The following is a 56,930-nucleotide window of genomic DNA, read 5'->3' as shown; positions in this document are numbered from 1 at the left end:
GCCGGGGGGACAAGCGGGCCCTGCTGGAGACGGTGGCGCGCAATGCCCAGCAGACGCTGGCCCTGCACAAGACCCGCCGGGCCGGGGACCTGACGACGCGCAGCCGCGCACTGCAGGAGGTGCAGGAGGCGCTGGACCTGCGCGAGGCGCCGCTGCGGATCGAGTGCATCGATGTGTCCAACCTGCAGGGCACGGACGTCGTGGCCTCCCTGGTGGTGTTCGAGGACGGCCTGCCGCGCAAGAGCGACTACCGCCGGTTCACCATCGCGGGGGTCGAGGGGCAGGACGACGTCCGCAGCATCGAGGAGGTCGTGACCCGGCGGTTCCGGCGCTACCTGGAGGAGCGCGGCGAGGCCGGGGACGTCGAGCTGTCCGGGGACGTCGAGCCGTCGCGGGAGAGCTCGACCGGACACGCCACCGAGGACGCCGGTGCCCCTCCCGCGGCCGCGTACGGCATCGACCCGACGACCGGCCGCCCGCGGCGGTTCGCATACCCACCGCAGCTCCTGGTCGTCGACGGCGGGCCGCCCCAGGTGGCCGCTGCCGTGCGCGCACTGGACGGGCTCGGGATCGACGACGTCGCGGTCTGCGGCCTGGCGAAGCGGCTGGAGGAGGTCTGGCTGCCGGGCGACCCGGACCCGGTGGTCCTCCCGCGCACGTCCGAGGGCCTGTACCTGCTGCAGCGGGTCCGCGACGAGGCGCACCGGTTCGCCCTGGCGCACCACCGGCAGCGGCGCTCCGCCCGGCTGACCCGCAGCGTCCTCGACGACGTCCCCGGCCTCGGGGAGACCCGGCGCAAGGCGCTGCTGCGCCACTTCGGCTCGCTGAAGCGGCTGCGCGCCGCGGACGCCGAGCAGATCGCCGAGGTCCCGGGGATCGGCCCGGCGACGGCCGCCGCGGTGGTCGCCGCGCTGGCGGCCGACCGGCCCGCCCCGTCGGTCAACATGGCCACCGGCGAGATCCTCGACCCGGACCAGCCGGCGAACGAGGATGATGGCGGCGAGGGTCGCCGCATCAGCGGCGACGGCGGCAGCGACGACGACCAGAACCACGACCACACGCACGACGACGTGGACGCACCGGCCCCGGGGGAGGCGGCGTCCGTCCCGGGAGGCCCCCCGTGAGCGACAGTCCCGCAGCCGAGTCCCCCCGCGAGACCGGGGCCCCGATCGAGCTCGCGCTCGTCACCGGGATGTCCGGCGCGGGGCGCTCCACCGCTGCCCGCGCGCTGGAGGACCAGGGCTGGTTCGTCGTCGACAACCTGCCGCCCGCGTTGCTGCCGCGGGTGGTGGAGCTGGTGACCGCGGACCCCGAGATCCACCGGCTGGCCGTGGTCGTGGACGTTCGCGGGGGCTCCTTCTTCGACGACTGCCAGCGGGCCCTGTCGGACCTCCGGGCGCGCGGCATGGACGTCCGGGTGCTGTTCCTGGAGGCGTCCGACGAGGCGCTGGTGCGCCGGTTCGAGTCCAGCCGACGGCCGCACCCGCTGCAGGGCGGGGGGCGGATCCTCGACGGCCTGCGCAACGAGCGGGAGGTGCTGGCCGACCTGCGCGGCCAGGCCGACCTGGTCATCGACACGACGTCACTCAACGTCCACGACCTACGGCGCAAGATCGAGGCCGCGTTCCGCGACGAGGACCGGGTCCGGCTGCGTGCGACGGTGATGTCGTTCGGGTTCAAGTACGGGCTCCCGGTGGACGCCGACATCGTCGCGGACGTGCGGTTCCTGCCCAACCCGCACTGGGAGCCGGAGCTGCGCCCGCTGACCGGCCGGGATGCCCCTGTCAACGACTTCGTCGTGGCGCTGCCCGAGGCCCGCGAGTTCCTCGACCGCTACGCCGCGCTGCTGGACCTGGTATCCGACGGCTACCTGCGCGAGGGCAAGCGCTACGTCACCGTCGCCATCGGCTGCACGGGCGGGAAGCACCGCAGCGTGGCCATGGCGGAGAACCTGGCGGCCCGGCTGGTGAAGTCCGGGGTGGAGACGCTGGTGGTCCACCGGGACCTGGGGCGCGAATGAGCCTGCGCCGGGAGACCGCCGCCCAGGGGTCCGGGCCGCGGGTGGTGGCCCTCGGCGGCGGACACGGCCTGGCGGCGACGCTGCGCGCGCTGCGCCGCGTCACCGACCGGCTCACCGCCGTCGTCGGCGTCGCCGACGACGGCGGGTCCAGCGGGCGGCTCCGTCGCGAGCTCGGGGTCCTCCCGCCCGGCGACCTGCGGATGGCGCTGGCCGCGCTCTGCGGGGACGACGCGTGGGGGCGTACCTGGAGCCAGGTCGTGCAGCACCGCTTCACCGGGGACGGGGAGCTGCACGGCCACGCGCTGGGCAACCTGCTCATCGCCGCGTTGTGGCAGGAGACCGGCGACGAGGTGAAGGGCCTGGACTGGGTCGCCGCCCTGCTCGGGGCGCACGGTCGGGTGCTGCCGCTGTCCCGGGTGCCGCTGGAGATCGTCGCCGACGTCCTCGGACACGACCAGGCCCGCCCGACGGAGGTGACCGAGGTGCGCGGCCAGGTGGAGGTGGCCACGACCCCGGGCGACGTGCTCGCGCTGCGGATCGAGCCGGCGGCGCCCCCGGGGTGCGAGGAGGCCGTCGCGGCCGTGCGGGAGGCAGACGCGGTCGTGCTCGGTCCGGGGTCGTGGTTCACCAGCGTGCTGCCCCACCTGCTCGTGCCGGACGTGGCCGAGGCGATCCGGGCGACGGGCGGGCGCCGGGTCCTGGTGCTGAACCTCGGCGCCCAGCCGGGGGAGACCGACGGCTACGAGCCGGAGACCCACCTGGAGGTCTGGCAGGAGCACTTCGGGGACATCCCGCTGGACCTGGTCCTGGCGGACGAGCGGCACGTCGCGGACCCGGCCGGACTGGAAGCCGCCTGTGCCCCGCTGGGGGCCAGCCTGGTCCTGGACCGGGTGGCCGCGATGCCCGAGCCGGGTGAGGTCGTCACGACCCGGCACGATCCGGACCTGCTCGCGGCCGCGTTCGGTGCCCTGCTCGGACGTGGCAGGATCGCGCCATGGCGATGACGGCGGCGGTCAAGGACGAGCTCAGCCACCTCGACGTCACCAAGCCCTGCTGCCGCAAGGCCGAGGTGTCCGCCATGCTCCGGTTCGCCGGCGGCCTGCACATCGTGGCCGGCAAGATCGTCATCGAGGCCGAGCTGGACACCGGCGCGGCCGCCCGGCGGCTGCGCAAGGACATCGCCGACGTGTTCGCCCGCTCCAGCGACCTGGCCGTCATCCACCCCAGCGGGCTGCGCAAGGGCAACCGCTACGTGGTCCGCGTGGTCGAGGGCGGCGAGCAGCTGGCCCGACAGACCGGACTCGTCGACGGCAGCGGCCGGCCGGTCCGCGGCCTGCCCCCGTCCGTGGTCAACGGCGCGCTGTGCGACGCCGAGGCCGCCTGGCGGGGGGCGTTCCTCGCGCACGGGTCCCTCACCGAGCCGGGTCGGTCGTCCTCGCTGGAGGTGACCTGCCCGGGTCCGGAGGCGGCGCTGGCGCTGGTGGGCGCGGCCCGGCGACTCGGCATCCCCGCCAAGGCGCGCGAGGTCCGCGGCGTCGACCGGGTCGTGGTCCGCGACGGCGACGCCATCGGGGCCCTGCTCACCCGTATCGGGGCGCACGACTCGGTGCTGGCGTGGGAGGAGCGCCGGATGCGCCGGGAGGTGCGGGCGACGGCCAACCGGCTGGCCAACTTCGACGACGCCAACCTGCGCCGCTCCGCCCGCGCGGCCGTCGCCGCCGGTGCCCGGGTCCAGCGGGCGCTGGAGATCCTCGGCGACGACGTGCCGGACCACCTGGCCGAGGCCGGGCGACTGCGGGTGGAGCACAAGCAGGCCAGCCTCGAGGAGCTCGGGGCCCTGGCCGACCCGCCGATGACCAAGGACGCGATCGCCGGCCGGATCCGCCGGCTGCTGGCGCTGGCGGACCGGCGCGCCGGGGAGCTCGGCATTCCCAGCACCGAGTCCGTGCTCGGCCCGGACCTGCTGCTGCCCTGACCGGGGCCTCGCCCCTTACCCGCCGTCGGCCCCCCGCACACCGGACCGAGGTCACCTCATCACGGGGCTTCCGCGGTGGGTGCCCCGCGACGGGGTCCGATAGGGTCGTGCACGACCTCACGCCGGCCTGACCGGCCGGCCGGACACGACCGCCGGCGACCCGTCGGCACCCCGAGGAGACCCCGTGACCATCCGGGTTGGCATCAACGGATTCGGCCGCATCGGCCGCAACTACTACCGCGTCATCCACGGCCAGCAGGTCGGCGGCGTCGTCGGCACCGCGATCCGCGCCGTCGTCGGCATGGAGGATGTCGAGATCGTCGGCATCAACGACCTCACCGACAAGAAGACCCTCGCCCACCTGTTGAAGTACGACAGCGTCCTCGGCCGCCTCGGGGTCGACGTGACCGCGACCGACGACTCCATCGTGGTGGGCGGCAAGTCCATCCCGGCGTTCAGCGAGCGCGACCCCGCCCAGCTGCCCTGGCGCGATCTCAAGGCCGACATCGTGATCGAGTCCACCGGGCACTTCACCGACGCCACCAAGGCGAGGGCGCACCTCGAGGCCGGCGCGAAGAAGGTCCTGATCTCCGCCCCGGCGAAGAACGAGGACGTCACCGTCGTCATGGGCGTCAACGAGGGCGACTACAACCCGGCGACGGACAACGTCATCTCCAACGCGTCCTGCACCACGAACTGCCTCGCCCCGATGGCCAAGGTCCTCCACGACAACTTCGGCATCGAGCACGGCATGATGACGACGATCCACGCCTACACCAACGACCAGGTCATCCTCGACTTCCCGCACAAGGACCTGCGTCGCGCCCGTGCCGGTGCCATCAACATGATCCCCACCACGACCGGTGCCGCGAAGGCGATCGGCCTGGTGCTGCCCGAGCTCAAGGGCAAGCTGGACGGCTACGCCATGCGGGTGCCGGTGCCGACCGGCTCGGCCACCGACCTCACCCTCAAGCTGGGCAAGGCCGCCACCAAGGAGGAGATCAACGCGGCGATGAAGGCCGCGGCCGAGGACGGCCTGCTGGGCATCCTCAGCTACACCGAGGACCAGATCGTGTCGACCGACATCATCACCGACCCGCACTCGTGCATCTTCGACGCCAACCTCACCAACACCATGGGCGAGACGGCGAAGGTGCTCGGCTGGTACGACAACGAGTGGGGCTACTCCAACCGGCTGCTCGACCTCACGCGCTACGTCGGCGCCTCCCTGTAGGGCCGGCGCGTGCTGACGCTCGACGACCTCGACGTCGCCGGGAAGCGGGTGCTCGTCCGGGCGGACCTCAACGTCCCGCTCGAGACCGCCGAGGACGGCACCCGGCGCATCACCGACGACGGTCGCATCCGCGCCAGCCTGCCGACGATCCGCGCGCTCTCCGAGCGAGGCGCGCGGGTCGTCGTGGTGGCGCACCTGGGCCGACCCAAGGGCGAGGCCAAGCCCGAGCTGTCCCTCGCGCCGGTCGGGGCGCGGCTGGCCGAGCTCCTCGGCCGGCCGGTCACGGTCGCCGGCGACGTCTCGGGCGAGTCGGCCCGCGCGGTCGTGGCCGGGCTGGCCGACGGCGACGTGGCTCTGCTGGAGAACGTCCGCTACGACGGGCGCGAGACCAGCAAGGACCCGGCGCAGCGGCAGGAGCTCGCCCGCGAGCTGGCCGACCTCGCCGACCTGTACGTCAGCGACGGATTCGGCGTCGTGCACCGCGAGCAGGCGTCGGTCACCGACGTGGCCCGGCTGCTCCCGCACGCCGCCGGCGGGCTGGTGCTGAAGGAGGCCCAGGTCTTCTCCAAGGTCCTCAGCGACCCCGACCGGCCCTACGTCGTCGTGCTCGGCGGCTCGAAGGTGTCCGACAAGCTCGGGGTGATCGAGAACCTGATGGACTCGGTCGACCGCCTGCTCATCGGCGGCGGGATGTGCTTCACCTTCCTCAAGGCCCAGGGCCACGAGGTGGGCACGTCGCTGCTGGAGGAGGACCAGGTCGCCACCGTGCGCGGGTTCCTCGACGACGCCGCACTGCGCGGGGTCGACCTGGTGCTGCCCGTCGACGTCGTCGTCGCCCGGGAGTTCTCCGCCGAGGCGGAGTTCAAGGTCGTCCCCGTCGACGAGATCGAGCCCGGCTGGATGGGCCTGGACATCGGCCCCGCCACCATCGAGCTGTTCCGCTCCAAGCTGTCCGACGCCCGCACCGTGGTCTGGAACGGGCCGATGGGCGTGTTCGAGATGGCCCCGTTCTCCGAGGGCACCCGCGCGGTCGCCCAGGCGATCATCGACGCCGACGGCACCACCGTCGTCGGCGGCGGCGACTCCGCGGCGGCCGTCCGGCTGCTCGGCCTGCCGGAGGACGGCTTCACCCACATCAGCACCGGCGGGGGAGCGTCCCTGGAGTTCCTCGAGGGCAAGACGCTGCCCGGCCTCGCCGTACTCGAGGAGGCCTGACGAGATGTCCGGTGCCGACCGCCTGCCGCTGATGGCGGGCAACTGGAAGATGAACCTCAACCACCTCGAGGCCATCGCGCTGGTGCAGAAGCTCGCCTTCGCACTGAACGAGGACGACCTCAAGGCCTGTGAGGTCGCGGTGCTGCCGCCCTTCACCGACCTGCGGTCCGTGCAGACCCTGGTCGAGGGCGACCGCTACGACATCCGCTACGGCGGCCAGGACCTGTCCCGCTTCGACTCCGGTGCCTACACCGGCGAGGTGTCCGGCGGGATGCTGGCCAAGCTGGGCTGCACCTACGTCGTGGTCGGGCACAGCGAGCGGCGCGAGTACCACGGCGAGGACGACGCCGTCGTCAATGCCAAGGTCAAGGCCGCCTACCGCAACGGCCTGACCCCGATCGTGTGCATGGGCGAGGGTCTCGACGTGCGCAAGGCCGGCGAGCAGGTGCCCTACACCCTGGCCCAGCTCGACGGCGCGCTCGCGGACATCCCGGCCGACCAGGCGGCGTCCGTCGTCATCGCGTACGAGCCGGTCTGGGCGATCGGCACCGGGGAGGTCGCGACCCCGGCGGACGCCCAGGAGGTGTGCGGCGCGATCCGCGGGCGGCTGGCCGAGCTGTACACCCCGGAGATCGCCGACGGCATCCGGATCCTGTACGGCGGCTCGGTGAAGGCATCGAACGTCGCCGGAATCATGGCCCAGCCGGATGTGGACGGCGCACTGGTCGGGGGCGCCAGCCTGGACCCCGACGAGTTCGTCGCGATCGCCCGGTTCCGGCTGCACCCGCCCGAGTAGTCGCAGCAGCGAACGCCGCGCGGCGGCCGTCCCGGCACGATGCGGGGGACGGCCGCCGCGTCGCGTATCCTGTGCGGGTTCCCGACCCGGAAGGCCGGCCGCATGCTGACCGTCATCCTGTCCATCATCCTGATCATCACCAGCGTCCTGCTGGTGATCCTGATCCTGCTGCACCGCGGCAAGGGTGGCGGACTCAGCGACATGTTCGGCGGCGGCGTGAGCTCGTCGGTCGGCGGCTCGTCCGTCGCCGAGCGCAACCTGGACCGGATCACGGTCGGGCTCGGGCTCATCTGGGCCGCCGCGATCATCTCGGTCGGGCTGTTGGTGGCCAACGGGGGCTGACCCGTTCGGAGGGGCCGCCGGTGCCGCCGGCGAGCGCCACCTACACTGCAGGCACTCATCAGGGGCCGGTGCTGGGGAGCACCGGCGGGACGGGAGGCGGTCCGTGGCCGGAGGCAGCGCCATCCGGGGCAGCCGTGTCGGGGCTGGACCCATGGGCGAGGCGGAGCGCGGCGAGGCCGCGCCCCGCGTCTGGGTGTCGTTCTGGTGTGCCAACGGGCACGAGACGCGGCCGAGCTTCGCGGCCGACGCCGCGGTGCCGGACAGCTGGGACTGCCCGCGCTGCGGCTACCCGGCCAGCCAGGACGCCGAGAACCCGCCGGCCCCGCCCAAGATCGAGCCCTACAAGACTCACCTGGCCTACGTGAAGGAGCGCCGCAGCGACTCCGACGGCGAGGCCATCCTTGCCGAGGCGCTGGACCGGCTCAACCGCCGGTTCTGACGGACCGACCGACAGCCCCACGGCCGGGCGCCGCAGCCCCAGCAGCCACGCCACGCCACGCCACGCCCGCACCGATCCCGGTGCGGGCGTCGTGCTGTCCCACTGCCGCGGGTGCGAGGTCCGCGCGGGAGCGGTCAGGGCGCGGCCGGTCAGGGTGACGCCGGTCAGGGTGACGCCGGTCGGGCCAGCCCGCGCGGCAGCCGCGACGCGGCCGCCTCGTCGAGCAGCACCAGCGTCCGCGCGGTGCCGCGCGCCCCGGCGGCCGGCACCTGCACCGGCCCGGCTCCGTCGGTGAGCGCCAGCCGCATCGCCGGCGCCTTCTCCGCGCCCGCCGCGATGAGCCACACCTCGCGCGCCGTCCGGATGCTCGGCAGCGTCAGCGACAGCCGGGTCGGGGGCGGCTTGGGCGCGCCGCGGACCGCCACCACCGGCCGGGTGTCGTGCAGCGCCGGCAGCTCGGGGAACAGGGAGGCGACGTGCGCATCCGGACCGACCCCGAGCATGAGCACGTCGAAGCGCGGGACCGGCCCGTGGTCCTCCGGCCCCGCCGCAGCGGCCAGCGCCGCGGCGTAGCGCTCGGCCGCCGCCTCGGGGTCGTCGCCGTCGGGTCCGTCCGAGGCGGGCATCGCGTGCACCCGGACGGGGTCCACCGGGACGTGGTCGAGCAGCGCGGCACGGGCCCCGGTCTCGTTGCGCTCGGCGTCGCCCTCGGGCAGGAAGCGCTCGTCGCCCCACCACACGTCGACCCGCTCCCAGTCCACGGCGTCGCAGGCGCCGCAGTCGCGGACCGCGGCAAGCGAGGCGGTCCCGATGCCACCTCCGGTCAGGACGACGGAGGCCGACCCGCGGGCGGACTGCGCGTCGACCATCCGGGTGATGAGCCGGGCCGCGACCGCGGCCGCGAGGGTCGCCGCGTCGCGGTGGACCAGGACCTGCGGCGTGCTCATCCGCCCGCCTCACCGGCGGCCCGACGGACCCGTGGCCCGCGCAGGTCCAGCGAGTCCAGGGCCTCGGCGTAGACGTCGTCGGGGTCGAGACGGCGCAGCTCCTCCGCGATCAGCTCGTGCAGCTCGCGGCGGGGGAGCGCGACGTGCGAGTCCGGCTGCCCCGGGCGACGCAGCACCGCCACGCGACCGTCGGCCCGGTCGACGACGAGGTCACCGTCGGCGGTCGTGAGGGTGACCGAGGTCAGCCCGGGGCCGTCGTCGTCCACCAGATCGATCGGGACTCCGAGCCGGTCCTGCAGCCACGAGGCCATCAGCAGTGCGCTGGCGTTGCCGGACTCCGCCAGGATGCTGCCGCCGGTCACCGGTTCGGTCGGCTGGTCGAACATGGCCGCCAGCACCGTCCGCCAGGGCGTCAGTCGGGTCCACGCCAGATCGGTGTCGCCGGGCTGGTAGCCGTCGCGCCGCGCCGCCAGGGCCTGGCGCGGGTCGCCTGCGAATGCGGCGTCGGTGATCCGCCGCTGGGCGTGCACGCCGATGGGGTCGTCGGCCGGGACCGGGGGAGGATCCGTCGGCCACCAGGCCACGACCGGAGTGTCGGACAGCAGCAGCGGGATGCAGACCGAGCCCGCGTGCTCGGCCAGGTCCCCTCTCAGCCGGAGCACCGCGACCTCCCCGGGTCCGTCCTCGCCTCCGACGGCAACCTCTGCGTCGAGCCGGTGCGGCTCCCGGCCGGGCCTCGGGATCACGGTGAGGATCCGCATGGGATGCTCCCGGGCCGCGACCATGGCGGCCCGGGTGGCGTCTGCCTGGGTGCTCTCGTCGGCCAGGATCAGCAGGGTCAGGACCATGCCGGTCGTGGGGGAGCCCATCCGGTGCCGCTCCGAGGCGATGGCGGCGGCCACCGCGTTGCCGGTGGTGTCGTCGAGCCGGATCACGGCCGCCTCCAGTGCCGTCCGTCGCGGGCGACGATGTCGTACGCCGACCGGGGCCCCCAGCCGCCGGAGTGGTACTGCTCCGGCTGCCCCTGGCCGGCCCAGTGGTCCAGGATCGGGTCGAGGATCTTCCAGGACAGCTCGACCTCCTCGTGCCGGGGGAACAGCGGCGGGTCCCCCAGGAGCACGTCGAGGATGAGGCGCTCGTACGCCTCCGGGCTGCTCTCCACGAACGAGTCGCCGTACTGGAAGTCCATGTTGACGTCGCGGACCTCCAGGGTGGTCGTGCCGGGGACCTTCGAGCCGAACCGCACCGTGATGCCCTCGTCCGGCTGGATCCGGAAGACCATCGCGTTGTTGGACAGCTCCTCCACTGCCGACGAGGCGAACGGCAGGTGCGGCGCGCGCCGGAACACCACGGCCACCTCGGTCACCCGCCGCCCGAGCCGCTTCCCGGTGCGCAGGTAGAACGGGACGCCGGCCCACCGCCGGCTGTCGATCCCGAGCCGGATCGCCGCGAACGTCTCGGTGATGGAGTCCGCCGGGATGCCGTCCTCCTCCAGGTAGCCCTTGACCGGCACCCCGCCCTGCCAGCCGGCCGCGTACTGGCCGCGCGCCGTCTGGGCGTCGATGTCGGTGGGGACGCGGACCGCAGCGAGGACCTTCTCCTTCTCGATCCGCACCGCGTCGGGCGTGAACGAGACCGGCTCCTCCATCGCGCACAGTGCGAGCAGTTGCAGCAGGTGGTTCTGGATGACGTCACGGGCCGCGCCGATCCCGTCGTAGTAGCCCGCCCGGCCGCCGATCCCGATGTCCTCGGCCATCGTGATCTGCACGTTGTCGACGAAGTTGTTGTTCCACAGCGGCTCGAACATCTCGTTGGCGAAGCGCACCGCGAGGATGTTCTGGACCGTCTCCTTGCCCAGGTAGTGGTCGATCCGGAACACCGACCCGCTGTCGAACACCTCGCCCACGACGCGGTTGAGCTCCTCGGCGCTCTTCAGGTCGTGCCCGAACGGCTTCTCGATGACGACCCGTCGCCACGCGCCCTCGGCGGACTGCGACAGGCCGGAGCGCTTCAGCTGCTCGATCACCACGGGGAACAGCCCCGGCGGGATGGACAGGTAGAACGCGTGGTTGCCCTGGGTGCCGCGCTCCCGGTCCAGCTCGGCCACGACGTCGCTGAGCCGGTCGAACGCGGCCGGATCGGACAGGTCGCCCTCGACGAACCGCAGCCCCTTGGACAGCTGGGTCCAGACCTCCTCGCGGAACGGCGTCCGGGCGTGCTCGCGGACCGCGTCGTGCACGACCTGGGCGAAGTCCTCGGTCTCCCAGTCTCGTCGGGCGAACCCCACCAGCGCGAACGCCGGGGGCAGCAGCCCGCGGTTGGCCAGGTCGTAGATGGCCGGCATGACCTTCTTGCGCGACAGGTCACCGGTGACGCCGAGCAGCACCATGCCCGACGGCCCCGCCACCCGGGGCAGCCGCCGGTCGCGGACGTCGCGCAGCGGGTTCGCCGACCCCGGGGGCGCCGCCGGGGACAGGTACGAGTCGATCATCCGCCGGACCCGGGCCGGGCGTCGTCGAGGGCCTTCTGCACGGTGCCCAGCAGCTGCGTCCACGAGTCGACGAACTTGGTCACCCCCTCGTCCTCCAGGACCGTGACCACGTCGAGCTCGGACACGCCGAGGGACTCCAGCCCCGACCACACCGCGGCGGACTCGGCGGCGGTCCCGGTGACCGTGTCTCCGCGGATCTCGCCGTGGTCGGCCACGGCCCGCAGCGTCGGTTCCGGCATGGTGTTGACGCAGCCGTCGACGACGAGGTCGACGACGTAGCGGGTGTCGTCGTACGTCGGGTCCTTGACCCCGGTGGAGGCCCACAGCGGGCGCTGCGGGTGTGCCCCCGCCAGCCGCAGGTCGGCCCAGCGGTCCGTGGCCAGCGCCTCCTCGAACGCGGCCCAGGCCAGCCGCGCGTTCGCGATGGCCGCCTTGCCGCGCAGCTCCGCGGCCTGCGGGGTGCCGAGGGCGTCGAGTCGCTTGTCCACCTCGGTGTCGACACGGGACACGAAGAAGGACGCCACCGAGTGGATCGTGGCCAGGTCGATGCCCGCGTCGCGAGCGACCTCCAGACCGGACAGCCAGGCCTCGATGACTCCGCGGTAGCGCTCGATGCTGAAGATGAGCGTCACGTTGACGCAGATGCCCTGCCCCACGACCCGGGTGATGGCCGGCAGGCCCTCGACGGTCGCCGGGATCTTGATCAGCAGGTTGGGCCGGTCCACCAGGTGCCACAGGGCGACGGCCTGCTCGACGGTTCCCTCGGTGTCCCGGGCCAGCCGCGGATCCACCTCGATGGACACCCGGCCGTCACGGCCGCCGAACGCCTCCCAGGCCGGGCGCATGACGTCGCACGCCGCGCGCACGTCGTCGCTGGTCATCGCGCGGACCGCGGCGTCGACGTCCTCGCCGGCGGCGGCGAGGGCGGCGACCTGGTCGGCGTACGCCGCGGCGCCGGACGAGATCGCCTTGTCGAAGATGGTCGGGTTCGTGGTCACGCCGACGACGTGGTCGTCGCGCATGAGCGCGGCCAGGCCGCCGGACTCGATGCGGGTGCGGTCCAGGTCGTCCAGCCAGATGGAGACACCGGCGTCGGACAGCTCGGCGAGGCGGTCGGGCGAGTTCGTCATGGTTCCTCCCTCACCTGGGACCCTAGTGGGACTCGGCCCGTCCCGCCGGGCAGTCGCTCACCCCCCTGCGGCCGCCAGCGACTCCCGCGCCGCCGACGCGACCGCCTCGGGGGTGAAGCCGAACTCGCGGAACAGCAGGGCGGCGTCCGCGGAGGCACCGAAGTGCTCCAGCGACACGCACCGGCCCGCGTCGCCGACGTACTTCCACCAGCCCTGCGCGATACCGGCCTCCACCGACACCCGCGCCCGCACGCCGGGCGGCAGCACCGAGTCCCGGTAGGACGCGTCCTGCTGCTCGAACCACTCCAGGCAGGGGGCGGACACCACGCGCGCGCGGATCCCGTCGGCGGCGAGCAGGTCCCGCGCGGCCAGGCACAGGGAAACTTCCGAGCCCGTCCCGATGAGGACGACCTGCGGGTCACCGCCCTCGGCGTCGGCGAGCACGTAGGCGCCGCGGGCCACCCCCTCGGTCCCGCCGAGGCTGCTGCGGTCGAGCGTCGGCACGCCCTGCCGGGTCAGGCACAGCCCGGCGGGGGTCCGCCGGCGCAGGACCTCCAGCCATGCGGCCGCGGTCTCGGTGGCGTCGGCGGGTCGCACGATCGACAGGCCCGGGATGGCGCGCAGGGCCCACAGGTGCTCGACCGGCTGGTGCGTCGGGCCGTCCTCGCCCAGGCCGATCGAGTCGTGGGTCCAGACGTACGTCACGCCCGTCTGCATCAGCGCCGCGATCCGGACGGCCCCGCGCATGTAGTCGCTGAAGACCAGGAAGGTGCCACCGAACGGCCGGCACAGCCCGGACAGGGCCATCCCGTTCAGGATCGAGCCCATCGCGTGCTCGCGGATGCCGAAGTGCAGGACCCGGCCGTACGGCGACTGGGCGCCCGCGAACGGGCTGTTGCCCTTGACCCGCGTGTCGGGCGGCAGGAAGGACGCCGCGCCCTCGATCGTCGTCAGGTTCGACTCGGCCAGGTCCGCGGACCCGCCGATGAACTCCGGCAGGGCCGCCGCGATGGACTGGATGACGGCACCGGACGCCTTGCGGGTCGCGATGCTCGACCCCGGCTCGAACGAGGGCAGGTCGATCTGCGGCAGCTCACCGGAGCGGATCCGGTCCAGCAGCCGCGCCCGGTCGGGCTGGGCCTCCCGCCACCGCTGGTAGCCCCCCTCCCACTCCGCGCGCAGCTGCTCGCCCCGCTCCTTCACCCGGCGGGCGTGGGCGAGGACCTCGTCGGCCACGTCGAACGAGCGCTCCGGGTCGAAGCCCAGCTCCCGCTTGGTCGCCGCCACCTCGTCGGGACCCAGCGCCGAGCCGTGCGCCTGGTAGGTGTTCTGCTTCGTGGGCGCCGGCCAGCCGATGATCGTGCGCAGCCGGATGAACGTGGGGCGCTCGTGCTCGGCCCGGGCCTCCTCCAGCGCGGCGGCGAGGGCGCCGACGTCCACCGCCCCGTCCGGGCCCAGGTCGACGCTGAGCGTCCGCCAGCCGTACGCGGCGTACCGCTCCAGCACGTTCTCGGTGAACGCGATCGCGGTGTCGTCCTCGATCGAGATCCGGTTGTCGTCCCAGATGACGCACAGGTTGCCCAGCTTCTGCGTCCCCGCCAGGGACGAGGCCTCGGAGGTGACGCCCTCCTCGAGATCGCCGTCGGAGGCGATGACCCAGACCCGGTAGTCGAAGGGGCTGGTGCCGGGGGCGGCGTGCGGGTCGAACAGGCCGCGCTCGAAGCGCTGGGCGTACGCCATGCCCACGGCGGTGGCGAGCCCCTGGCCGAGCGGGCCCGTGGTGGTCTCGACCCCCACGGTGTGCCCGTGCTCGGGGTGACCGGGCGTCAGGCTGCCCCAGGTGCGGAACGACTCCAGGTCGGACAGCTCCAGGCCGTAGCCGGACAGGTACAGCTGGGTGTAGAGCGTGAGGCTGGAGTGGCCGCACGACAGCACGAACCGGTCCCGCCCGAGCCAGCCCGGGTCGGCCGGGTCGTGCCGGAGGAACCGCTGGAAGAGCAGGTAGGCGGCCGGCGCCAGGCTCATGGCGGTCCCGGGGTGGCCGTTGCCGACCTTCTGCACCGCATCCATCGCCAGCACCCGGGCGGTGTCCACGGCGCGGGTGTCCAGGTCGGTCCAGTCCAGCTGCGAGGTCACGGCGCGTCCTTACGGCTACGGGGGTCGGGCGGGATCCGCGGGCGTCGGCCGCCCGTCCTTGGCAGCCTAGCGAGGCAGGGACCGGGGTCGGGGGTCCGCCGAGTAGACTCACCCGCGTCCCGCCGGCGCCGTGCGCCGGACCACCGACCGCCGCGCGTGCCCGCCCACGCCCGCCGACCCGACCGAGGTGTCCGTGACCGCCGCCGAGCCCCGGATCGCCGCGCCGCGCGCCGCCGGGTCCTCGCGCCGGGGGGTCGCCGCGACCGTGCGGGCGTACGTCGCGCTCACCAAGCCGCGCATCATCGAGCTGCTGCTGGTCACGACCGTCCCGACGATGTTCCTCGCCGCCGGGGGCCTGCCGCCGGCGATGACGGTCCTGGTCACGCTGGTCGGCGGCGCGCTGGCCGCTGCGGGTGCCAACACCCTGAACTCGTACCTCGACCGCGACATCGACGTGGTGATGGTGCGCACCGGGCAGCGACCGCTGGTCACCGGGGACGTGACGCCACGGGCCGCGCTGGTCTTCGGGCTGGTGCTGTCGGTGGCGTCGGTCGTGTTCCTGGCGATCACCACGAACCTGCTGGCGGCCGTGCTCGCCGCCGCCGCGATCCTGTTCTACGTCTGCGTCTACACCCTGCTGCTCAAGCGCCGCACGCCGCAGAACATCGTGTGGGGCGGCGCGGCCGGGTGCATGCCGGTGCTCATCGGCTGGTCCGCGGTGACCGGGTCGCTGTCGTGGACCCCGGTCGTGCTGTTCGCCGTGATCTTCTTCTGGACCCCGCCGCACTACTGGCCGCTGTCGCTGCGGTTCAAGGAGGACTACGCGGCGGCCGGCGTGCCGATGCTGCCCGTCGTCGAGGAGCCGCGCACGGTGGCGCGACACATCGTGGCCTACACCTGGGTGATGGTCGCGGCGTCGCTGGTGCTCGTCCCGGTGGCCCCGATGGGCTGGTTCTACGCCGTCGTGGCGGCGGTCCTGGGCGCGGGCTTCCTGGTGGAGGCCTACGCGCTGTGGCTGCGGGTGCGGCGCGGGGTGCGCGACGTGCGTCCGATGCGGCTGTTCCACGGGTCGATCACCTACCTGGCGCTGCTGTTCCTCGCGGTCGCGATCGACCCGCTGCTGCCCTTCTAGGCGCCCCGCCGCCGCGGGGAGGCCCGGGTCAGACCGACGGGGCGCCGAGCTCCAGCATCACCCGGGCACCTCCGGCGGGGGAGCGTTCGATCCGCAGCAGGCCTCCGCTGGACTCGGCGGTGCGGCGCGCGATGTCGAGGCCGAGGCCGGTGGACCCGGTGCCGGAGCGACCGCGCAGCACCGCGTCGTCGGGAAGCCCGGGCCCGTCGTCGGCGACGGTGACCACGGCGCCGCCGGACGACCTCGGCCGCACCTCGACGGCGAAGCCGGTCCCGTCCGGGGTATGGGCGAACACGTTCCCGAGCAGGGCGTCGAGCGCATCGCCGAGGTCCGCGGGGTCGACCCGGACCGGCAGGTCCAGGTCCGGCACGAGGGTCGTCAGCCGCCGGCCCTGGTCCTCCGCCAGGACGCGCCAGAACTCGATCCGGTCCCGGACGACGCTGGTGGCGTCGCAGCGCGCCCCCGCGCCCTCGCGCACCGGTCGGCGGGCCTCGCGGATGACCTCGTCCACCATCCGTTCGAGCCGGTCCACGTCGCTGCTGACGCGGTCCCGCTCCTCGGGCTCGGACAGGGAGTCGACATCGAGGCGCAGAGCGGTGACGGGCGTGCGCAGCCGGTGGGCGAGGTCGGCGACGTTCTCCCGCTCGCCGCGCAGCAGCTCGGTGACGCGGGCGGCCAGCCGGTTCAGCTCCACCCCGATGGCGCGGATCTCCGGCGGCCCGGCCGGAGTGACCCGGGCGCTGAGGTCCCCCGACGCGAGGGCCTGGGCTACGTCGGACACCTCCCGGATGGGGGTCAGGAAGGATCGGGACAGCAGCAGTCCCAGGAAGACGGCCAGGGCGAGCAGGACGACCCCGAGGCCGAGCAGAATCAGCCGGACCGTGGCCGCGTTGCCCGCCAGGAACTCGTCGCTGACGGTCATCCGGATGACCGCGGTGCCGCCCGGTGCACCGGCCACCGGGGCCAACAGGGAGCGTCCGCCGGGAACGTCGGTGAAGAACGCGCCGCCGCGGCGGGCGAGGTCGACGGCCGCGTCCGCGGGGACCTGTGTGCCCACGATGCTGCCGTCCGCGTAGTAGACGGTGGTGGCGTGGCCGCTGGTGGCCTCGAAGTCGGCGATCAGGGCGCCGGCGTCGGCCTGCGGGACGACGGCGACCGCGGCGACGAGGGGCTGGACCTGCAGCACCGCCTGCCGCTGGGCGCGGTCCTGGGCGAAGTTGTCGAGGTACACCCACAGCGGGACCAGGAACGCGATCAGGACGAGCAGGACCGAGGCGGTGAGGGTCAGCAGGATGCGGCGGGTCACCGGTGGGTCACCTCGGCTCGACCAGCTTGACCCCGACCCCGCGCACCGTGACCAGGAACCGCGGCTGCTGGGCCGTCTCCCCGAGCTTGCGCCGCAGCCACGACAGATGGACGTCCACGGTCTTGTCCGTCCCCCCGTACGGCAGCCGCCACACCTCGGCGAGCAGCTCCCGCTTGGTGACGACCTCGCCGGGTCGCGACGCGAGGTAGGCGAGCAGGTCGAACTCGCGCGGACTCAGCTCGAGCAACTCGTCCCGGAGGTAGGCCTCCCGGGCCCGGACGTCGATGCGCAGGTCACCCACCCGGACGACCCCGGCCGACGGGTCGTCGACGGTCTGCAGCCGACGCAGGACGGCCCGGATCCGGGCGTCCATGGTGGCCGCGGAGAACGGCTTCACGACGTAGTCGTCCGCGCCCGCGTCGAGTGCGCGCACCACCTGCGCGTCGTCGTCCCGGGCGGTGGCGACGATCACCGGGACCTCGCTGACGGCCCGGAGCATCCGCAGCAGCTCCACTCCGTCGAGGTCCGGGAGACCGAGGTCGAGGATCACCAGGTCCGGCCCCTGGGCCAGGGCCTCCTGCAGCCCGGTCATCGCGTCCGGCGCGGACGACACCACGTGCCCGCGCTCGGACAGCGCGCGGATGAGCGCGGACCGGATGCCGGGGTCGTCCTCGACCAGGAGCAGCGTCGCCACGTCCGCACGGTAGCGCCGAGACGGCTCCCGGGGCGGACCGCGACCCGCGGGAAGCATGTGTCGTCGCACGCATGATCTGCCCTTAGCACCGCCTTAGTTCGCGGCGGCGGGGGTCTGGGAGACACTGGTCCGGTGATGAGGACTTCCGGGCTGGTCGCGCTGTGGGCCGCTGCGGCCGTCGTGGCGGCAGGCGTGAGCACGGCCGCCGTGGCCGCCGCGAGCGCGGCCGTGGAGGACGGTCCGGTGCAGGTCCTGTCGCAGGAGCAGGTGGACGCGGCCCTGCGAGGCGACGCTCCCCTCCCCGGGCCGTTGGTCGTCCCCGCCGACGACGAGTCGGAGGCGGAGGACCTGCTCGACGACGTGTCCACGTCGGCCACCCGCACCCCGAAGCCCGAGTCCTCGGACGAGTCGGGGGACGAGGGCGAGGAGGGCGGGGACGACGACGCGCCGGCGCCGGCCACGACACGAGGCACCAGCGGCGGTGGGTCGTCCGCGAGCGACGGCGGGAGCTCCCACGACGGCGACTCCGGCGACGGGGGCCGCACGGAGAACTCCGACTCGCACTCGTCCTCCACCACCCGCCCGAGCAGCTCGACCCCGTCGCGGACTCCCCGGCCGAGCACGTCGTCCAGCAGCACGCACGGATCGGACCACTCCGACTCCGACGACGACGAGGAGGACCGGCCCAGCCGACCCGAGTCGTCGAGCTCGGCCCGACCCGAGGGCAGCACCACCGGGTCGTCCCCGGAGTCGGAGCACGACGCCAAGCCCACGAAGACCGAGCGTCCCGAGGACCTGGCGGCGTCGGGTGCCGCGTCGTCATCCTCCAGCGGCTGGTCCTCCAGCAGCGACGGGCCGACCCGCTCCGCGTCCAGCAGCCCGACCACGAGTTCGTCGAACAGCTCGGACCGGCACGAGGGCTGACCCCCCGGTCCGCGTGACTCAGGCTGCGGGGACGCGTGGAGCCTGACCGGTCGACTGCCCACGGGTGCGCAGACCGAGCTGCAGCCGTACCACCGCGATCCAGACCAGGCAGGCGCCGAGCATGTGCGCGGCGACGACCGGCCAGGGCAGCCCGGTGAAGTACTGCAGGTAGCCCAGGAAGCCCTGCAGGAGCACCGCCCCGACCAGCCACCACCCGCGGCGGCGCGCCGCCGACGGCGCGTCGACGAGCCGCAGTGCGAGCACCATCCCGGCGACCAGCCCGAGGAACAGCAGGACGACGTCGGCGTGCAGCCAGGACACCGTGCGCGGGTCGAAGGGCAGCCGCGAGTCGGCCCCGGAGTCGCCCGAATGCGGACCCGAGCCGGTGACCACGGTGCCCAGGACCAGCGTCACCGCGCCGACCGCGACCAGCAGCCAGCCCAGCCAGCGCACCTCCGGACGCACGATCCACACCAGCGGGCGGTCACCGGGCTCCCCGGCGCGCTGCACCAGCACCACGCACCCGCCGATGATCGCCATGGAGAGCAGGAAGTGACCGGCGACGATGACCGGGTTGAGCCCGGTGAGCACGGTGATCCCGCCCAGGACGGCCTGCGCGACGGTGCCCAGCAGCGGGATGGCGGCCAGCGCGAGCAGCGGCCCGCGCCGCAGCAGCCCGGCCCGGACCCGGCGGCGGCCGTCGAGCACCGCGGCGACCAACGCCGCGAGGGCGAGCAGGCCGAGCACGCCGGTCAGGGTCCGGTTGCCGAACTCGATGAACTTGTGGAAACCCTCCGTCTGCGCGGACGTGGGGGCGATCGAGCCCTCGACGCACTCGGGCCAGGTCGGGCACCCCAGCCCGGACCCGGTCACGCGCACCAGGCCGCCCGTCAGGACGATCCCGGTCTGCGCGACCAGGTTGGCGACGTAGACCCCACGCACCCACCCGGCGGCCCGGCCGTCGGTGCCCGACGTCGGCGGTGCCTCGGCGGGGACGCCGAGCGACGTGGCGTCGGGGGTCGCGGTCATGGCGCCGATCGTACGAGGGGCCGAAGGTCCCCGCCCCCGCCAGCCCGCCCCGCCACCCCCGCCTGTGGTGCCGGTTGCGTGAGCTGCGGCTCACGCAACCGGCACCACACGGCGGGGTAGGTCGAGGAGGAGTGGCCGCGGGGCGGAACGTCAAACGGACAGGGTGCCGCGGACCAGGCTGTCCCCGGAGTGCCCGGGGTCGCCCTCCCAGCCCTCGAGCGACACGTCGACGACCGGGAAGTCGTCCAGGGACAGGCCCGCGGGCAGCGAGAAGGTCGCGGCGACGCCCGGGGCGAGGGTCCCCAGCGCGATCATCCGCTGGGCGTCGGCCGACAGCAGCCACACCTCGTAGAACCCGTCGGCCGCGGGCAGCCCGGTCACGTCGACCCGTACGGTCTCGGCGTTCCCGTCGCGCTCCACGACGGCCTCGCCGTGCGCGGGGGAGCCGGGCAGCGGTTCCAGGGAGGCCGACGCCACGACGACTGCGGGCGCGGCGGACGTCGAGGCACCACCGGCCACGGGGTCGCCGGCGGAGGCCCCGCCGATTCCCAGTGCCGACACCGCGACGCCCCCGAGGACGAGACCGACGCTGGCGGCGGCCAGGCCCACGATCCAGGTGCGTCGCCGCTGACGGCGCAGGGCGTCGATGGACACCACGGCGGCCCGGTCGGCGTCGACCTCACGTCGTACGGCGTCCCACACGTGCGCGGGCGGGTCCACCGGCCGGTCGTCGGGGGTCGCCGAGCGTGCCGTCGACGCGACCGCCGCGAGCTGGTCGACCTCCGTCTGGCACTGCACACAGGTCGCGAGGTGCGCGTCCAGGGCGTCCCCTCCCACGCGCTCGCCGAGCGCGCGCAGGGCCAGGTCGGCGGGGTCGGGGTGGCCCCCGACGGGGATGGCGGCGGTTCCGTCAGCCTGCGACACGGTCCACCTCCAGTCGGGTGCGCAGGCGCTCTAGGGAGCGCCGGATGTGGCTCTTCACGGTGCCCAGCGGAAGGTCGAGCACGCTGGCGATCTGGGTGTGCGTCAGGTCCTGGTAGAACGCGAGCTCCATGATGCGGGCCTGCGGCTGGCCCAGTCTCGCCAGCTCGTCGGCCAGCACCACCCGGTCCGCCACGCCGTCCACGGGCGCCGCGACGGGGTCGGGCGGCAGCCGGTGCGCCACGCTGTCGACGATCCGGCGGTCCCGGCTGCGGGCCTCCCACCGGTCGGCGATCTTGCGCTTGGCGATCCCCATCAGCCAGCCGGACAGCGACCCGCGCTCGGAGCGGTACGTGTCGCGCCCCCGCCACGCGGCCACGAACGTCATCTGGGTCACGTCCGCCGCGTCCTCGGCGTCGCCGAGGCTGCGCAGCGCCACGGTGTGTACCAGCGCCGACCAGCGCTGGTACGCCTCCGCCAGGGCGTCCTCGTCCCCGGCCACGAAGCGCGCGGCCAGGTCGTCGACGGCGCCGTCGCGCGGGCTCGGTACGGCCGGCGGCAGCACCGCTGTCCCGGTCCGGTACGGCTCGGTCACGATCGTCCTCCGTCTGGGTCGGGTACGGCGGTCACCACGACGTTCTGCACGTAGCCTCCGGCCTGTGCGTCGTACGCGCCACCGCAGGTGATGACGGTCAGCCGGTGCTGGCCGCTGCGGGCGAACAGCTCGCGGACCGGCAGTCCGGCCTTGTCCAGCGCCTCCCGCGCCACGACGCGGTAGCGGACCACCCGGCCGTCGGACCGGGTCACGAGCACGCGGTCGCCCACGTCGGCGCCCCCGAGGCCGTACAGCGCGCCTTCCCCCTGGCCCAGGCCGTCGCGGTGGCCGACGAGCACGGTGGAGCCGCGGGAGGCGCCCGGGGTGGGCCCGAACCGATACCACCCGACCCGGGCCACGTCGTCGGGAACGCGCACCTGCCCGTCGGGGGTCACGCCGACGGGGACGACCTCCGCCGTGACCCCGAGTCGGGGGATTCGGACGAGCACCGGGCGCGACCCGACCCGGTTCCCCGCTGCCTGAGCCGGGTTGGCCGGCCCGGGGCCGCGGACCACCCGCACGGGGGGCGAGGGACGTGCCGAGGTCGTCGCCCCGCGGTCGGACCCGCCCTGGTTCGCCGAGGGGCCCGACGAGGAGGCGGCGTCGGCGGCCTGCGGTCGGGCCCCGACGGACCGCACCTCGGCGGCCGTCGACTGCGCGACGCCCCCCGCCGACGCAGCCATGACCAGGGCGGCCACCAGCGTGAGCAGGCTGGCGCCCAGGACGAGCAGAGCGGGGCGGGGGGTCATCGCGGACTCCGATGGGGTCGCGGCGGTCCGGCGGTGGGTCAGGCCCGGACGGCCAGCCGGGCGCCGGCGCCGACGACGCCGATCGCGGCGAGGGCCATCAGCGCCAGGGTCCAGGCGGGCACGCCGCTCGAGCCGCCGGCCAGCGAACCGTCACCGGCGGGCACCCCGGCAGGCGCGCTGCCGAGGCCGTCGATGGTCTGGACGGCGAGCGCCAGGTCGCCGGCCTCGGCCGAGCCCCAGGCGTACACGATGGTGCTCGTACCCTCGGCGAGGTCGACGGTGGCGGGACCGATGGCCACGGTGTCCGTGCCCGCCAGGACGACGTCGGCCTCGTACGACGCGGCGGGCACGTCGGCGGTGGCCTCGTTGGGGTTGGTGAGGTCGGAGAACAGCACGTCGCCGTTGGCGCGCACGTCCACGGCCGGTGCGGCGGCCACGTGGCGGACCACGAGCCGGGCCTCGCCCGCAGCGACGGACGCGGTGTCGTTGACGAAGACGTTGAGCGTCGGGGCGCCGTCGGCGTCGAGGTTCGCCGTGACGGTCGCGTTGGCGCCCGCGGGGACCTCCACGCCGTCCGCCGACAGCAGCGGGTCGCCGGAACCGGGGGCGTCACCGTCGGCGTACACGGCCAGGTCGTACGAGCCGGCCGGCACCTCCAGCGTGGCCAGGTCGCCGGGCTCGACGTCGGCGAGCAGCTCGGCGTCCCCGGCGTAGATGTCCACCACGTCGGCGCCGTTGCCGGCGGGGATGCCGTGCAGCACGGACACGGTGGCGTCCTCGGCGGCCTGCGCCGGGGTGGCGGCGATCAGAAGGGCGGCGGGCAGGCTGAGCGCGGCGGCGGCGCCCAGGGCGGTGCGGGTGCGACGGTTCACGTCGGTGCCTTTCGGTCGGGCCGGCGCGGGGCCGGAGCTGGCACCGCCCCCGGTGGAGCGGCGTCTCACCCCGTCCTTCCGCCGCAGCCCTGCGACCGGATGCACAACCTACGAACAACTTCCCGCCCGCCCTCACCCCCCTCGCTCTCGCCTCAACCACGTTGTGGTGCCGGTTGCGTGCGCTACAGCGCACGCAACCGGCACCACAACGAGCTGGAGGGGGGTGGTGGGGGAGCGGGGTCAGGTCCAGCGGAAGGTGCGGGCCACCACCAGGGCGCCGGCGCCGGCCCAGCCCAGCAGGATCGCCACCGCGGACCAGGGCAGCGCGGCGCCGGCCACCAGCACGTCCCGCAGCGCGTCCCCGAGCGCGGCCGTCGGCAGCCACTGGACCACGGCGGCCAGCCCGTCGGGCAGGCGGTCCAACGGGATCACCGTCCCGCCGGCGAGCAGCAGCAGCAGGAACACCCCGTTCGCCACCGCGAGCGTCGCCTCGGCCCGGAGCACGCCGGCCAGCGCCAGGCCCCACGCGCTGAGCGCCGCCGTCCCCGCCAGCAGCAGGACGGCCACCGCCAGCCACGACCCCCGCGGCGTCCAGCCCAGCAGCAGCGCCACGGCGACGATCAGGACGACCTGCAGCACCTCGATCGCCAGCACGGCGAGCGTCTTCGCCACCAGCAGCCCCGTGCGCGTCAACGGGGTCGACCCCAGCCAGCGCAGCGCGCCGGACCGCCGGTCGAACCCGGTCGCGATGGCCTGCGCGGTGAAGGCGGTGGACAGCACGGCCAGCGCCAGCACCCCCGGGGTCGCCAGATCCACCCGGGCCCCCTCGCCCAGGCTCACGACCCCGACGGTGGACAACCCCACGAGCAGCACCAGCGGGATGACCAGGGTGAGCAGCAGCTGCTCGCCGTTGCGCAGTAGCAGCGACAGCTCCAGTCCGGTGTGCGCCAGCACTCGGCGCGACGGCGACGAGGCTCCCGGCGACGGTTCGTACGCACCGGCCGGCGGGGCGCCGGCCGAGGAGCCGTCCGGTGGAACGGCGTCCGGGGGCAGGGGGGGTGCGGTCACGCGCGCAGCTCCCGTCCGGTCAGCTCCAGGAACACGTCCTCCAGCGAGCGTCGTCGCACCTGCAGGTCGCGCGGCTCGACCCGGTGCTGGGCGCACCAGGCCGTCACTCCGGCGAGCACCTGCGCGTCGAGATGTCCGCGCAGCCGGTAGCGGCCCGGCGGATCCTCGACGGCGGTGATGCCCTCCGGCAGCGCCCGCACCAGGCCGTCGAGGTCCAGGTGCATCGGCCCGGAGAACGTCAGCGACTCCGCCCCGTTCGCGGTGAGCTCCGCCGGGGCACCGTCCGCGACGACCCGGCCGCGGTCCACGATCACCACCCGGTCGGCGAGCTCCTCGCCCTCCTCCAGGTAGTGCGTCGTCAGCACCACGGTGACGCCGTCGGCCCGAAGCTGCCGGACCAGGTCCCACACCGCGTGCCGCGCCTGCGGGTCCAGCCCGGCCGTGGGCTCGTCCAGGAACACCAGCTCCGGCCGGCCCACGAGCGCCAGGCCCAGTCGGACCCGCTGCTGCTCCCCGCCGGACAGCCGCTTGAACACCTGCCGCCGCAGCCGGCCCAGGCCCAGCCGCTCCACCAGCGCGTCCACGTCCAGCGGGTGGGCGTACAGCGCTGACGCGTGCCGGAACGCCTGCTCCACCCGGACGGTCGGGTAGACCCCGCCGGACTGGAGCATCACGCCGACCCGGGTGTGCAGGGCCGCGGCGTCCGCCCGCGGGTCGAGACCCAGCACCCGCACCTCGCCGGCGTCCGCGGTCCGGTAGCCCTCGCAGGTCTCCAGCGTGGTGGTCTTGCCGGCCCCGTTCGGGCCCAGGACCGCCGTGACACCGCCCCGGTCCACCGTCAGGTCCAGGCCGTCGACCGCCACGAGGTCGCCGTACCGCTTCACCAGGCCGCGGACCTCGACGGCGGGACTGGGCACGGCGCCGATCCTAGGGAGGCCGACGCGGCGGTTCGGAGCGCGGGCCGCAGCGTCCGCCGACCCCCCGGGGGTTGCGCTCCCGTCGATTTAGGAAACAATGACGTTGTGAAATCCCCGACCGGTGCTCCTGCCCGGGTCGCCCGCGCCCTCCTCGACGGGGGGCCGGCGACCGCGACGGCGTTGGCGCAGCGGCTCGGCCTGTCGCCCACGGCGGTACGTCGGCACCTCGACGCGCTGGAGGCGGACGGCCTGGTGGAGGCGGGGGAGCGGCCCCCGTTCGGCCCCATCCCGATGCGTGGCCGCGGCCGGCCGGCGAAGGTCTACTCCCTGACCCCAGCCGGACGGGACGCCTTCGACCAGGCGTACGACGACCTCGCCGTCAGCGCGCTGCGCTTCCTCGCCGATGGCGCGGCCGCGGCCACCGGGACCGCGGACCCGGCCGAGGACCCGGTCATGGCCTTCGCCCGCCAGCGGGCCGCCGACCTCGAGCGTCGCTACGCCCACCGGCTGGCCGGTACGGACGACCCCGAGGAGCGGGCCCGGCTGCTGGCCGATGCCCTCACCGAGGACGGCTACGCCGCGTCCACCGTCGGCATGGACGGCGCCGCAGGCACCCAGCTGTGCCAGCACCACTGCCCGGTGGCCCACGTCGCCGAGGAGTTCCCCCAGCTGTGCGAGGCCGAGACGGAGGCGTTCAGCCGCCTGCTCGGCACCCACGCGCTGCGCCTGGCCACCCTGGCCCACGGCGACGGCGTCTGCACCACCCACGTTCCCGCCCCGTCCTCCCGGAGGTCCACGGCATGACGACGACCAACCCCGACCTCGACGGCCTGGGCCGCTACGAGTTCGGCTGGCACGACCCCGACTCTGCCGGCGCGTCCGCCCGCCGCGGCCTGTCCGAGGACGTCGTACGGGACATCAGCGCCCGCAAGGGCGAGCCGGAGTGGATGCTCAAGACCCGGCTGAAGGGCCTGCGCCTGTTCGACAAGAAGCCGATGCCGACCTGGGGGTCGAACCTCACCGACATCGACTTCGACAACATCAAGTACTTCGTCCGGTCGACGGAGAAGCAGGCCACCACCTGGGACGAGCTGCCGGCGGACATCAAGAACACCTACGACCGGCTCGGCATCCCGGAGGCGGAGAAGCAGCGCCTCATCGCCGGCGTGGCAGCCCAGTACGAGTGCCTGCGCGGGGACTCGCTGGTGTGGACCGCCGACCGCGGCCACGTTCCGATCAAGGAGATCCAGCCCGGCGACCGGGTGTTCGCCCTGGACGAGGAGACCGGGCGGTTCGTGGTGGCCCCGGTGCGCGCGGCCGCGCAGACGGGCGTGCGGCAGACCTACCGCGTGCAGGTCGGGACGCGGGAGATCTTCGCGACCGACAACCACCCGTTCCTGGTTCTCGCCGACGAGCGACGCGAGGCCCGCACCCGCGCCCGCTACCACCGGCGCTGGAAGACCGTCGCCGAGCTGCGGCCCGGTGACCTGGTGGCCGTGCCGCGCGGTCTGCCGGAGTACGGCGAGAGCCGGGTCCTGCGGGAGACCGACGGGTTCGGCCCCGAGCGGACCAGCCCCGATCTGCTGTGGCTGCTCGGCTTCTTCCTCGGCGACGGCAACACCCAGTCGTCCGGCCGGACCCACCGGGTCCAGTTCGCGGTGGTGGCCGACGACACCGAGGTGCGCGCGGAGATCGCCCGGATTGTGCACGACCAGTTCGGCCTGCGCACGATCGAGGCCGACGACGTTCGCGTCGTGGTCAACAGCAAGGCGCTCGTCGGCTGGCTGCACGACCTCGGGTTCGCCGGCACCTCGCTGACCAAGCACCTGCCCGACTGGGTCTACCGACTGCCGGTGGCCGAGCGCCTGGCCCTGCTGGGCGGTTACGTCGACGCCGACGGCTACGTCGGTCCCGCGCGCAGCGGGTCGGTGATCCTGACCAGCGGCAACGCGGGCCTGCTCGAGGCGGTCCGCGGCCTGGTCGAGGTGTCCGGGCTGCGCGCCTCCGGCCTGTACGAGTTCGCGTCCCCGCACGTCACCGATCCCGACCGGCTGGTGCACGGCTTCCGGCTGCACATCACCGGCGAGTTCGAACGGCTGGACTGCCGCAACCCCCGCCGCACCGCACGATTCGGGCGCCGGGCGTACGCGCACTCGTCGACGACGGCGAAGGGCACGACCTTCCGCACCCACGTGACCGAGCACCTCGGCTTTGCCCGAGTAACGGCGATCGAGCCGGCGGGGATCGAGCCGGTCTTCGACATCGAGGTGGACGGTCCGCACAACTTCGTCGCCGAGGGCCTGGTGGTCCACAACAGCGAGGTCGTGTACCACAAGATTCGGGAGGACCTCGAGGAGCAGGGCGTCGTCTTCCTCGACACCGACACCGGCCTGAAGGAGCACCCGGAGATCTTCGAGGAGTACTTCGGCTCGGTGATCCCCCCGGGGGACAACAAGTTCGCCGCGCTCAACACGGCCGTGTGGTCCGGCGGCTCGTTCATCTACGTGCCCAAGGGTGTGCACGTCGAGATCCCGCTGCAGGCCTACTTCCGCATCAACACCGAGAACATGGGCCAGTTCGAGCGGACGCTGATCATCGTCGACGAGGACGCCTACGTGCACTACGTCGAGGGCTGCACCGCGCCGATCTACAAGAGCGACTCGCTGCACAGCGCGGTCGTGGAGATCGTGGTCAAGCGCGGCGCCCGCTGCCGCTACACGACGATCCAGAACTGGTCCAACAACGTCTACAACCTGGTCACCAAGCGTGCGGTGGCGCACGAGGGCGCCACGATGGAGTGGATCGACGGCAACATCGGCTCCAAGGTGACGATGAAGTACCCCGCCGTGTGGCTGATGGGGGAGCACGCCAAGGGCGAGACGCTGTCGATCGCGTTCGCGGGGGAGGGCCAGCACCAGGACGCAGGCGCGAAGATGGTCCACGCAGCGCCGCGCACCTCGTCCACGATCGTGTCGAAGTCGGTGGCCCGCGGCGGCGGCCGGACGTCCTACCGCGGCCTGGTGCAGGTGCTCGAGGGAGCGCACGGGTCGCGCAGCACCGTGCGCTGCGACGCGCTGCTGGTCGACGACATCAGCCGGTCCGACACGTACCCCTACGTGGACGTTCGCGAGGACGACGTCGCGATGGGGCACGAGGCCACGGTGTCCAAGGTCTCCGAGGACCAGCTGTTCTACCTGATGTCGCGCGGCATGACCGAGGAGGAGGCCATGGCGATGATCGTGCGCGGGTTCGTCGAGCCGATCGCGCGCGAGCTGCCCATGGAGTACGCGCTGGAGCTGAACCGCCTGATCGAGCTGCAGATGGAAGGGGCCGTCGGCTGATGACGTCGACCGTCGAGGACACCACCGCGGGCACCGCGCACCGGCACGGCGGCGCGGCCCCCGCACTGGACCTGTCACCGCAGGTCCACTCCGTCGATCCTGCGGACTTCCCCGTCCCGACCGGCCGTGAGGAGGAGTGGCGGTTCACCCCCCTGGAGCGGCTGCGCGGGCTGCTGGAGGGTCCGCCGGCGGCCGGCGACCTGCAGGTCGGGATCGACGCGGCCGACGGGGTCGCCGTGGACCTCGTGGGTCGTGACGACCCGCGGCTGAGCACCTCGTTCGTCCCCGCCGACCGCGCCTCGGCGCTGGCCTGGGCGGCGTACGAGCGCGCGGTGGTCGTCTCGGTGCCCGCGGAGTTGGAGGCGGATCGGGCGACGACGATCACCCTGCGGGGCGTCGGCGGGGACGCCGCCGGACATGTCCTGGTGGAGGTCGGCCGGCACGCCCACGCGGTCGTCGTGCTGCACCACCAGGGGACCGGCAGCTACACCGGCAACGTCGACGTCGTGGTGGGCGACGGCGCCTCCCTGACATTGGTCTCGCTGCAGGAGTGGGACGACGATGCGGTGCACCTGGGCACGCAGAACGCCGTCGTCGGCCGCGACGCGACCTTCCGGTCGGTCGTCGTGACCCTCGGCGGTGACGTCGTCCGGCTGGTGCCCACCGTGTCGTACGAGGGCCCGGGCGGCTCGGCGGAGCTGCTGGGCGTGTTCTTCGCCGACGCCGGCCAGCACCTGGAGCACCGGCTCTTCGTCGACCACGCCGTGCCGCACTGCCGCAGCGACGTGGTCTACAAGGGCGCGCTGCAGGGCGACGAGGCGCGCACCGTGTGGGTCGGCGACGTCCTGATCCGGGCCGCCGCGGTCGGCACCGACACGTACGAGATCAACCGCAACCTGCTGCTCACCGACGGCGCCCGGGCGGACTCGGTGCCGAACCTGGAGATCGAGACCGGCGAGGTCGCCGGCGCCGGGCACGCGAGCGCCACCGGGCGGTTCGACGACGAGCAGCTGTTCTACCTGCAGGCGCGGGGCATCGACGAGGCCACCGCCCGGCGGATGGTCGTCCGCGGCTTCTTCCAGGAGGTGCTGGCGCGGATCGGCCTGCCGGAGCTGGAGACCCGGCTGGTCGCCGCCATCGACGCGGAGCTGGGCTACGACGACGTGGCCGACGGCGGCGAGGCCGACGCAGCCGTCGCCGACGAGGGGGAGGGCGCATGAGCTCTCCGCAGAAGGCCTGCCGCCTCGGCGACATCCCGCCGGACGGCGCGCTGCGCGTCGTCCTCGACGGCGAGCCGGTCGCGCTGGTCCGGACCGAGGGCGAGGTCTTCGCGATCCGGGACGTGTGCTCGCACGCCGATGTCGCCCTGTCCGAGGGCGAGGTCGACGGCTGCACCATCGAGTGCTGGCTGCACGGGTCGCGCTTCGACCTGCGCACCGGCGAGCCGACTGGCCTGCCCGCCATCCGACCCGTGCCCGTCTACCCCGTGATCGTGGAGGGCGACGGCGACGACGCCGCCGTCCTCGTCGACATCCGCTGAACGACATCACCTGAGGAGCCGAACCGCATGTCCACCCTGGAGATCCGCAACCTGCACGCGTCGGTCGACACCGATGGCGGGTCCCGCGAGATCCTGCGCGGCATCGACCTGACCGTCCGTCAGGGCGAGACCCACGCGATCATGGGCCCGAACGGCTCCGGCAAGTCCACCCTGGCGTACGCCGTGGCCGGGCACCCCAAGTACGTCATCACCGAGGGCACCGTGACCCTCGACGGCCAGGACGTCCTGGCCATGAGCGTGGACGAGCGAGCCCGCGCCGGCCTGTTCCTGGCCATGCAGTACCCGGTCGAGGTGCCGGGGGTCTCGGTGTCCAACTTCCTGCGCACGTCGGTCACCGCCGTGCGCGGCGAGGCGCCGAAGCTGCGGCTGTGGATCAAGGAGATGAAGGAGGCGATGGCGCGGCTGCAGATCGACCCGTCCTTCGCCGACCGCAGCGTCAACGAGGGCTTCTCCGGTGGCGAGAAGAAGCGGCACGAGATCCTCCAGTTGGAGCTGCTGCGACCCAAGGTCGCGATCCTGGACGAGACGGACTCGGGCCTGGACGTCGACGCGCTGCGGGTCGTCTCCGAGGGTGTCAACCGGCTTCGGGAGACCGGCCAGACCGGGACCCTGCTCATCACGCACTACACCCGGATCCTGCGCTACATCCAGCCCGACTTCGTGCACGTCCTCGTCGGGGGGCGCATCGTCGAGGAGGGCGGCCCGGAGCTGGCCGATCAGCTGGAGGCCGAGGGCTACGAGCGCTTCGTCAAGGCGGCGACACCGGCGTGACCGTCACCCAGCCCGCGTCCGCGCCGGCCCGCCTCGACGTCGAGCGGATCCGGGCGGACTTCCCGATCCTGTCGCGCACCGTGCGCGGCGGGAGGCGGCTGGTCTACCTCGATTCCGGCGCGACCTCGCAGAAGCCGCGTCAGGTCCTGGACGCCGAGCGGCACTTCTACGAGACCAGCAACGCGGCCGTGCACCGCGGCGCCCACCAGCTGGCGGAGGAGGCCACCGACGCGTACGAAGCGGCCCGGGCCCGAGTTGCCGGGTTCGTGGGCGCACCGGCGCACGAGCTGGTGTTCACCAAGAACGCCACCGAGTCGCTCAACCTGGTCGCGTACTCGTTCTCCAACGCCACGGACAAGGCCCGGTACGGCGCCCCGCTGCCCGACGGCGGTGAGCGGTTCGTGCTCCGTCCCGGCGACGAGGTCGTCATCACCGAGATGGAGCACCACGCCAACCTGGTGCCCTGGCAGGAGCTGTGCGCCAAGACGGGGGCGACGCTGCGCTGGTTCGGCCTGACCGACGACGGGCGTCTGGACCTCAGCGCCATCGACGACGTCATCACTCCCCGGGCGCGGGTGGTGTCGCTGGTGCACCAGTCCAACATCCTCGGCACGGTGAACCCGTTGGAGCGCATCGTCTCCCGGGCCCGCGAGGTCGGGGCGCTGGTCGTCCTGGACGCCTGCCAGTCCGTGCCGCACATGCCCGTCGACGTGCGGGCACTCGGCGTGGACCTGATGGCGTGGAGCGGCCACAAGATGCTGGGGCCCATGGGCATCGGCTGCCTGTGGGGCCGGGCCGAGGTCCTCGACGCGATGCCGCCGTTCCTGACCGGCGGGTCCATGATCGAGGTCGTCCGGATGGACTCCACGACGTTCGCCGCCCCGCCGCAGCGGTTCGAGGCCGGGGTGCCGATGGCCGCCCAGGCCGTCGGGCTGGCGGCGGCCGTGGACTACCTCGAGGCCGTCGGCATGGACGCGGTGGCCGCGCACGAGCACTACCTGACGGGTTACGCGCTGCAGCGGCTGGAGGCCGTCCCGGGCCTTCGGGTGATCGGGCCGACCGACGACGTCTCCCGCGGTGGCGCGATCTCGTTCGCCGTGGAGGGCATCCACCCGCACGACCTCGGTCAGGTCCTGGACGACCGCGGGGTGGCGGTGCGCGTCGGGCACCACTGCGCGTGGCCGGTGTGCCGCCGCTACCACGTCCCCGCGACCACGCGGGCGAGCCTGTACCTCTACAACGGCACCGACGACATCGACGCTCTCGTCGACGCGATCGACGCGGCACAGCGGTTCTTCGGGGTGGCGTGATGCAGCTGGAGACGATGTACCAGGAGATCATCCTCGACCACTACCGCTCCCCGCGCGGCAAGGGGCTGCGTGACCCGCACGACTGCGAGGTCCACCACGTCAACCCCACCTGCGGCGACGAGATCACGCTGCGGGTGCGGCTGGGCTCCGCCGGTCCCGACGGCTCGCCGGTCGTGGAGGACGTGTCGTACGACGGCCAGGGCTGCTCGATCTCGCAGGCCAGCGCGAGCGTGCTGGCCGAGATGCTGCCCGGGCACACGGTCGACGAGGCGCTGAGCACCACCGGTGAGTTCGTGGAGCTGATGCAGAGCCGGGGGACGGGGGAGCCCGACGAGGAGGTCCTCGGGGACGCGGTCGCGTTCGCCGGGGTCTCGAAGTACCCGGCCCGGGTGAAGTGCGCGCTGCTGTCCTGGATGGCGTTCAAGGACGCGGTGTCCCAGACGATGGCCCAGCGGGAGACCGCGACGACGGAGGTGACCCCCTCATGAGCGAGACCGCCGAGCTCAGCCTCGAGGACCTGATGGAGGCCATGCGTGACGTGGTCGACCCCGAGCTGGGGATCAACGTGGTCGATCTCGGCCTGGTCTACGGGGTACACCTCGACGACGACAAGGTCGCGACCATCGACATGACCCTGACGTCGGCGGCCTGCCCGCTCACCGACGTGATCGAGGACCAGACCCGAGCCGCGCTGGACGGCCTGGTCGCGGACTTCCGCATCAACTGGGTGTGGATGCCGCCGTGGGGCCCGGACAAGATCACCGACGAGGGCCGGGAGATGTTGCGCGCCCTCGGCTTCAACGTCTGAGCCGGCCGGGGTGCCCGGGACGGGTCAGAACCGCCAGATCAGCGGGACCAGGCCGACCGACACGACCCCGAACAGCACCACCAGGGGAAGCCCGAGCTTCCAGTAGTCGCCGAACCGGTAGCCCGCGGGGCCCATGACCATCAGGTTCGCCGGGGTCGCCACGGGGGTCAGGAAGGCCACCGCCGCGGCCACGCACAGACTCATCAGCACCGGCCGGGCGGAGATGTCGAGCTGCCCCGCGGCGCTCACGGCGATGGGGATCATCACCAGGGCGGTCGCCGTGTTGCTGATCAGCTGCCCGAAGACGACCGTGATCACGAACAGCGCGGCCAGCAGGACCGTCGGCCCGAGGTCACCCACGGCATCGACGAGAGCGGTCGCGATGCCCTCCCCGGCGCCGGACACCGACACCGCCGTCGCCATCGGGATCATCCCCGCCACCAGGAGCACGGTGGTCCACGAGATGCCCCGGTAGGCCTGCTGGACGGTGACCACCCGCATCAGCATCATCGCGCCGGCGGCCAGCAGGGTCGCCACCACGGCGGGGACCAGCCCGGTGGCCAGCAGCACCACCATCGCCAGCAGGATGGCGATCGCCGGCCGGGAGCCCGGGCCCAGCGGGACCGCCTGCCGCCGGACCAGCTCCGGCGAGTCGACCACGAGCAGGTCGTGGGCCCGCGCCGCGGCGTTCAGGGCCGACCACGGCCCCTCCACCAGCAGCGCGTCACCGGGACCGACGCGCACCGGTTCGGCCCCGAGGTCCCGGCCCTTGCGGGTGACCGCGAGGACGATGAGCGACCCCTCGATCACCTGGCTGGGTCGGATGGTCTCCCCGACGAGCACCGACCGGGGCGGCACGACGACCTCCGCCACGCCGGAGTCCCGGGTCATCAGGTCCCGCTCGACCTCGGCGGCCGTGCGGACCAGCTCGACGTCCAGCCCGTGGTCCTCGGCGTACGCCCGGGCCCGGTCCGGATCGCCCACCATGGTGATACGGTCGCCGGGGGAGAGCTCCCCTGACGACACCGGGCGTTCGGTCGCGCCCTCGAGCACGGTGATGACCGACACCCCCGGGTAGCCGGACAGGTCCCACCGGTCCCGGGCCGAGCCCACCAGGTCCGAGCCGGTGCCCACCCGCAGGTGCAGGACGTTGTCCAGCGAGTAGTCGCGGACCAGTCGTCGCGCCAGCCCGGTGTAGTCCGGCGGGAGCTGGTCGCTGTCGCGGTCCGGCAGCAGCCGGCCGCCGAACAGCAGCACGAGGGCCACGGTGCCGACCACGACCGGCACTCCCACGAGGGCGAACTCCGCGAACCGGAACGGCCCGACCCCCGCATCCTCGGCCGCCTCGGAGATGACGACGTTGACGGGGCTGCCGGTCAGCAGCAGCAGTCCGCCGGCGCTGCCCGCGAAGGCCAGCGGCATCAGCAGCCGCGAGGGCGGCAGCGCGCGTCGCAGGGCGACCACCACCACCATCGGCAGCAGGGCGGCCACCGACCCGTTCAGCCCGATCAGGGACGTCAGCGCCGCACCCAGCAGCATCGTGAACAGCAGCAGCCGCCTGCCGCCGTCCCCGGACCGGTTGGCCAGGGCCTGGCCCACCCAGGTCGTGACCCCGCTGGCGTCCAGGCCCTCGCTGACGACGAACAGCGACGCGATGAGGATCACCGCGGCGTCCCCGAAGCCGGCCAGCGCCTGCGGCAGGGTAAGCACGCCGGTGGCGTACAGGACCAGCGCGGAGCCGATCGCGACCAGCTCCACGGGGAAGCGGTTCCACACGAACAGCACCACCACCGCGGCCAGGACGGTCAGGGTGATCGCGGCGTCGCTCACGGGCGGACTCTCCTCACCAGGGGGTCGGGGTCGGCCGAGGGTCGCGATCGGCCGAGCATCGGGGTCAGCCGAGGGACGCCGCGATCCACAGCACCACGGCCGACACCGCGAACAGGGCGACCAGCAACGGCCAGACGAAGCGCAGGTACTTGTCGTAGCCCACCTTGGCGATCGCGAGGCCACCCACGACCACGACGCTGGTGGGAGACCACAGCAGCGTCAGCCCGTGGCCACTGATCCAGGCGCTGATCGTGGTGGTCCGACTGACCTCGGCGAAATCCGCCAGCGGGGACAGCAGCGGCATCGCCAGCGCGGCGTGCCCCGACGACGACGGGATGAGCACGGCCAGCGGGATGTTGATGACCATCGTGACGATCGCGAACATCCCGGCGGAGACCCCGGAGACCAGCTGTTCCATCGAGTTGAGGATCGTGTCCAGCGTCTGGGTGTTGGTCATCAGGACGGACACCCCGCCGGCCAGCAGCACCACCAGCGCCGGACCCATCATGTCCGAGGCCCCGGACGCGATCAGCCGGACGACCTCCTTCTCGGGCATCCGGGCAACCAGCCCCACCAGGACCGACGCGACGATGAACAGCATCGCCAGCTGGGGGAACCACCAGCTGAGCTCGAACCACAGGTTGGGCTCGGCCGTCTCGTGCGAGCCCAGGTAGTCCGCGGGTCCGGCGACGCCCCCCAGCACGCTGGACCAGGGGATCACCGAGAAGATCATCAGCCCGAAGGCGGCGACGGTGATCACCAGGACCCACTTCTGGGTCCCGGTCAACCGGTGCGGGGTGCCGGGGTCCTCGTGCTCGAGGTCCTCGGCCATCCGGTCGGTGTCGCTGGCCTCGGCCTCGTCCGGGTCGTCGAAGCCCACCAGGGACGTACTCGGGTCCCGGCGGACCCGGGCCGCGTAGCGGAGCACCCAGGCGACGGCGGTGGCGGTGAGCAGGACCCACAGCAGCAGCCTCAGCCCGATGCCGTCGCCGATGCTGACCCCGGCCTCACCGGCGGCGACGCCGATCGAGAACGGGTTGACCGTCGCGCCCATCACGCCGACCAGCGCCCCGATGATGATCATCGCCGCGGTGACCATCCGGTCGTAGCCCAGCGCCGCCATCAGCGGGATGAACAGCCCGTAGAAGCCCAGGGTCTCCACGGAGAAGCCCATCGTGGAGCCGAGCAGGGAGAACAGCACCATCACGGCGACGATGAGCAGCCAGCCCCGGGTGCGCAGCTTCTCCGCCAGCGCCCCGATGGCGACCTCGAGGCTGCGGGTGGCGAACGACACCGAGATGAAAGCGCCGATCGACATGATGAAGACGATCACGCCGACCTGCCCGAACATCCTGCCGACGGTCTCGGTGTCGACGAAGCCGGTCTCGGGGTTGAGCAGGCCGTAGATGCCGTTGATGGGTGCCAGGAACAGCTGCTGGACCCGATCGGCGAAGGTCAGCGGCGAGTCGATCTGCTCGAAAGTCCCCGGGATGGGCGCACCGTCCGCGTCAAGCCGGTAGCGACCCGCCGGGATGAAGAGTGCGGCCACCCACACCAGCACGGTGACGATGGCCAGCGTGGTGACCGCGGACGGGAACTGGAAGCGACGTCGGCGCGGCGGGGCCTCCGTCGAGGTCGGCTGGGGCGTGTCGGCCACGGCGGATCAGTAGTCGACCGGGTCGCGCTGGATGGGGCAGGTCATGCAGTGACCACCGCCACGCCCCCGGCCGAGCTCGGCGCCCACGATCGGGATCACCTCGATGCCCTCACGCCGCAGCAGGTCGTTGGTGTAGGTGTTGCGGTCGTACGCGAACACCACGCCGGGGGACGCGCAGACCAGGTTGGCGCCGCTGTCCCACTGCGTCCGCTCGCGCACGTACGCGTTCCCGCCGGTCTCCACGACCCGCAGCCGGGGCAGGCCGAGTGCCGACGCCACCGATTCGACGAACGGCTTCTCCTCCTTGCGCAGCTCCACCCCTCCGGGTCGGTCGGAGGGGTAGTAGGAGAACGCCTCGATGCCGTAGACGATGTCCGGGTAGAGCAGCACCACGTCGCGGTCGGCGAACGTGAAGACGGTGTCGAGATGCATGGCGGCCCGCAGCTTGGGCATGGCCGCGACCAGCACCCGGTCGACCACCTCCTGGTCGAACAGCGCCTTGGCCAGCTGGCTGATCCCCTGCCGCGACGTCCGCTCGCTCATCCCGATCAGAAGGGTGCGGTTGCCGATCGGCATGACGTCACCGCCCTCGACCGTGGCCAGTCCCCAGTCGGCGGTCGGGTCGCCCCACCACTCGGTCACCTTGCCGGCGAAGTCGGGGTGGTAGCGGTAGATCGCGGTGGTGAGGATCGTCTCCTCGTGCCGGGCCGGCCAGAACAGGGGGTTCAGCGTCACGCCGCCGTAGACCCAGCAGGTGGTGTCGCGGGTGTAGAGCGTGTTGGGGAGCGGCGGCAGCAGGTACTCGTTGACACCCGCGGCGTCGCGGACCAGCCCGATCATGTCGCCGCCGACGGACTCGGGGAACTCGTACGTCGACAGTCCGCCGATCAGCGTCTCCGCCAGGTCCCGGTCGCCGAGGCCGTCGAGGTAGGAGCGCACCTCGTCGACCAGGCCCACACCGACCTGGTTGGGCACCACCTGGTGGTCGAGGATCCACGCCCGTGCCTCCGGCACGGCGAGGGTCTGGGCGAGCAGGTCGTGCATCTCGACCACGTCGACGCCGCGCTCCCTCATCCGGGCGACGAACTCGGCGTGGTCGCGCCGGGCGTTCTCGACCCACATCACGTCGTCGAACAGCAGGTCGTCGCAGTTGCTCGGCGTCAGCCGCTCGTGCGCTCGTCCCGGTGAGCAGACCATGACCTTGCGCAGCTGGCCCACCTCGGAGTGGACGCCGAAACCCTGTGCCACGAGGAACCTCCCGACCCGTTTGCCTCGACCTTCGCGGGCGGATTCTCCGGGTCGACCAGCACCGGCGCAATCGGCCAGGGGCGCGAATTCTGCGAACGGGCGGTGAATGGCCGGGGGCGTCCCGGTGCCCCGCTCCTCGGTGGCGGCTACTCCACCCAGTCCAGGGTCCGGCTGACCGCCTTGGTCCAGCCGGCGTACAGCGCCTCCCGGTCGTCGACGTCCATGGTGGGCTGCCAGCGGGTGTCCTCTGCCCAGTTGGCCCGGACGTCGTCCAGCCCGGTCCAGAAGCCGACCGCCAGCCCGGCCGCGTACGCCGCCCCCAGGGCCGTGGTCTCGCTGACCTTCGGCCGGATCACGGGCACTCCCAGGATGTCCGCCTGGAACTGCATGAGCAGGTCGTTGACCACCATCCCGCCGTCGACCTTCAGCGCCGTCAACGGCTTGCCGCTGTCGTTGTTCATCGCCGTCACGACGTCGCGCGACTGGTAGGCCACCGCCTCGAGGGCGGCGCGGGCGAGGTGCGCCTTGGTGACGAAACGGGTCAGCCCGGCGATCACGCCGCGGGCGTCGGCCCGCCAGTACGGCGCGAACAGGCCCGAGAACGCCGGGACGATGTAGGCGCCGCCGTTGTCCGGGACGGACCGGGCGAGCGTCTCGACCTCCGGCGCGGAGTCGATGATCTGCAGGTTGTCACGCAGCCACTGGACCAGCGAGCCGCTGACCGCCACCGACCCCTCGAGCGCATAGACCGGCGCCTGGGTGCCCAACCGGTAGGCCACCGTCGAGATCAGACCGTGAGCGCTGCGGACGATCTCGTGCCCGGTGTTCATCAGCACGAACTGGCCGGTGCCGTAGGTGTTCTTGGTCTCGCCGGGGAGCAGGCAGGCCTGGCCGAACAGGGCAGCCTGCTGGTCGCCGAGGATCCCCGACACCGGCAGTCCGGCGAGCACCGAGTGGCCCCCCACCTGGCCGTACACCTCCGAGGAGGAGGCGATTCGGGGCAGCATCGCCGTGGGGATGCCCATCTCGGCGCAGATGGCCTCGTCCCAGGTGAGGGTCGCCAGGTCCATCAGCAAGGTGCGGGACGCGTTGGTCGGGTCGGTCACGTGGACGCCGCCGTCGGGTCCGCCGGTGAGGTTCCACAGCACCCAGGTGTCGAGGGTGCCGAACGCCAGCTCGCCGGCCTCGGCGCGGTAGCGAGCGCCGGGCACGTTGTCGAGGATCCAGCGGACCTTGGGGCCCGAGAAGTACGTGGCCAGCGGCAGCCCGGTCCGCTCCAGGTAGCGCTCGGCACCTCCGCCGAGGGCGCCCAGCTCGGTGCAGATGTCGGCGGTCCGGGTGTCCTGCCACACCACCGCGTTGTAGATGGGCTTGCCGGTGGCGCGCTCCCACACCACGGCGGTCTCCCGCTGGTTGGTGATGCCGAGGGCGACGACGGCGTCGGCGGTGACGTCGGCCTTCGCCAGGGCACCGGCGATCACCCGGCGGGTGTTCTCCCAGATCTCGACCGGGTCGTGCTCGACCCAGCCGGCGCGGGGGAAGACCTGCCGGTGCTCCATCTGCTCCGAGGCGACCGGCAGCCCGTGGTGGTCGAACAGGATGCAGCGCGTCGACGTGGTGCCCTGGTCCAGGGAGGCGACGTAGCGGTGGGTGCTCACGGCGTCAGCCTCCCACGGCCTGGAACACGCCGGCGCCGATGACCGCCCCCACCAGCGGTCCCACGATCGGGATCCAGGCGTAGCCCCAGTTCGACGGGCCGCGTCCGCGGATCGGCAGCACGCTGTAGACCAGCCGCGGACCGAGGTCCCGGGCCGGGTTCACGGCGTACCCGGTCGGGCCGCCCAGCGACGCCCCGATCGCGATGACCGCGAACGCGACCCCGGCATAGCCCAGCGCGGCGTTGCCGAACTGCGGCGGCAGGTCGCCCGTGCCGGGGACGAACGGCGTGCTCTGCAGCACCCAGTAGACGAGCACGAACGTGCCCACCGCCTCGCTGACGATGTTCCAGACCGGGGCGTACACCGACGGCGCGGTGAAGAAGATGCCGCCGGTCGACGCCGGCTCGTCGTGCGTGTCGAACTGCTTCTTGTAGACCAGGTAGGCCAGCAGCGCGCCGAACGCGGCGCCGGCGAGCTGCGCCACCATGAACCACGGCACCTGGTTCCAGGGCACGGTCCCGGTCATGGCCAGGGACAGGGTGACCGCGGGGTTCAGCTGCGCCCCGGACTTCCAGGCCACGCTGGCGCCGACGAACACCGCGAAGCCCCAGCCGAAGGCGACCAGCAGCCAGTCCCGTCCGTGGCCGAAGGACTTGCGCAGGGTGGTGTTGGCGCTCACGCCGATGCCCAGGAGCAGCAGCAGCGCGGTGCCGATGAACTCGCTCAGCAGGATGCCGGAACCGGACAGTTCGCTCATGGCTGCGCACCCTAGGGCCGCCGCCGGTCGGGTGACGGCCGTCCGGCAGGTAGCATCCTGCGGCCGTGATCGCCGCCCAGGACCTCGAGCTGCGCGCCGGGGCACGCCTGCTCCTGGCCGACGCGTCGTTCCGCGTCGGCCCGGGGGACCGGGTGGGCCTGGTGGGTCGCAACGGCGCCGGGAAGACGACGCTGACGAAGGTGCTCGCCGGAGAGGCGCAGCCGGCGGCCGGAACCGTCCACCGGTCGGGGACCGTGGGCTACCTGCCGCAGGACCCGCGTACGGGCGACCTCGACGTCCTTGCCCGGGACCGGATCCTGTCAGCCCGCGGCCTTCACGACGTCGCGCGCCGGATGCGGGAGTCCAGCGGCCGGATGGCCAGCCTCGACGACGCCACCCGCGACCAGGCGATGCGCCGCTACGCCCGGGCCGAGGCGGAGTTCGAGTCCCTCGGCGGGTACGCCGCCGAGTCCGAGGCGGCGTCCATCGCCGCGAGCGTCGGGCTGCCCGACCGGGTGCTCGGACAGCCCCTGGCGACCTTGTCCGGTGGCCAGCGCCGGCGGGCGGAGCTGGCCCGGATCCTGTTCGGCGGCTCTGACGTGCTGCTGCTGGACGAGCCCACCAACCACCTGGACGCCGACTCGATCGGCTGGCTGCGGCGCTTCCTGGCCGCGTACAAGGGCGGCCTGGTGGTGATCAGCCACGATGTCGGTCTGCTCGAGGCCACCGTCAACAAGGTGTTCCACCTCGACGCCAACCGGCAGGAGCTCGACCAGTACAACGTCGGCTGGAAGGCCTACCTGCAGCAGCGCGAGACCGACGAGCGCCGGCGACGGCGGGAACGGGCGAACGCGGAGAAGCAGGCCGGCGCCCTGCGCGACCAGGCCGAGCGGATGCGCGCGAAGGCCACCAAGGCCAAGGCCGCGCAGAGCATGCTGCGACGCGCGGACCGGCTGCTGGACGGGGTGGAGCAGGAGCGCCGCGCGGACAAGGTGGCGAAGCTGCGCTTCCCCGAGCCGGCCCCGTGCGGCAAGACCCCGCTGACCGCGACCGCGCTGTCGAAGTCATACGGCTCGCTGGAGGTCTTCACCGACGTCGACCTGGCCATCGACAAGGGGTCCCGGGTCGTCGTGCTGGGTCTCAACGGTGCCGGCAAGACCACTCTGCTGCGGATCCTGGCCGGGGTGGACGAGCCCGACACCGGCGAGGTGCTGCCCGGCCACGGGCTGCGGCTGGGCTACTACGCGCAGGAGCACGAGACCCTCGACCCCGACCGGACGGTGCTGGAGAACCTGCGCTCCTCCGCCCCGGACATCGGCGAGGTCGAGGCGCGCCGAGTGCTGGGGTCGTTCCTGTTCAGCGGGGACGACGCCGAGAAGCCCGCCGGCGTGCTGTCGGGCGGGGAGAAGACCCGGCTCGCGCTCGCGACCCTCGTGGTCAGCAGCGCCAACGTGCTGCTCCTGGACGAGCCCACCAACAACCTGGATCCGGCCAGCCGGGACGAAGTGCTCAGCGCGCTGACGGCCTACCGCGGCGCCGTCGTGCTGGTGACGCACGACGAGGGCGCGGTGTTCGCCCTCGAGCCGGAGCGGGTGCTGCTGCTGCCCGACGGCGACGAGGACCTGTGGAGCGACGACTACGCCGAACTGGTCGAACTGGCCTGACCGCCGGCATGGGTGCGGACGCCGCCGGTCTGGCCGGAGGGGTGGCGCGTCGCGCCGCGGTGGACGATCATGGGCGCCGTCCGGACCGGCGGTGGAGCAGGAGGCGTTCGATGGCCGAGCTGACGAAGGGCAAGCGCATCACCGGTCCGGAGCGGGACAAGCTGGCCGCGGACCTGAAGAAGAAGTACGCCGCCGGCAAGAGCATCCGCGACCTGGCCGACGAGACCGGCCGCTCGTACGGCTTCGTCCACCGCCTGCTCACCGACGCCGGCGTACGCCTGCGCGGCCGCGGTGGCCCGACCCGCAAGGCCGCCTCTTCGTAGCCCCGCTCCGCGGAGGACCTGGGGCACGGACGCGGAGAACCCGAAACGATCTTCCGCGGAAGATCAACAACGTCGGGGTCGGTCCGCGGCCGTCTTCCGTCGGCGAACACGGGAACACCGACCGAAGTTCGGCGGTTGGCGGCGTTGTCGGCCCGCGCGAGGATGATCGGGCCGAATCGCTTCAAGAGGAGTCCGCGTCGTGACCATGCAGTCCCCGTGGCAGACCTACCGGTCGTTCACCCGCGACCGTTCGGTCGCCCAAAGCAGGGTCAGCCGGGCCACGTTCCGACGGATCCTGTCCTACGCCCGCCCGTACCGAGGACTGGTCATCGCCTTCCTGGTGACCCTGGTGCTCGACGCGCTGCTGACGGTGGCGCAGCCGCTGATGTTCCGTCGCATCGTGGACCAGGGCATCAGCGTCGGGAACTCCACCGTGGTCACGGTGACCGCACTGATCGTGGTCGTCCTGGCGGTGGCCGACGCGGGGCTCGGTCTGGTGGGTCGCTGGTACTCCTCACGCATCGGTGAGGGGCTGATCTACGACCTGCGCACGCAGGTGTACGACCACGTCCAGGAGCAGCCGGTCGCGTTCTTCACCCGGGCGCAGACCGGTGCGCTGGTGTCCCGGCTCAACAGTGACGTGATCGGGGCGCAGCAGGCGTTCACGTCCACCCTGGGCGGGGTGGTCGGCAACGTGATCAGCGCCGTCGTCGTCCTCATCACCATGTTCGTGCTGTCGTGGCAGATCACGCTGCTGTCGCTGGTCCTGCTGCCGATGTTCCTGCTGCCCGCGCGCTGGATGGGCCGTCGGCTGCAGGCGCTGACGCGCGAGCAGATGCAGCTGAACGCGGACATGAGCACGCAGATGACCGAGCGCTTCAACGTTGCGGGCGCGTTGCTGGTCAAGCTCTTCGGCCGGCCGGCGGAGGAGACCGACGCCTTCTCCGATCGGGCGGGACGGGTGCGCGACATCGGCGTGCGCATCGCGATGGCGAACCGCTGGTTCTTCACCGCCCTCGCCCTGGTCGCCGCGCTCGCCACCGCCATCACCTACGGCCTCGGCGGCAACCTAGTCATCAACGGGACGCTGACGCTGGGGACGCTGCTCGCGCTGGTCGGTCTGCTCGCCCAGCTGTACGGGCCCCTGACGGCCCTGTCCAACGTACGCGTCGACGTCATGACGGCGCTGGTGTCCTTCGAGCGGGTCTTCGAGGTGCTCGACCTCCCGCCGCTGGTCCAGGACCGGGAGGACGCGACGACGCTGCGGCGCGGGTCGCTAGGCGTCGAGTTCGAGGGGGTCGACTTCCGCTACCCCACCGCGGATGAGGTGTCGCTGGCGTCGCTGGAGTCGGTCGCGCGGGCGGAGGCCCGGACCAGCTCCGAACCGGTCCTGCGGGGCGTGTCGTTCACCGCCGAGCCGGGGCAGCTGGTGGCCCTGGTCGGTCCGTCCGGCGCCGGCAAGACGACCATCACCGCGCTCGTGTCGAGGCTGTATGACGTGACCGACGGAGCCGTCCGGGTGGGTGGCCACGACGTGCGGGAGGTCACCCAGGAGTCGCTGCACGACGTGGTCGGCGTCGTCACCCAGGACGCGCACATGTTCCACGACACCATCCGGGCCAACCTGCGCTACGCCCACCCGGACGCGACCGACGATGAGCTGCTGGCCGCGTGCCGCGACGCCCAGATCGGCGACCTGCTCGACGCCCTGCCGGACGGGCTCGACACGGTGGTGGGGGACCGCGGATATCGGCTGAGCGGCGGGGAGAAGCAGCGGCTCGCGCTGGCGAGACTGCTGCTCAAGGCCCCCAGCGTCGTCGTCCTGGACGAGGCGACCGCGCACCTGGACAGCGAGAGCGAGGCCGCCGTGCAGCGCGCGCTCGCGACCGCGCTGGAAGGGCGGACGTCGCTGGTGATCGCGCACCGGCTCAGCACGATCCGGCAGGCCGACCAGATCCTCGTCATCGACGGCGGCCGGGTCGTCGAACGCGGCACGCACGACGAGCTGCTGGCCCACGGTGGCATCTACTCCGACCTCTACGACACTCAGTTCGCCGGGCAGGACGACGTCGGGACGCCGGTGTAGCGGCGACCGCGCGCCCGGGCGCGCGGTCGCGGTTCCCCGCGGGGCCTGGTGCCCCGACGTCGGCGGGCGTACGGTCGACGGGCACGAGGATCCCGCGCGGCGGTAGTGCCGCGTCACGAGGAGAGGGGCCGCGATGCCTCAGTTCATGGACGTGCACACGGGGATGGTCGGCGTCACGACGGAGGGGCTGGCGGAGGCGCACCAGCGTGACCTGGACATCCAGGGCGAGGAGGGCGTGACCTTCCACCAGGCCTGGGCCGACCCGGTGACCGGGCACGTGTTCTGCCTGTCGGAGGCGCCGAGTGCCGAGGCGGTCCGCCGCATCCACGAGCGCGCCGGCCACCCGGCCGACGAGGTGCACGAGATCACCGTCACCGCCTGAGCGGAGATCCCGCGTCGGCGGGGGCCTGCCGGACTACAGGCAGCGCAGCAGGCCACCGTCGACCGGGATGACCGCGCCGTCGATATAGGAGGCGGCCGGCGAGAGCAGGAAGGCGGCCACGCGGCCGAACTCCTCGGGCTCGCCGTAGCGGCCGAGCGGGATGTTCGACTCATGCCGGCGACGCACGACGTCCGGCGCGCCCTGGCGCGCGTCGAGCGCGAACAGCCGGTCCGTCGCGATCCGTCCGGGCATGAGCCCGTTCACCCGCACGCCGCGCGGTCCGAGCTCGTCGGCCAGGTCCTTGACCATCATCGCCAGTCCGGGCCGCAGTCCGTTGCTGATGGCCAGCCCGGTGAACGGCGAGCGCACCGACGTCGACAGCGTGAACAGCAGCGCGCCCGACTCGCCTGCGGGTCGCGCCGGGTCCGCGCTCATCGCCGCCGCCACCGACCGGGCCACTCGTAGCGGGCCGAGGAACACCGTCTCGAAACCCTCGCGCCACGCCTCGTCGGTCGTCGTCAGGGGGGTGCTGGCCGGCGGTCCGCCGGTGTTCAGCATCGCGCCGTCGATGCGGCCGAAGCGGGCCACCGCCGCCGCCACCAGCCGCTCCGCCGATGCCGGGTCGGAGATGTCGGCGACCACCGCCATCGCCTGCGGACCGAGCTCGGCCGCCACCTCGTCCAGCGCGGCCTGGTCCCGCGCCGCGATGACCACCGAGGCGCCCTCCGCCGCGAGTGCTCGCGCGACGGAGCTGCCGAGGCCGCGCGAGGCGCCGGTGACGAGGTACGCACGGTCCTGCAGGTCCAGATCCATGGCCCCATCCTGCCGGTAACCTCGCCGGGTCCGCGCGATGCGCGGCCGGAGAGGACCCTGACGAGGAGGGATCGGGAGTGACGGACGCGCCGCCGGACGCCCCCGTACCGCAGCAGGTGGCGGCGTGGATGGCGCGTGCGGAGCGCGTCACCGTCCTCACGGGGGCCGGCTGCTCGACCGACTCCGGCATCCCCGACTTCCGCGGGCCGCAGGGGGTCTGGACGCGCAACCCCGCGGCGCCGGCGCTGTTCACCATCGATGCGTACGTGTCCGACCCGCAGGTGCGCATCACGGCCTGGCAGGAGCGGTCGCGGCATTCCGCGTGGACCGCGACGCCCAACGAGGCGCACCGGGCGCTGGCGGCGCTGCAGGACGCCGGCAGGCTGCGTGCGCTGGTGACGCAGAACATCGACGGGCTGCACCAGGCGGCCGGCTCCCGCGACGTCGTGGAGCTGCACGGAACGCTGTGGTGGGCCCGTTGCCTGGCCTGCGGCGAGCGGATCCCGATGCGCGAGGCACTCGACCGGGTGGCCGCGGGCGAGGCGGACCCGCCCTGCCGGGCCTGCGGCGGCATCCTCAAGAGCGACACGGTGTCGTTCGGCCAGTCGCTGGACCCCGACGTCCTGGCGGCCGCGGCCCGCGCGGCGGCCGACTGCGACCTGTTCCTCGCCATCGGCACGTCGCTGCAGGTGCACCCCGCGGCCGGACTGTGCGACGTGGCCCTGCGCCGCGGTGCCCGCCTGGTCATCGTCAACGCCGAGTCGACGCCGTACGACGTCCATGCCGACGCCGTGCTGCGCGCCCCGATCGGCATCGCCGTACCGGCGCTCGTCGCCGCCGCGCTGGCCACGACGTGACCGGTCGGCTGGTGCCGCCGGGCCTGCGGCCCGGCGACCGCGTGGTCGTGGTGGCGCCGAGCGGTCCGGTCGACCCTGACCGCCTGGCCGCCGGCCTGCGGATGCTGTCGGAGTGGGGCTACCACCCCGAGGCCGGTCCGCACGTGCTCGCCAGTGACCCGGCGGCGCCGTACCTGGCCGGGACCGAGGCCCAGCGCGCCTCGGACCTGGAGCAGGCGTGGTGCGACCCGGACGTCGCCGCCGTGCTGTGCGCCCGGGGCGGCTACGGCGCCGGCCGGCTGGTGGACCTCCTCGACTGGGACCGGATGGCGGCGGCCGGACCGCGGCTGCTGGTCGGCTCCTCGGACGTGACCGCGCTGCACCTGGCCGTCGGGCGACGGCTGGGGCTGGTGTCGCTCTTCGCGCCGATGGTCGCGTCCGCCCTGGTCACCGTGGACCGGGAGCCGGCCAGCCTGGCCCACCTGCGCGCGGCCCTGGCGGATCCGGCGACCCTGCAGCCGGTCGGTGGGCACCACGCCACCACGGTCCACCCCGGCCGGGCCCGCGGGGTGCTGGCCGGCGGGACGCTGGCGCTGCTCGCGGCTGCCGTGGGCACGCCCGACACCCCGGTCCTGGACGGGTGCGTCCTGCTCTTGGAGGACGTGGGGGAGTCCCCGCACCGCCTGGACCGGATGCTGGAACAGCTGGAGCGATCGGGGGCGCTCGCGGGCGTGCGGGGGATCGCGGTGGGCTCGCTGCACGAGTGCGGGCCGGGCGCCGAGGCCGTCCTGGTCCGGCGGCTGGGTGCCCTGGGCCTCCCGATGGTGGTGGGCCTGGACGTGGGCCACGGTGCGGTGCAGCTGAGCGTGCCCCTGGGCGCCGAGGTGGTCCTGGACGCCGACCGGCGTCAGCTGCTGCCCACCTGATCCCCGCGGACCTCGTTCCCCTCGGTCCGGGCCTCGGCCGCGGCGTCCTCGCGCGCCTCGCGGCGCAGGAAGTAGAACCAGCCGACGAGTGCGACGACCGCGAAAAGGATCCACTGCACCGCGTACGACACGTTGCGGCCCTCGTCGATCTCAGGGACCGGCAGCGCGCGCAGCGCCGGGTCGTCGGCCGGCTGCGACGACACCCGCTCCACGTATCCGTCCAGGACCGGCGTGCCGGACGGGGTGAGGGTGTCGACGTCGAGGTCCACCACCTGGCCGGCGGGCAGGTCGGACGGCAGCGGGTCGGGGCCGTCCTGAGGCGGTCGCAGCCGGCCGGTCACGACCACGGTCCCGTCCGGCGGCGGGGGCGCCTCCTGCAGGTCGGTCGCCGAGCCCTGCGCGGCCACCCAGCCGCGGTTGACCCAGACCCAGCCGCCGGAGTCGAGGGACAGCGGGGTGGCGACCCAGAAGCCGTTCTGCCCCTCCAGCGGGCGCTTGCGCACCAGCACCTGCTCCTCGGGCAGGTAGCGCCCGGTGGCGGTCACCGTCCGCCACTCCAGGTCCTCGTGCCAGGCGGTGCCCGAGGGCAGCACGTCGGTCACGGGGACCGGTGCCAGAGCGGACTCCTCCACCAGCTGGGCCTTCTGCGTGCGCTTCTCCTCGGCCCGCGCCCACTGCCACCTGCTCAGCAGGCCGAACCCGACGATGGCGACCACGACCAGGACGCTGAACCCGATCCAGCGCCGGGTCCGCAGTAGGGCCAGCACCGGGTCAGTGTCCCGTGCGCGGGTCCTGGCCCAGCCGCGGGGACACGGGGGACGACAGCTCGTGCACGCCGCCCAGGGTCGGGCGGTCGACGTCGGGCGGGTCCTCGTTCTCCCGGCCCGCGTTGGCCGCGACCACCGCGAGGTACGGCAGCACCACCGCGCCGGCCACCAGGACCCAGCGCGGCCAGCCGGGCGTCACGATCGCGCCGAGGAAGCACACCGTGCGGATCGTCATCGAGATCAGGTAGCGACGGGTCCGGCCGGTCTGCTCCTCGCTCAGCGGGCGCCGGGCGTGGGTGATCGCGAAGACCTCGGCAGGCTTCCGCGACGCCACCGCGTCCTCCTCGCGTCCGTGGACCGCACGTCCCGACCGTCCGTGCGGGACCACGGTACGTCCGTTCGCTCGCGCCGGCCACGGCAGGGCTCAGGTCACGCCGGCCACGGCAGGGCGGCCGGTCTTGGCGGGCCAGCCGCGGAGAGCGAGCCTCGGCGGGGGACCGGCGCGCGGGCCCCGCCGTACGGGATCATGGCCGCCTGACGACAGGAGGACCCGTGGCCAACCGCACCTACCGACTGACCGAGATCGTGGGCACGTCGGACGCCAGCCTCGACGACGCCGTCCGCAACGGGATCTCCCGGGCCGGACAGACGCTGCGGCACCTCGACTGGTTCGAGGTGACCCAGATCCGCGGCTACATCCGCAACGGCGAGGTCGACCACTTCCAGGTGAGCATGAAGGTCGGGTTCAGGCTCGAGGACGCCTGACCGACGCCCCCGCGGCGTCCGCGTCTCCGCGCGAGTGGGGTGCGCATTCGGCGCTGGGTGCGCATTCGGCGTCCGGGTCAGACGGCGTCGCTGCGGGTGGAGAAGTGGAAGTCGGCTACCAGCAGCGGCGGTGCGGCGACCCGGTTGACGTAGTCGGCCATCTCCCGCGGCAGCGTGCGAACCGTGTCGCCGGCGTCGGCGATCCGCCCCAGCATGCCGACCGGGGAGTCGTTGAACCGGTAGTTGCCCACGGTGCCGACGACCTCTCCGCCGTCGACCAGGTAGACCCCGTCGCGGGTGAGCCCGGTCAGCAGCAGCGTCTGCGGGTCGACCAGCCGGTTGTACCAGAGGCAGGTGACGAGCAGTCCCCGCTCGGTCCGCGCCACCAGGTCGTCGACCGACCCGTGGGCGCCGCGCAGTGACATCGCCAGGTTGCCGATGCCCGGGGTGGCCGGGACGCCGGCCGCCCTCGCCTCGTGCCGGGAGCCGACGAGCGCGGCGAGCCGGCCGTCGTGCACCCACGCGGTCGGACCCAGCGGCAGTCCGTCGTCGAACACGCTGGCCATCGACGACGAGGACGTCACCGCCTCGAACGGGGAGCACTCCATCCCCGGCAGCCCCGGGTCGCTGTGCAGCAGCAGCGGCAGCGGGGTCAGGGTGTCCCCGAGCCGGGTCCCGCCGCCGGGCCGGCTGAACACGGACCGGCCGTCGCGCGCGTCCCGCAGTCCCGCGGACCAGTACAGGTCGATCACGAGGTCGGCCACGGCGCTGGGCGTCAGCAGGGCGGTGTGCCGGCCGGGCGGTACGTCGACCACGCGGCCCTGCCACGACAGGCCGCGCCGCAGCTCCTCGTCCACCTCGCGCGGATCGACGTCGTCGAACCAGCGGGTGGCCCGGCCGGCCCAGGCCGAGCGGGTCCGTCCGTGGGACTTGGCGGTGGCCTCCAGCCGGCCCTCCGGCTGCACGTGCCGCAGCCGAACCCCCCGGCTGCTGGCCAGGTAGGTCGTCACCAGCCGGTGTTCGGCGTAGCCGAACTGCTCCACGTCGTCGGCCCGGCCGCGGACCAGCACCTCGCCCAACCCGTCCGCCGTGCCAGCCAGCGCGTCGGCGGACGTGACGGCGGGGGAGTCCGCCCAGTCCGGATCGGCGGCCACGCCCTCCACCAGCGGCCCCGCGTCCTCGGCGTCGCCGGACTCACGGGCGGTGGCCCGTGCCTCCCGCCACAACGAGTCGACATCGGCCGCCGCCGGCCCGGTACGGGTGACGGTCCCGGCCGCCACCCCCGTCGGCGTGCGTACGAACGCCACCAGCGAGACCGACGTCGACTCGGTACGGCCGTTGGTGGTCAACAGGTTTCGCGCCCACCGCAGGTTGGCCGTGCTGTCGTGGCGGACGACCACCGCGCAGTCGTCCCCGTCGGCGCCGGCGACGAGCCGCTCCGCGAGCGCCTGCGGGTCCAGCGCGGTCATCGGCCGGCCTCCTCGGCGCTGTTGAGGACGTTGATCCCCTCGAAGACGGCCGCCGGGCAGCCGTGGGACACCGGTGCCACCTGCCCCGGCTGGCCCTTGCCGCAGTTGAGGGCGCCGGCGAGCAGGTAGGTCTGCGGGCCGCCGAGCGCGACCAGCGAGCCCCAGAAGTCCGGCGTGCGCGACTGATAGGCGACGTCCTTGACCTGCTCCGCGAGCCTCCCTCCGCGGATGCGGTGGAAGCGCTGCCCTGTGAACTGGAAGTTGTAGCGCTGCATGTCGATCGACCAGCTCTTGTCGCCGACGACGTAGATGCCGTCCTCGACGCCGGCGATGAGCCCGGCGACGTCCGGGCCGTCGGCCGCAGGCTGCAGCGACACGTTGGGCATCCGCTGGATGGCGGTGTGCCCGGCCGAGTCCGCGTAGGCGCAGCCGTTGGAGCGGGGCAGCGCGAACTCCGCGGCCATCGCCCGGTCGAGCTGGAACCCGACGAGGACGCCGTCGCGGACCAGGTCCCACCGCTGCGCCTCGACGCCCTCGTCGTCCCAGCCGACCGTGGCCAGACCGTGGACGGCGACGCGGTCGCCGGTGACGTGCATCAGGTCCGACCCGTACCGCAGCGTCCCGAGCTGGTCCGGTGTCGCGAACGACGTGCCCGCGTAGTTGGCCTCGTACCCCAGCGCGCGGTCCAGCTCGGTCGCGTGCCCGACCGACTCGTGGATCGTCAGCCAGAGGTTCGTCGGGTCGAGCACCAGGGTGTACGAGCCCGGGACGACCGACGGTGCCCGCAGCTTCTCGGCCAGCAGCCCGGGCAGCCGGGCCAGCTCGCCGTCCCAGTCCCAGGGGCGCGCTCCGTCGACCTCGTCGCCGCCGCCGAGGACGTACTCCCAGCCGCGCCCGACGGGGGGAGCCGTCGTCGCCATCGTCTCGAAGGCGCCGGTCGCCGGGTCGACCGCGACCGCGGTCCACTCCGCCATCAGCCGCACCCGCTGCTGCAGCGTCCGGGTGCCGGTCAGGTCCGCGTAGAACGTGCGCTCCTTCGCCGCCATCAGCATCGCGTCGACGTGGTCCACGCCGTCGGCGGCCAGCAAGGCGGCGCTGCGGGCGGCGAGGACGTCGATGCGCTCGGCATCCGAGACCGCGAACGGGTCGACCTCGTATGAGGACACCCAGGTCCCGGTGTGCGGCGGCTCGGGCGCGAGCTCGACGGGGCTGGTGGCCAGCGGCCGGCTCACCCGGGCCAGCGCGACCGCGCGCTCGGCGAGGACGCGAGCGGTCTCCGGCGAGACGTCGTCGGCCGCGGCGAAGCCCCAGCAGCCGTCGTGGACCACCCGCACCGCCAGCCCGGTGTCCTCGTCGGCCTCGCTGCCCTCCAGCCGCGCGTCCCGCAGGGCGGTGCTCAGACCACGGAGGCTGACGACGCGGACGTCGGCGTGGGTCGCGCCGAGGTCCCGTGCCCGCTGCAGCGCTGCGTCCGCGCAGGCGTCCAGGGGCAGGGAGCGGAAGTCGGCGTCGACGTCGCGACCGGTCATGCCGGGGACCGGCTCGGGACCAGGGTCACCTTCCCGGTGGTCCGGCGCGCGCGCATGTCCTCGTGCGCCCGGTGCGCCTCCTCCAGCGGGTACGACGGGCCGACCTGCGGGACCAGCTCGCCGGAGGCGGTCATCGCGACCAGCGCGGCCAGCGGCTCTGCCACCATCGGCACGATCCGGTCGGGGGTCATGCAGTCCATCAGCCAGAACCCGACGACCGACTTCGACCCGACCATCAGCGCGGCCGGTGCCAGCGGCCTCGGCGCGGTGCGCGAGGCCATGCCGTAGGTGACCAGCCGCCCGAACCGGGCCAGGGCCATCAGGCTCCCGTCGAAGGTGGACCCCCCGACCATCTCCAGCACGACGTCGACCTTGGCCCCGTCGTTGGCCTGGCGCAGGCCGCCGGCGACCGCACCGGCCTCGGCGTCCGGGGGCAGGACGACCCCGACGTGCGCCCCCAGGCTCTCCGCCAGGGCGATCTTCTCCGGCGTCGAAGCGGTCGCGATGACCCGGCCCGCGCCCCAGCGCCGGGCCAGCTGCACCGCGAGGTTGCCGACGCCGCCGGCGGCCGCGTGCACCACGACCGACTCGCCGTCGACCAGGCGCGCGCTGGTGCGCAGCAGGTGCCAGGCCGTCAGTCCCTGCACGAGCAGCGCCACGGCGGCCCCGTCGGAGACTCCGTCGGGGACGTCGAAGACGCCCGCCTCGTGGACGACCGCGAGCTCGGCGTAGGCGCCCCCGCGCGACACCAGCCCGCACACCCTGCGCCCCGCCCCCGGGCCGCCCTCGACCACGCCCACGACCTCCGCACCGGGCACGAACAGCAGCTCCTGCCGGGCCAGGTAGGAGTCCTCGGCCTGGTGGGTGTCCGCGTAGTTGACGCCCACCCCGGTGACCCGGACGAGCAGCTCCCCGGGGCCGGGGACGGGGTCGGGGAGATCGGTGGGCTGGAGGACCTCGGGGCCGCCGAAGCGGGTCACCTGGATGGCGCGCATGGCGGCCAGCCTAGGCGTCCGTCCGAGGCGTCGCGGTCAGTCCGCGCGGGCCGCGCGGGCCTTCCGCTCCAGGTACTGGTCGAGACGACCCAGCGGGATGATCAGGAGCATCAGGTACATCGCCGTGTCGGGCCAGAACGACGCCGGCAGGATCATCACGACGAAGAACCCGGTGAACAGGGCGGACCTGCGAAGGCCGAGCGGTGCGAGCCCGTCCGCCCGGGCGAACTCCTCCAGCAGACGCGGGCGGCTGCGGGCGTACAGCACGATGAGCAGCAGCGAGCCGGAGGCGATGGCGAGCGTGACGAGGTAGAACGCCCCCTTGCCGTGGCTCCAGCCGGCCTCGCCCACCCACTCGCTGGGGAAGGGCAGGAACACGATGGCCGCCAGGAACAGCGCGTTCAGCCACACCAGCGGGGTGTTGTAGGCCCGGATGTTGCCGAACACCCGGTTGTGCGCCGCCCACAGGCTGGTCACGACGAGGAAGGTGTACGCGAACGCGGAGAGCTGTCCGGCATGCTCTCCCAGCACCTCGAGGACCGACTGGTCGTGCTCGGGCGTGGCGATGTCGACCAGCGGCAGCCCGAGCAGGGTGATGGCGATGGCGACGACCGCGTCGCTGAAGTTGACGAAGCGGTCGTAGCCGCGTCCGGTGGAGATGACCTCCTCCACGTCCGCACGGGTGACCAGCTCACGGCCTGCTTCGCTCACGCGGCTCATCCTGGCAGCGCCGCTCCGCGTTTCCGCGTACCGACGGGTAACGACTACGGTCACGCGACGTGGATCGCGTCGTACTCGTCACCGGCGGCAACCGGGGGATCGGCCTGGCCATCGCGCGCGCGTTCGCCGCGGCCGGCGACCGGGTGGCCGTCACCCATCGCAGCGGCGAGGCTCCCGAGGGGCTGTTCGGCGTACGGTGCGACGTCACCGACTCGGCCGCCGTCGATGCGGCGTTCGACCGGATCGAGGCCGAGCTCGGGCCGGTGGAGGTCCTGGTCGCCAACGCGGGGATCACCCGCGACACGCTCCTGCTGCGGATGACCGACGAGGACATCTCCACGGTGCTGGAGACCAACCTGGTGGGCGCCATCCGGGTCGCGCGCCGCGCGGCCAAGGGCATGCTGCGGCTCAGGCGCGGCCGGATCGTGCTGGTCTCGTCGGTGGTCGGGCTGACCGGTTCGGCCGGCCAGGTCAACTACGCCGCGTCCAAGGCCGGGCTGGTCGGCGTGGCCCGCAGCCTGGCGCGCGAGCTCGGCTCCCGCGGGATCACCGCGAACGTCGTGGCACCGGGGTTCGTGGACACCGACATGACCGCCGCGCTCCCGGAGGAGCGGCGCACGGAGATCCTCGCGTCGGTCCCCCTGGGCCGCTATGCGACGCCGGACGAGGTGGCCGCGGTCGTGCGGTTCCTCGCCTCGGACGAGGCCGCCTACGTCACCGGCGCCGTGGTGCCGGTCGACGGTGGCCTGGGCATGGGCCACTGACCGCGCACGAACCGGAGGGAAGACGGCGGATGAGGATCCTCGACGGCAAGCGGCTGCTGGTGACCGGGGTGCTCACCGACCAGTCGATCGCCTTCCACGTGGCGCGACTGGCGCAGGAGCAGGGCGCGACGGTGGTGCTGTCGTCCTTCGGGCGCGCGCTGCCGATCACCCGCCGGGTCGCCGGCCGGCTGCCCGAGCCGGCGCCGGTGGTCGAGCTCGACGTGACCTCCGAGGTGGACCTGGCCGCGCTGCCGGACCGGCTGCGCGAGCACGTCGACGGGCTCGACGGGGTGCTGCACTCGATCGGCTTCGCGCCGGAGTCCGCGCTGGGGGGCAACTTCCTCTCCACCGCATGGGACGACGTGGCCACGGCGGTGCAGGTGTCTGCGTACTCCCTCAAGGCGTTGGCGGTGGCCTGCCTGCCGCTGCTGTCCCGCGGGTCAGCAGTGGTGGGACTGGACTTCGACGCGACCGTGGCGTGGCCGAAGTACGACTGGATGGGCGTGGCCAAGGCCGCGTTCGAGTCCACGGCGCGCTACCTGGCCCGTGACCTCGGCCCGCACGGGGTGCGCGTCAACCTGGTGGCGGCCGGGCCCATCCGGACCATGGCGGCCAAGTCGATCCCCGGCTTCGAGGAGTTCGAGACGGTGTGGGGGACCCGGGCCCCCATCGGCTGGGACCTCGAGGACCCCGAGCCGGCCGCCCGGGGGTGCGTGGCGCTGCTGTCCGACTGGTTCCCGGCGACGACGGGGGAGATCGTCCACGTCGACGGCGGGGTGCACTCGCAGGGGGCCTGAGCGCCGCGGCCCCGCCGGCTGGCCAATCTGCGCGTCGCGTCCGCGAACCGGGCACGACGGCCCCATCATGACGCCGTGACCACGCGCCCGCCCGTACCGCGGTGGGGCCGGCACGTCCACCTGTCCTCGCGGGACCCGGTCGGCCGGCTCTACGTCGCACTCGGGCTGCTGTCCCTGGTGATCCTGGTCGGCTCGGTCGGCTACTGGATGCTCGGGCTCACCCCGCTCGACGCGGTCTACATGACCGTCATCACGATCACCACGGTCGGCTACCGAGAGATCGGGGAGTTCGGCGACGCCGAGCAGCTCTTCACGATCGTGCTGCTCCTGGTCGGCGTCGGCGTGGTCCTCTACACCCTGACCCTGCTCCTGCAGACCCTGCTCGAGGGTCAGCTGGGCAACGCGTGGCGGAGGCGGCGCATGCAGGCAGACATCGACGCACTGTCCGGCCACGCCATCATCTGCGGCTACGGACGGGTCGGCCGGGCCACTGCGCACCAGCTCGCGCGCAGCGGCGTCGACGTCGTGGTCATCGACCTCGACCCGGACCGGCTGGTCGACGGGCCGTACCTCTACCTCGTGGGCAACGCCAGTGACGACGCGCTGCTGCGCCGCGCCGGACTCGACCGGGCCGATCTCCTCGTGGCCACCCTGGACACCGACCCGGAAAGCATCTACGTGGTGCTGAGCGCACGCAGCCTCAATCCGGACCTGCGCATCATCGCCCGGGCCCGCACCGACCAGGCCGAGGCGAAGTTCCTGCGGGCGGGCGCGGACCAAGTCGTCAACCCGCAGCGCATCGGGGGCAACCGGATCGCGTCGTTCGCGCTGTCGCCGCACGTCGTGGACTTCCTCGACGTCGTCATGCACCAGGACGACGTGGAGTTCAACCTGGAGGACGTGGTCGTCGTGCCGGGCGCCGAGCTGGTGGGGGTGACCGTCGCGGCACTGCGCGAGCAGGAGGCCGGCGGCCCGACCCTGCTTGCGCTGCGCTCGACCGACGGGACGTTCGTGACGAACCCGGCTCCCGACGTCGCCCTCACGGCCGGGGACGTGCTCATCGCGGTGGGCACGCCCGAGCAGATCGAGCAGCTGCGGCATCGCGCGGAGGTGGCGAGATGACGGTGGACGTCGGCGGCTGGGACCGCACCCTGGTCGTCCTTCGGCACGCGAAGTCCGACTACCCGCCCGGGGTCCCGGACCACGACCGGCCGCTGGCCGAGCGCGGACGACGGGACGCACCGGTCGCGGGCGACTGGATCGCGGGGCACGTCCCAGGCCCGGACGCGGTCCTGGTGTCCAGCGCCCTGCGCACCCGCGAGACCTGGGCGCTGGCGGGCGGCCGGCTGGCCGACCCGCCGGCGGCCATCGTCGAGCCGCGGATGTACCTGGCCTCGACGGGAGAATTCCTCGCGGTGCTGTCCGGGCTGCCCGACGAGGTCGGGACGGTGGTGGTGGTGGCTCACAACCCCGGCTGCGAGGACGTCGCCGCCGACCTCGCCGGCCCCGACCCCGACCCGGACTCCTGGCAGCGGATGATCACGAAGTACCCCACGGCCGCGATCGCCGTGCTCGGCCTGTCCGGGTCGTGGGCGGACGTCGGCGATGCGCCCTCCCGCCTGCTGTCCTTCGCCGTCCCCCGCGCCTGATCCCCGCCACCCGCGCCGGACTCAGCCCGCGGCTGGCCCACGCCGCCCGCAGACCCCTCACCCCCGGCGACGGAATGAGTCTGGGCGTTGCTTCATGGCCCGAAACCGGGCCGCAAGCAACGCCCAGACTCATTCGGCCGCGCATGGTCGGGCGTACCAAGGGCGCGCGGGACGCGGGGCAGGTCTGTGGAGGCGAGCGCTCAGCGGACGGGGGGCGCGGAGGGCTCGAGGCCGTCGTCGCGGTCGGCGGCCTCGACGTCCTCCCGGGTGACGCCCAGCAGGTACAGCACCGAGTCCAGGTAGGGCACGCTCACCGAGGCGTCCGCGGCACTGGCGACCATCGGCTTGGCGTTGAACGCGACCCCGAGCCCGGCCGCGTCGAGCATGTCCAGGTCGTTGGCGCCGTCGCCGATGGCGATAGTGCGCGACAGCGGCAGGCCGTGCTCGGCGGCGAAGTGCTCCAGCGCCCGGCGCTTGCCGGCGCGATCCACCACCTCACCCACGACCCGCCCGGTGAGCCGGCCGTCGACGACCTCCAGGGTGTTGGCCCGCAAGGCGTGCACACCCAGCTC

General features: G+C 73.4%; 56 protein-coding genes and 2 pseudogenes (2 of these 58 cut by a window edge). 31 read left to right on the top strand and 27 right to left on the bottom strand.

What is annotated here, in order from left to right; genetic code table 11:
* The 9 genes from uvrC to R2737_11210 form a co-directional block, all read left to right on the top strand.
* On the top strand, nt 1–1,124 hold the 3' portion of the coding sequence (uvrC, locus tag R2737_11250) for an excinuclease ABC subunit UvrC (protein ID MEZ5116834.1). The gene continues 1,051 nt to the left of window position 1, outside the view; 1,124 of the gene's 2,175 nt are visible here — the last part of the coding sequence; its start codon lies off the left edge, out of view; the stop codon is at nt 1,122–1,124.
* Nucleotides 1,121–2,020, top strand: coding sequence for an RNase adapter RapZ (gene rapZ, locus R2737_11245; protein ID MEZ5116833.1), 900 nt, complete (start codon nt 1,121–1,123; stop codon nt 2,018–2,020). The genes uvrC and rapZ overlap by 4 nt, the downstream gene beginning before the upstream one ends.
* Nucleotides 2,017–3,024: a uridine diphosphate-N-acetylglucosamine-binding protein YvcK gene (yvcK, locus tag R2737_11240; protein ID MEZ5116832.1), complete on the top strand. Its 1,008-nt coding sequence runs from the start codon at nt 2,017–2,019 to the stop codon at nt 3,022–3,024. The genes rapZ and yvcK overlap by 4 nt, the downstream gene beginning before the upstream one ends.
* Complete coding sequence (gene whiA / locus R2737_11235; protein ID MEZ5116831.1) at nt 3,015–3,995, top strand: DNA-binding protein WhiA; 981 nt, start codon at nt 3,015–3,017, stop codon at nt 3,993–3,995. The genes yvcK and whiA overlap by 10 nt, the downstream gene beginning before the upstream one ends.
* Nucleotides 3,996–4,179: 184 nt before the next feature.
* On the top strand, nt 4,180–5,229 hold the full coding sequence (gap, locus tag R2737_11230) for a type I glyceraldehyde-3-phosphate dehydrogenase (GenBank protein MEZ5116830.1): 1,050 nt from the start codon (nt 4,180–4,182) through the stop codon (nt 5,227–5,229).
* A gap of 9 nt (nt 5,230–5,238) precedes the next feature.
* Nucleotides 5,239–6,444 (top strand): phosphoglycerate kinase, encoded by a 1,206-nt coding sequence (locus R2737_11225; protein ID MEZ5116829.1) that lies wholly within the window; start codon nt 5,239–5,241, stop codon nt 6,442–6,444.
* A 4-nt stretch (nt 6,445–6,448) separates the two neighbouring features.
* Nucleotides 6,449–7,240 carry a triose-phosphate isomerase gene (gene tpiA, locus R2737_11220; GenBank protein ID MEZ5116828.1) on the top strand — a complete coding sequence of 264 codons (792 nt, stop codon included), beginning with the start codon at nt 6,449–6,451 and terminating at the stop codon, nt 7,238–7,240.
* 105 nt (nt 7,241–7,345) lie between these two features.
* The gene (secG, locus tag R2737_11215; protein MEZ5116827.1) at nt 7,346–7,582 is read left to right on the top strand and encodes a preprotein translocase subunit SecG; all 237 of its coding nucleotides are present in this window, start codon (nt 7,346–7,348) and stop codon (nt 7,580–7,582) included.
* Nucleotides 7,583–7,685: 103 nt separating this feature from the next.
* Nucleotides 7,686–8,021, top strand: a complete 336-nt coding sequence (locus R2737_11210; GenBank protein MEZ5116826.1) for an RNA polymerase-binding protein RbpA — start codon at nt 7,686–7,688, stop codon at nt 8,019–8,021.
* 164 nt (nt 8,022–8,185) lie between these two features.
* Here R2737_11210 and pgl read toward each other — a convergent pair whose 3' ends face one another.
* The 5 genes from pgl to tkt are packed head-to-tail and all read right to left on the bottom strand — an operon-like array spanning nt 8,186 to nt 14,725.
* A complete protein-coding gene (pgl, locus tag R2737_11205) occupies nt 8,186–8,968 on the bottom strand; it encodes a 6-phosphogluconolactonase (protein MEZ5116825.1) in 783 nt (260 codons plus the stop codon).
* Nucleotides 8,965–9,903: a glucose-6-phosphate dehydrogenase assembly protein OpcA gene (locus R2737_11200; protein ID MEZ5116824.1), complete on the bottom strand. Its 939-nt coding sequence runs from the start codon at nt 9,901–9,903 to the stop codon at nt 8,965–8,967. The genes pgl and R2737_11200 overlap by 4 nt, the downstream gene beginning before the upstream one ends.
* Complete coding sequence (gene zwf / locus R2737_11195) at nt 9,900–11,459, bottom strand: glucose-6-phosphate dehydrogenase (GenBank protein ID MEZ5116823.1); 1,560 nt, start codon at nt 11,457–11,459, stop codon at nt 9,900–9,902. The genes R2737_11200 and zwf overlap by 4 nt, the downstream gene beginning before the upstream one ends.
* Nucleotides 11,456–12,589 carry a transaldolase gene (gene tal, locus R2737_11190; GenBank protein MEZ5116822.1) on the bottom strand — a complete coding sequence of 378 codons (1,134 nt, stop codon included), beginning with the start codon at nt 12,587–12,589 and terminating at the stop codon, nt 11,456–11,458. The genes zwf and tal overlap by 4 nt, the downstream gene beginning before the upstream one ends.
* A 57-nt stretch (nt 12,590–12,646) precedes the next feature.
* Nucleotides 12,647–14,725, bottom strand: coding sequence for a transketolase (gene tkt / locus R2737_11185; GenBank protein MEZ5116821.1), 2,079 nt, complete (start codon nt 14,723–14,725; stop codon nt 12,647–12,649).
* A gap of 193 nt (nt 14,726–14,918) precedes the next feature.
* On the opposite strand from tkt, the gene R2737_11180 reads away from it, so the two are divergent.
* Nucleotides 14,919–15,857, top strand: a complete 939-nt coding sequence (locus R2737_11180; protein ID MEZ5116820.1) for a heme o synthase — start codon at nt 14,919–14,921, stop codon at nt 15,855–15,857.
* A gap of 28 nt (nt 15,858–15,885) precedes the next feature.
* On the opposite strand, the gene R2737_11175 is transcribed toward R2737_11180, so the two are convergent.
* Both R2737_11175 and R2737_11170 read right to left on the bottom strand, forming a co-directional pair.
* On the bottom strand, nt 15,886–17,163 hold the full coding sequence (locus R2737_11175) for a HAMP domain-containing sensor histidine kinase (protein MEZ5116819.1): 1,278 nt from the start codon (nt 17,161–17,163) through the stop codon (nt 15,886–15,888).
* Between the two features lie 7 nt (nt 17,164–17,170).
* Nucleotides 17,171–17,857: a response regulator transcription factor gene (locus R2737_11170; protein MEZ5116818.1), complete on the bottom strand. Its 687-nt coding sequence runs from the start codon at nt 17,855–17,857 to the stop codon at nt 17,171–17,173.
* 132 nt (nt 17,858–17,989) lie between these two features.
* Here R2737_11170 and R2737_11165 point away from each other — a divergent pair, with 132 nt between their 5' ends.
* Nucleotides 17,990–18,781 carry a hypothetical protein gene (locus R2737_11165; protein MEZ5116817.1) on the top strand — a complete coding sequence of 264 codons (792 nt, stop codon included), beginning with the start codon at nt 17,990–17,992 and terminating at the stop codon, nt 18,779–18,781.
* 18 nt (nt 18,782–18,799) lie between these two features.
* Here the strand turns inward: R2737_11165 and R2737_11160 are convergent, their stop codons facing one another.
* From R2737_11160 to R2737_11130, 7 genes are all read right to left on the bottom strand, one after another.
* Entirely contained in the window at nt 18,800–19,810 is a 1,011-nt protein-coding gene (locus R2737_11160; protein MEZ5116816.1) for a COX15/CtaA family protein, read from the bottom strand.
* 150 nt (nt 19,811–19,960) lie between these two features.
* Nucleotides 19,961–20,734, bottom strand: a complete 774-nt coding sequence (locus tag R2737_11155; protein MEZ5116815.1) for an anti-sigma factor — start codon at nt 20,732–20,734, stop codon at nt 19,961–19,963.
* A complete protein-coding gene (locus R2737_11150) occupies nt 20,721–21,326 on the bottom strand; it encodes a sigma-70 family RNA polymerase sigma factor (protein ID MEZ5116814.1) in 606 nt (201 codons plus the stop codon). Before R2737_11150 ends, R2737_11155 begins: the two co-directional genes overlap by 14 nt.
* On the bottom strand, nt 21,323–22,075 hold the full coding sequence (locus R2737_11145) for a class F sortase (protein MEZ5116813.1): 753 nt from the start codon (nt 22,073–22,075) through the stop codon (nt 21,323–21,325). The genes R2737_11150 and R2737_11145 overlap by 4 nt, the downstream gene beginning before the upstream one ends.
* 38 nt (nt 22,076–22,113) lie before the next feature.
* On the bottom strand, nt 22,114–22,947 hold the full coding sequence (locus tag R2737_11140; GenBank protein MEZ5116812.1) for a DUF4397 domain-containing protein: 834 nt from the start codon (nt 22,945–22,947) through the stop codon (nt 22,114–22,116).
* A gap of 240 nt (nt 22,948–23,187) precedes the next feature.
* Nucleotides 23,188–24,015, bottom strand: a complete 828-nt coding sequence (locus R2737_11135) for an ABC transporter permease (GenBank protein MEZ5116811.1) — start codon at nt 24,013–24,015, stop codon at nt 23,188–23,190.
* Nucleotides 24,012–24,932, bottom strand: a complete 921-nt coding sequence (locus R2737_11130; GenBank protein ID MEZ5116810.1) for an ABC transporter ATP-binding protein — start codon at nt 24,930–24,932, stop codon at nt 24,012–24,014. Before R2737_11130 ends, R2737_11135 begins: the two co-directional genes overlap by 4 nt.
* Before the next feature lie 105 nt (nt 24,933–25,037).
* Here R2737_11130 and R2737_11125 point away from each other — a divergent pair, with 105 nt between their 5' ends.
* The 9 genes and pseudogenes from R2737_11125 to R2737_11085 all read left to right on the top strand — a co-directional run bounded on the left by R2737_11125 (nt 25,038) and on the right by R2737_11085 (nt 32,723).
* Entirely contained in the window at nt 25,038–25,736 is a 699-nt protein-coding gene (locus R2737_11125; protein ID MEZ5116809.1) for a metalloregulator ArsR/SmtB family transcription factor, read from the top strand.
* Nucleotides 25,733–27,243, top strand: a pseudogene (locus tag R2737_11120) (Fe-S cluster assembly protein SufB). Before R2737_11125 ends, R2737_11120 begins: the two are co-directional and overlap by 4 nt.
* A gap of 4 nt (nt 27,244–27,247) precedes the next feature.
* A pseudogene (gene sufB, locus R2737_11115) lies at nt 27,248–28,273 on the top strand (Fe-S cluster assembly protein SufB).
* Entirely contained in the window at nt 28,273–29,493 is a 1,221-nt protein-coding gene (gene sufD / locus R2737_11110) for a Fe-S cluster assembly protein SufD (protein ID MEZ5116808.1), read from the top strand. Before sufB ends, sufD begins: the two are co-directional and overlap by 1 nt.
* Complete coding sequence (locus tag R2737_11105) at nt 29,490–29,813, top strand: non-heme iron oxygenase ferredoxin subunit (protein ID MEZ5116807.1); 324 nt, start codon at nt 29,490–29,492, stop codon at nt 29,811–29,813. The genes sufD and R2737_11105 overlap by 4 nt, the downstream gene beginning before the upstream one ends.
* Before the next feature lie 27 nt (nt 29,814–29,840).
* Nucleotides 29,841–30,605, top strand: coding sequence for a Fe-S cluster assembly ATPase SufC (gene sufC, locus R2737_11100; GenBank protein MEZ5116806.1), 765 nt, complete (start codon nt 29,841–29,843; stop codon nt 30,603–30,605).
* Entirely contained in the window at nt 30,602–31,915 is a 1,314-nt protein-coding gene (locus R2737_11095) for a cysteine desulfurase (protein ID MEZ5116805.1), read from the top strand. Before sufC ends, R2737_11095 begins: the two co-directional genes overlap by 4 nt.
* Nucleotides 31,915–32,403: an SUF system NifU family Fe-S cluster assembly protein gene (locus R2737_11090; GenBank protein ID MEZ5116804.1), complete on the top strand. Its 489-nt coding sequence runs from the start codon at nt 31,915–31,917 to the stop codon at nt 32,401–32,403. The genes R2737_11095 and R2737_11090 overlap by 1 nt, the downstream gene beginning before the upstream one ends.
* Nucleotides 32,400–32,723: a metal-sulfur cluster assembly factor gene (locus R2737_11085; GenBank protein ID MEZ5116803.1), complete on the top strand. Its 324-nt coding sequence runs from the start codon at nt 32,400–32,402 to the stop codon at nt 32,721–32,723. Before R2737_11090 ends, R2737_11085 begins: the two co-directional genes overlap by 4 nt.
* A gap of 24 nt (nt 32,724–32,747) precedes the next feature.
* On the opposite strand, the gene R2737_11080 is transcribed toward R2737_11085, so the two are convergent.
* From R2737_11080 to R2737_11060, 5 genes are all read right to left on the bottom strand, one after another.
* Entirely contained in the window at nt 32,748–34,553 is a 1,806-nt protein-coding gene (locus R2737_11080; GenBank protein ID MEZ5116802.1) for an SLC13 family permease, read from the bottom strand.
* A 64-nt stretch (nt 34,554–34,617) separates the two neighbouring features.
* Entirely contained in the window at nt 34,618–36,210 is a 1,593-nt protein-coding gene (locus R2737_11075; GenBank protein ID MEZ5116801.1) for a hypothetical protein, read from the bottom strand.
* A 6-nt stretch (nt 36,211–36,216) separates the two neighbouring features.
* The gene (locus tag R2737_11070) at nt 36,217–37,458 is read right to left on the bottom strand and encodes an arginine deiminase (protein MEZ5116800.1); all 1,242 of its coding nucleotides are present in this window, start codon (nt 37,456–37,458) and stop codon (nt 36,217–36,219) included.
* Nucleotides 37,459–37,604: 146 nt separating this feature from the next.
* Nucleotides 37,605–39,116, bottom strand: coding sequence for a glycerol kinase GlpK (glpK, locus tag R2737_11065; protein ID MEZ5116799.1), 1,512 nt, complete (start codon nt 39,114–39,116; stop codon nt 37,605–37,607).
* Between the two features lie 4 nt (nt 39,117–39,120).
* Nucleotides 39,121–39,873 carry an MIP/aquaporin family protein gene (locus R2737_11060; GenBank protein MEZ5116798.1) on the bottom strand — a complete coding sequence of 251 codons (753 nt, stop codon included), beginning with the start codon at nt 39,871–39,873 and terminating at the stop codon, nt 39,121–39,123.
* A 65-nt stretch (nt 39,874–39,938) separates the two neighbouring features.
* Between R2737_11060 and R2737_11055 the strand changes: the two genes are divergently transcribed.
* The 4 genes from R2737_11055 (at nt 39,939) to R2737_11040 (ending at nt 44,328) form a co-directional block, all read left to right on the top strand.
* Entirely contained in the window at nt 39,939–41,537 is a 1,599-nt protein-coding gene (locus tag R2737_11055; protein MEZ5116797.1) for an ABC-F family ATP-binding cassette domain-containing protein, read from the top strand.
* A gap of 8 nt (nt 41,538–41,545) precedes the next feature.
* Nucleotides 41,546–41,860: a helix-turn-helix domain-containing protein gene (locus tag R2737_11050; GenBank protein ID MEZ5116796.1), complete on the top strand. Its 315-nt coding sequence runs from the start codon at nt 41,546–41,548 to the stop codon at nt 41,858–41,860.
* A 205-nt stretch (nt 41,861–42,065) separates the two neighbouring features.
* Entirely contained in the window at nt 42,066–43,946 is a 1,881-nt protein-coding gene (locus R2737_11045; GenBank protein ID MEZ5116795.1) for an ABC transporter ATP-binding protein, read from the top strand.
* 133 nt (nt 43,947–44,079) lie between these two features.
* The gene (locus R2737_11040) at nt 44,080–44,328 is read left to right on the top strand and encodes an SCO4226 family nickel-binding protein (protein ID MEZ5116794.1); all 249 of its coding nucleotides are present in this window, start codon (nt 44,080–44,082) and stop codon (nt 44,326–44,328) included.
* A gap of 33 nt (nt 44,329–44,361) precedes the next feature.
* Here R2737_11040 and R2737_11035 read toward each other — a convergent pair whose 3' ends face one another.
* Nucleotides 44,362–45,141 (bottom strand): SDR family oxidoreductase, encoded by a 780-nt coding sequence (locus R2737_11035; protein ID MEZ5116793.1) that lies wholly within the window; start codon nt 45,139–45,141, stop codon nt 44,362–44,364.
* Between the two features lie 77 nt (nt 45,142–45,218).
* On the opposite strand from R2737_11035, the gene R2737_11030 reads away from it, so the two are divergent.
* Nucleotides 45,219–45,998, top strand: coding sequence for a Sir2 family NAD-dependent protein deacetylase (locus R2737_11030; protein ID MEZ5116792.1), 780 nt, complete (start codon nt 45,219–45,221; stop codon nt 45,996–45,998).
* Nucleotides 45,995–46,903, top strand: a complete 909-nt coding sequence (locus R2737_11025) for an LD-carboxypeptidase (GenBank protein MEZ5116791.1) — start codon at nt 45,995–45,997, stop codon at nt 46,901–46,903. The genes R2737_11030 and R2737_11025 overlap by 4 nt, the downstream gene beginning before the upstream one ends.
* Here R2737_11025 and R2737_11020 read toward each other — a convergent pair.
* Both R2737_11020 and R2737_11015 read right to left on the bottom strand, forming a co-directional pair.
* Nucleotides 46,885–47,670 carry an SURF1 family protein gene (locus R2737_11020; protein MEZ5116790.1) on the bottom strand — a complete coding sequence of 262 codons (786 nt, stop codon included), beginning with the start codon at nt 47,668–47,670 and terminating at the stop codon, nt 46,885–46,887. The genes R2737_11025 and R2737_11020 overlap by 19 nt on opposite strands.
* 4 nt (nt 47,671–47,674) lie before the next feature.
* Complete coding sequence (locus tag R2737_11015) at nt 47,675–48,004, bottom strand: DUF3099 domain-containing protein (GenBank protein MEZ5116789.1); 330 nt, start codon at nt 48,002–48,004, stop codon at nt 47,675–47,677.
* Between the two features lie 218 nt (nt 48,005–48,222).
* Between R2737_11015 and R2737_11010 the strand changes: the two genes are divergently transcribed.
* A complete protein-coding gene (locus R2737_11010) occupies nt 48,223–48,435 on the top strand; it encodes a dodecin family protein (GenBank protein MEZ5116788.1) in 213 nt (70 codons plus the stop codon).
* Nucleotides 48,436–48,512: 77 nt separating this feature from the next.
* Here R2737_11010 and R2737_11005 read toward each other — a convergent pair whose 3' ends face one another.
* Genes R2737_11005 through R2737_10990 form a run of 4 tightly spaced genes read right to left on the bottom strand, consistent with a single transcriptional unit; the run spans nt 48,513 to nt 53,139 of the window.
* The gene (locus R2737_11005; GenBank protein MEZ5116787.1) at nt 48,513–49,904 is read right to left on the bottom strand and encodes a metallopeptidase TldD-related protein; all 1,392 of its coding nucleotides are present in this window, start codon (nt 49,902–49,904) and stop codon (nt 48,513–48,515) included.
* The gene (locus tag R2737_11000) at nt 49,901–51,433 is read right to left on the bottom strand and encodes a TldD/PmbA family protein (GenBank protein MEZ5116786.1); all 1,533 of its coding nucleotides are present in this window, start codon (nt 51,431–51,433) and stop codon (nt 49,901–49,903) included. Before R2737_11000 ends, R2737_11005 begins: the two co-directional genes overlap by 4 nt.
* A complete protein-coding gene (locus R2737_10995) occupies nt 51,430–52,428 on the bottom strand; it encodes a zinc-binding dehydrogenase (protein MEZ5116785.1) in 999 nt (332 codons plus the stop codon). The genes R2737_11000 and R2737_10995 overlap by 4 nt, the downstream gene beginning before the upstream one ends.
* A 36-nt stretch (nt 52,429–52,464) precedes the next feature.
* Complete coding sequence (locus tag R2737_10990) at nt 52,465–53,139, bottom strand: TMEM175 family protein (protein ID MEZ5116784.1); 675 nt, start codon at nt 53,137–53,139, stop codon at nt 52,465–52,467.
* 68 nt (nt 53,140–53,207) lie between these two features.
* On the opposite strand from R2737_10990, the gene fabG reads away from it, so the two are divergent.
* The 4 genes from fabG (at nt 53,208) to R2737_10970 (ending at nt 56,358) form a co-directional block, all read left to right on the top strand.
* A complete protein-coding gene (gene fabG, locus R2737_10985) occupies nt 53,208–53,912 on the top strand; it encodes a 3-oxoacyl-ACP reductase FabG (GenBank protein MEZ5116783.1) in 705 nt (234 codons plus the stop codon).
* Between the two features lie 29 nt (nt 53,913–53,941).
* Entirely contained in the window at nt 53,942–54,709 is a 768-nt protein-coding gene (fabI, locus tag R2737_10980) for an enoyl-ACP reductase FabI (GenBank protein MEZ5116782.1), read from the top strand.
* A 75-nt stretch (nt 54,710–54,784) separates the two neighbouring features.
* Nucleotides 54,785–55,831: a potassium channel protein gene (locus tag R2737_10975; GenBank protein ID MEZ5116781.1), complete on the top strand. Its 1,047-nt coding sequence runs from the start codon at nt 54,785–54,787 to the stop codon at nt 55,829–55,831.
* Nucleotides 55,828–56,358 carry a histidine phosphatase family protein gene (locus R2737_10970; protein MEZ5116780.1) on the top strand — a complete coding sequence of 177 codons (531 nt, stop codon included), beginning with the start codon at nt 55,828–55,830 and terminating at the stop codon, nt 56,356–56,358. Before R2737_10975 ends, R2737_10970 begins: the two co-directional genes overlap by 4 nt.
* Nucleotides 56,359–56,558: 200 nt before the next feature.
* Here R2737_10970 and serB read toward each other — a convergent pair whose 3' ends face one another.
* Nucleotides 56,559–56,930: the 3' portion of a phosphoserine phosphatase SerB gene (serB, locus tag R2737_10965; protein ID MEZ5116779.1), read on the bottom strand. The gene runs 843 nt beyond the window's last position; 372 of the gene's 1,215 nt are visible here — the last part of the coding sequence; its start codon lies off the right edge, out of view; it ends in the stop codon at nt 56,559–56,561.

Source organism: Candidatus Nanopelagicales bacterium, from assembly GCA_041393815.1.
GTDB lineage: Bacteria > Actinomycetota > Actinomycetes > S36-B12 > JAWKJK01 > JAWKJK01.
This window is presented reverse-complemented; position numbering and strand designations above follow the sequence as displayed.

What these genes read in the sequence shown, in the direction of transcription:
- pgl (MEZ5116825.1), bottom strand. Translation starts at nt 8,968, where the DNA reads ATGAGCACGCCGCAGGTCCTGGTCCACCGCGACGCGGCGACCCTCGCG.
- zwf (MEZ5116823.1), bottom strand. Translation starts at nt 11,459, where the DNA reads ATGATCGACTCGTACCTGTCCCCGGCGGCGCCCCCGGGGTCGGCGAAC.
- tal (MEZ5116822.1), bottom strand. Translation starts at nt 12,589, where the DNA reads ATGACGAACTCGCCCGACCGCCTCGCCGAGCTGTCCGACGCCGGTGTC.
- R2737_11000 (MEZ5116786.1), bottom strand. Translation starts at nt 51,433, where the DNA reads ATGACCGGTCGCGACGTCGACGCCGACTTCCGCTCCCTGCCCCTGGAC.
- R2737_11040 (MEZ5116794.1), top strand. Translation starts at nt 44,080, where the DNA reads ATGCCTCAGTTCATGGACGTGCACACGGGGATGGTCGGCGTCACGACG.
- whiA (MEZ5116831.1), top strand. Translation starts at nt 3,015, where the DNA reads ATGGCGATGACGGCGGCGGTCAAGGACGAGCTCAGCCACCTCGACGTC.
- yvcK (MEZ5116832.1), top strand. Translation starts at nt 2,017, where the DNA reads ATGAGCCTGCGCCGGGAGACCGCCGCCCAGGGGTCCGGGCCGCGGGTG.
- R2737_11035 (MEZ5116793.1), bottom strand. Translation starts at nt 45,141, where the DNA reads ATGGATCTGGACCTGCAGGACCGTGCGTACCTCGTCACCGGCGCCTCG.
- sufC (MEZ5116806.1), top strand. Translation starts at nt 29,841, where the DNA reads ATGTCCACCCTGGAGATCCGCAACCTGCACGCGTCGGTCGACACCGAT.
- R2737_10970 (MEZ5116780.1), top strand. Translation starts at nt 55,828, where the DNA reads ATGACGGTGGACGTCGGCGGCTGGGACCGCACCCTGGTCGTCCTTCGG.
- R2737_11045 (MEZ5116795.1), top strand. Translation starts at nt 42,066, where the DNA reads ATGCAGTCCCCGTGGCAGACCTACCGGTCGTTCACCCGCGACCGTTCG.
- R2737_11050 (MEZ5116796.1), top strand. Translation starts at nt 41,546, where the DNA reads ATGGGTGCGGACGCCGCCGGTCTGGCCGGAGGGGTGGCGCGTCGCGCC.
- R2737_10995 (MEZ5116785.1), bottom strand. Translation starts at nt 52,428, where the DNA reads ATGCGCGCCATCCAGGTGACCCGCTTCGGCGGCCCCGAGGTCCTCCAG.
- R2737_11090 (MEZ5116804.1), top strand. Translation starts at nt 31,915, where the DNA reads ATGCAGCTGGAGACGATGTACCAGGAGATCATCCTCGACCACTACCGC.
- R2737_11145 (MEZ5116813.1), bottom strand. Translation starts at nt 22,075, where the DNA reads ATGACCCCCCGCCCCGCTCTGCTCGTCCTGGGCGCCAGCCTGCTCACG.
- tpiA (MEZ5116828.1), top strand. Translation starts at nt 6,449, where the DNA reads ATGTCCGGTGCCGACCGCCTGCCGCTGATGGCGGGCAACTGGAAGATG.
- R2737_11005 (MEZ5116787.1), bottom strand. Translation starts at nt 49,904, where the DNA reads ATGACCGCGCTGGACCCGCAGGCGCTCGCGGAGCGGCTCGTCGCCGGC.
- fabI (MEZ5116782.1), top strand. Translation starts at nt 53,942, where the DNA reads ATGAGGATCCTCGACGGCAAGCGGCTGCTGGTGACCGGGGTGCTCACC.
- R2737_11060 (MEZ5116798.1), bottom strand. Translation starts at nt 39,873, where the DNA reads ATGAGCGAACTGTCCGGTTCCGGCATCCTGCTGAGCGAGTTCATCGGC.
- R2737_11160 (MEZ5116816.1), bottom strand. Translation starts at nt 19,810, where the DNA reads ATGACCGCGACCCCCGACGCCACGTCGCTCGGCGTCCCCGCCGAGGCA.
- R2737_11085 (MEZ5116803.1), top strand. Translation starts at nt 32,400, where the DNA reads ATGAGCGAGACCGCCGAGCTCAGCCTCGAGGACCTGATGGAGGCCATG.
- R2737_11105 (MEZ5116807.1), top strand. Translation starts at nt 29,490, where the DNA reads ATGAGCTCTCCGCAGAAGGCCTGCCGCCTCGGCGACATCCCGCCGGAC.
- sufD (MEZ5116808.1), top strand. Translation starts at nt 28,273, where the DNA reads ATGACGTCGACCGTCGAGGACACCACCGCGGGCACCGCGCACCGGCAC.